Raw genomic sequence first — 57,671 nt, forward strand, 5'->3', positions numbered from 1 at the left:
TATCCTTATTGATCCATTTTTTTCTTCTTTCATCCTTTTTGTGTTTGCCTTTATTCATCCTGAAAAAAAACTTGATCTCCATATCACTTCCTTGGCTTCATCTCTTTCCTAGATCTGAAAACAGTATCCTTACTACTTACATTTCATCTGATGACATCAGTGTCTTTGGATGAAACCTATCTAACATTTTTATGAGCCATAAAAATGTTCAGGCTCAGTCTACTTATTTGCTTTATTTACTCAATAGAGTTACAGCTATTTAAAAAAAAGTGATGATTAAATTTAAAATAATTGTTTGTTTTTTAAAATAAAAAATACTTTTTTAAAAAAAATTAAGATATAACTACACTTTAGAATAGTCAATACCTTACAAAGGTAAGATCATTTTTACTCTATTTGATTGAGCTGAGATTAAAAAAATAAATCTATTTTTAAATGAGATATAATCATCAAAAATGATTGTTCAATGAGAAAAAATTTTGAAAAAAACAAATGACAACTATCATTCAGCCCGTTTTGTGATGAGTGCTCCGAATATTCATCATCTTCCTCCCGATCAAGGAATGGAGGTTGCTTTCGCTGGCCGTTCCAATGCGGGAAAATCCAGCGCACTGAATACACTTACTCAGCAAAAAAATTTAGCGAAAATCAGTAAAACACCAGGCCGAACACAACTCATTAATTTATTCGAAGTGGCCGAAGGAATACGATTAGTTGATTTACCGGGTTATGGCTATGCGGCTGTGCCATTAGCAATAAAAATCAAATGGCAAAAAGCATTAAATGAGTACTTAAACAAACGTGATTGTTTGAGAGGCTTAGTCATACTGATGGATATTCGCCACCCTCTTAAAAATCTTGATCAGCAAATGATTGTTTGGGCAATAAACAAGCGTATCCCTGTTTATTTACTCTTGACTAAAGTGGATAAACTGTCCAGGTCAGCCAGTAAAATACAACTTGATATGGTAAAAGAAGCCATTTTGCCTTTTATGGGCGATATTGAAGTAGATGTATTTTCATCCTTGAAAAAAATAGGGATTGATAAATTACAAAATAAATTGAACGCTTGGTTCAGTGGCTCTGTCAATGAATGAGGTGTCAGCAAAACATTTTATTTTCATCCATCACGGTTTTATTGACTCAAGTGTATGGCCTGCAAAGCTGTCACAATCTTTCTTTTATGCGTTTCACTTAGTTGAGGGTGATGAATCATTTTGATCATGCTGCCCGAAGTCGTTTTGTCAAATTTTTGACCTGCAATCAGGGCCTGATACAACCGTTCTATTAAAGAGGCATTTAACTGAATCAGTTTATAACGCATTTGAGCTAAATTTTGAGGATGCTTTTTAGTGATGGATTTTTTTTGCCAATCTGACTGATAACGACATTGAATCAATTTTGCGGCATGTATTAAAGCAGAAAAAAAAGGGCCAATGGAATTTGGCGTGATTCCTTTTTGTTCTGCGAGTAGCATGGCATTTCTCAAAATTCTTTTTTCTTGCTCAACATCTTCAATCGCCAACTGTTTTTCAGCTTTGTAAGCAGCGATATCTTCCATATAATACAAACGTTGATTAATCAGTAAGAAGATTTCATTGATTCCAATTAAAGACATTTTGATGAATACATTTCACGTTAAACAGCAAAATAAAAACAATGTATACACTTTACGGTATTAAAAACTGCGATACCATCAAAAAAACCCGCTCTTGGCTCAACGAGCACCATGTGATTTATCGATTTCATGATTATCAAGTCGATGGATTAACCCCCGGTGCGCTGCAAAATTTTATAGCGTGTTTGGGTTGGACACCATTATTAAATACACGCGGAACGACTTGGCGTCGTCTCAGTGAAACAGAACGTGCAGAGATCAGAGATGCTGCAAGTGCGCATAGTTTAATGTTACAAAAACCCGCCATCATTAAGAGACCTATTTTGGAATCCTCTAATGGCGTACTTTTATTGGGTTTCAATATTGAACAATATCGACATTTTTTAAAACACTCATGAATCATAAAATCTGTCCTGTCGTGATGTTGGCACAACAATTAATTGAACGCCGTTCAATCAGTCCAGAGGATGCTGGTTGCCAAGACATCATCGCTCAACACTTAAATTATTTCGGTTTTACTGTTGAACCCATGCATTTTGGTGACACAAAAAATCTCTGGGCCTGGAGAGGCTCGGGAGAGAAAACTTTGGTTTTTGTGGCTCATACCGATGTGGTACCTGCGGGTAATGAAACATTATGGACGACGCCTCCTTTTATGCCATCAATACGTGATGGAAGTCTTTATGGGAGAGGTGCCGCAGATATGAAAGGGTCTTTGGCGGCCATGATCATCGCCGCTGAACGTTTTGTCGAAGCGCATCCAAACCATCGCCAGAAATTAGCCTTTATTATTACCTCAGACGAAGAGGCCTCAGGCGCAAATGGAACTTCTAAGGTCGTTCAAGCTTTAATGGCTCGCAATGAAAAAGTGGATTATAGCTTAGTAGGGGAGCCTTCAAGTACCGAACGGATAGGAGATGTCATTAAAAATGGCAGGCGCGGCTCTTTAACGGCGCAATTATGTATTCAGGGTGTACAAGGTCACGTGGCTTATCCTCATTTGGCTCAAAATCCGATACATCAAGCATTAGGAGCTTTAAAAGAATTGTCGATGATTGAGTGGGATCAAGGTAACGCGTTTTTTCCTCCCACAAGCGTGCAGATAACGGGTTTAAAAGCGGGGAATGGGGTGAGTAATCTGATTCCTGATCAATTGCATGTTCAATTTAACTTTCGCTTCAATACTGAATCGACCTATAGCATGATAAGAAATCAGGTTGAAAATTTGTTAGAGCGTTATGCGTTGGATTACCAAATAACCTGGATACTTTCCGGTGAACCTTTCTTGACACCCAAAGGTGAATTGCTTGATGCGGTTCTGAATACAGTTCAACATTACTGTGATAGCCCCCCTGACATTTTAACCACTGGGGGCACTTCTGATGGGCGTTTTATCGCATTAATGGGAGCACAGGTGGTGGAGTTAGGGCCTATTAATCAAAGTATCCACAAAGTCAATGAATCAGTTTCGATAGCTGATCTTCAACTATTGACTAAAATGTATCAACGAATTATGGAACAATTGCTCCTGACCTGATTCATCCTGCTTTATTTTAATAATTTTAAAAAATTCATTTTATTTTTGGGAGATTTTTATGTTTATTGTTATTTTTGGGCGTCCAAAATGTCCTTATTGCACTCGTGCAATAGAGTTGGCACAAAAACTTAAATCAGAATTAAAGGATAAGAATATTAATTTTGATTATATCGACATGCATGCTGAAAAGATCACAAAAGCGGATCTAGAAAAGACGGTGGGTAAACCGGTGGAAACCGTGCCGCAAATTTTTATTGATAAGCAACATATTGGCGGCTATACCGAATTTGCAGCCTATGTTAATAAACATTTTCATGATCTCAAATTTTAATCGCTCTGAGGCAAAAAATAAAATTGAGCAAGAGCCCATTTTTAAATGGGCTTTTTTAATGAGAGAGACTTGTTGAGCTTACAACTGTACGTTAAAGTGCGCTACGCAGTCTTAAGCTTATTATAAAGTCTACACGAGGTATTGAATGAAACGTGCAGTGGTTACTGGCTTGGGTATTATTTCCAGTATAGGTAACGATAAAAATGAGGTCCTGTCGTCTTTATACGCTGGGCGTTCTGGGATAACTTTCTCTGAAGAGTTTAAAAATTCAGGCATGAAAAGCCATGTCTGGGGTAATGTGAAACTCGATACCACGGGTATGATTGATCGAAAAATTTCCCGTTTTATGAGTGATGCTTCAATTTATGCTTATCTCGCTATGCAACAAAGTATTGAAGATGCCGATTTAAATAATTTTGATATTTCCTCAAACGAGCGGATAGGATTGGTCGTCGGTTCAGGGGGAGGTTCGCCTAAAAATCAGGTGGCGGGCTCCGATAAAATGCGCATGAATGGTTTAAGAGGAGTGGGCCCTTATATGGTGACCAAAGCCATGGCATCCGGTGTTTCCGCATGTTTGGCGACGCCTTTTAAAATTAAAGGAGTAAATTATTCGATTAGCTCGGCCTGTGCTACGTCTGCTCATTGTGTGGGTCATGCATTGGAACTTATTCAATTAGGAAAACAAGACATTGTTTTTGCTGGTGGAGCAGAAGAATTATGTTGGGAAATGGCCTGTGAATTTGACGCTATGGGGGCACTTTCCACTCAATATAATGCAACACCAGAAAAAGCGTCTCGAGCGTATGATAAAAACCGGGATGGTTTTGTGATTGCGGGAGGCGGCGGTATGGTGGTGGTCGAAGAGCTTGAACATGCGCTCTCTCGCCATGCGCCTATTTATGGAGAGATAGTGGGTTATGGCGCCACGTCGGATGGCGCTAACATGGTTGCCCCGTCTGGTGAAGGCGCCGCTCGTTGTATGAAAATGGCTCAGAAAGGCCTTGAAGTGACCATCGATTATATCAATGTACATGGTACCTCTACCCCGCTTGGCGATATCAAAGAGCTAGAAGCGATTAAAAGTGTTTTCGGTCATCACTCTCCGTTTTTTTCATCGACAAAATCGATGACAGGTCACTCCTTGGGAGCCGCAGGGGTGCATGAAATTATTTACAGTTTACTGATGGCAAAACATAATTTTATTGCCCCCAGTATTAACATTGAGACTCTTGTTCCAGAAGCAGTGGGTATGAACGTCGTGACTGAAATGAAAGAATTGGCAATCAATACAGTGATGTCGAATAGTTTTGGTTTTGGAGGCACTAATGCGACTTTAATTTTTTCTAAATATCCGCGATAAATAGGGCCTCTCAAAAATAGAGGTTTTTATTTAATTGAAAATCTAAAGTTGGGTTATAGCTTATTTGAATCCTATGACAATGAAAGTATTTACAGCTTAATTGATTAAAAAAATAAAATGTCAAACATGCTTATCCAAAAATTTTTTTAATTCATGTTTAGATACAGCGCCCACTTTCGTGTCAATCGGTTTTCCTTCTTTAAAAAGCAATAACGTCGGAATGCTACGGATACCATATTTTTGTGTGGTATTTGGATTTGTATCAATTTCTAATTTGGTGATCGTGATTTTATCCACATATTCGTTAGCAATTTCATCTAAAATAGGGGCAATCATTTTGCAAGGCCCGCACCACTGTGCCCAAAAATCAACTAAAATCAATCCGTCAGCCTTAAGTACATCTCGATCGAAACTTTTGTCACTTAGCTGTATAATTTCCTTACTCATGTATTCTCCCAAAACCATCATTGGTTATTTTATAAATTTATTCGCTTAATCATCCTAAATTACACAGGATTGACTTCATTAAAGCAATATTCAACTGATACTTTATCACATTATGAATAAGACACATTTGACAGATCAGAAATTTTCAGACTTTGCCCTTCATCCTTTAGTTATAAAAGCGATTGAAAATCAAGGCTTTTATCATTGTACTCCCATTCAAGCCTTGTCATTTCCCATTACTCTTGCTGGGCGTGATGTTGCCGCTCAAGCACAAACAGGGACAGGCAAGACACTGGCTTTTTTAGCCTCTGTTTTTAATTATTTACTGACAAACGCCGCCGATGAAACAAGGCAGTGCGAACAGCCCCGCGCGCTCATCATGGTACCTACCCGTGAGCTGGCAATACAAATTTATACTGATGCAGAGACTTTATCTCAGTTTACATCGCTCAAAATGGGTTTGGCTTATGGGGGAGATGGCTATGATAAACAACTAAAAATATTAGAAAGTGGCGTAGATATTTTGATAGGGACACCAGGTCGTATCATTGATTATGCAAAACAAAATTTTATTCATTTGAACGCCCTCCAGGTAATAGTGCTGGATGAAGCTGATCGTATGTATGATTTAGGTTTCATAAAAGATATACGTTGGTTATTTCGCCGTATGCCTCCTGCAGAAAAACGATTAAATATGTTGTTTTCTGCGACACTTTCTTATCGAGTAAGAGAATTGTCTTTTGAACAGATGAATCATCCGGAATATATTGAAGTAGAACCATTACAAAAAATCGGATCTCAAATTCAGGAAGAGCTTTTTTATCCTTCTAATGAAGATAAAATGCGATTATTACAGACTTTAATTGAAGAAGAATGGCCTGATCGTTGCATTATTTTTGCTAATACGAAACAACGCTGTGAAGATATTTGGGGCCATTTGGTGGCAGATGGTCATAGGGTTGGGCTTTTGACGGGGGATGTGGCACAGAGAAAGCGGATTCAAATTTTAGATGATTTTTCAAAAGGGTATTTAGATATTTTAGTCGCCACCGATGTAGCCGCACGAGGTCTACATATTCCGAAAGTGACTCACGTTTTTAATTATGATCTCCCAGAAAATGTGGAAGATTATATTCACCGTATTGGTCGTACCGGCAGGGCGGGTGAAAAAGGCTATTCAATCAGTCTGGCCTGTGAGGCGTTTGCATCTCATTTATCTGCTATCGAAGCCTGCACTGGTCACCGTATTCCAACAAGTGAGTATAATAAGGAAGCTTTATTAACGGATTTGCCTCAGCCCAAACGTTTGCAACGCCATCATAGACGCTATGCGGGCTCGCGTAATCAGGGAGCTTCTCGGAAGCCTCGCTCACCACAATGAATCTAATCTGTTGTTTTCTTTTTATAAGTCAGCCATTCCTTTTTAAGGCTGAAATTTTCTTGCATTACAGAGATCATTTGAGAAGAGATGAGCCCCTTCAATATATTAAAAATTTCTTCGATGTTTTTCTGAGCAGAATAGTCGTTAGAGACCATTTTTTCTCTTTTTTCAAATAGGAGGGTCAGTAGGCCTGAAAAAATAGAAGAATGAAAAAATTCTGCCGATGGCATGTTTTCTAATATACAGAGGTGTTTTGCCATCGCCCTGCTTTCTTTTTCTAATGATTTTCTGTCAATATCAGGGTAAACAGTGAGCAGAAAAAAAATAATGCTGTAATGTTGTAATATTTCTTTAATTCCAGATGCAAGGATTTTTAATGTCATCATGCCTGACGACAGATTTACAACGAAGTGATGGTTTTTATTTTCAACGCATTTTTGACGAATCAATTCGTCCATCAATAAATTTAATGCCTCCAGCAACTGCTTCTCGCTGTAATAAAGAAACCAACGAATTTTAAAAACAGGATATAGCAGAGTGATTTGTCTGATGATTTCTTGACGGCTGATATTATGATGACAAAGCACCGTCGTTGCGATCAAAGAAGGCAAGATCAAGAGATGTTGAATGTTATTACGATAATATCTCATCAAAGGTACCTGTTCTTTAGGCAAGCAGATCCTCTCATGAGGATGATTTTTTTGAACGACAAATTTATTCATATGAAGTGCATGATCTAGTAACTCTTCCGGCATTTGATCTGTCACAGAGCTGTATTGATTGTGCGGAGCATGGCGCATAAGTTGTAAATAACAATTCAGCTGTTCAAGTAGCTCTGGACGTGTCAATGCCTGGTTCTCTGACGCCAGTAAAGCGGTTGAACAAAGATTAATGGCGTTGATCGCCGCTGCATGATTAATGTTGATCATGATTTGATAGGCCAAATCTTTGACGGTAGAGGCCAACCAATGAGGTCGTGTTGCTTCAATTTTATTGATAGGTCTAATAGATTCGCGCCAATCAGGAACATTTTTATCAAGATAAAGTTTCAATTGGATAGGCTCACCAAAATTAACATACCCTTGACCCAGATGACGCAATTGACGTAGTCCCCCTATCATTTGGAAAAAATTTTCCTTTTTTTTACGCTCTCCCCTTAATTCTTTGGTATAGCTCAATACTTCTATGACATGTTCATAGCCAATATAAACAGGAATCAATGTAATTGAGGGAGAGATATCCCTTAACATGGCTTGAATGGTCATGGATAAGGTGCCTGTTTTAGGTTCAAGGAGCAGGCCAGTACGAGAACGTCCCCCTTCAATAAAATATTCTACAGGGTAGCCACCTGTAAAAAGTTCATCTAAATATGCACGAAATATCGTTGAATACAGTTTGTTTCCTTTAAAATTACGCCGAATAAAAAAAGCGCCTAAACGACGAAAAATGGCCCCCGCGGGCCAAAAATTCAGATTGATGCCCGCCGCAATATGGGGGGTAGCCAAGCCCTCATAATAGAGAACATAAGAAAGCAATAGGTAATCCATATGACTACGATGGCAAGGAACATAAACAATACTGTGTCCTTTGTACGCCAGCTGACGTACGCAAGCCGCGTTGTGCACATGAATGCCTTGATAAAAACGATTCCACATCCACCCCAATACACGATCAGAAAGGCGTATGGTTTCATAAGATACCTGAGACGCAATTTCTTTCATCAACCTCAGCGCATTATCATGCGCTTTTTGAGGCGATATTTTTTTTGAACGTGCTTCGTCTAAAAGTGCTTTTTCGATGGCTTCAGAGGAGAGTAATTTTTTAAAAAGATCAGAATGAACAGGTAAAGCCCGACCCACACTCGATAAATATTGACGAAAAAAATGTATTCGAGCCACTCGGGCCAATTTATAGACGATGCGGAGATCTTTGCTATGAGCGTTGATAATTCGCGATAATGAGATGGGATTGGAAAAATGTACAAAGCTATCCCGGCCTAACCAAAAGGCGGTAAAAAATTTTTGGAGCCGGTTTATTTTTCGGTTTTGACAAATGGAAATGGGACGTCTTCCAATCATGACTGACACTGGCAATATCGTGATATCTAGTGTTGAATTTTTAGAATACAAGCCAAGATAACGGGAAAAAAGTGTTTCGGCAGATGATGGACTATGACCGTGGGATTCTTTGATATCATCAATGAAAAGATATCTGGGAATCTGTATCTCATCTATCTTTAATGGTGTCAATGGATCGGGTAAACCCTGCTTTAGGGATTCTTCTCTTAAAATGATCAAATCCATTTTAGAACGGGAGGGTAAGATATAAAAGATAGGAGATGAAGAATCAAGGCCTGAATCAGTCACAAAATTTTTAGGGATTAATTTACTTTTAATAAAAATTTTTACAAACAAATACAGGGATTGATAATATATTTTACACCGATCTGACATGGGAACCTAAAAACCTTTTTGGTCATTCACTTTTTAATAAAATCAGTAGTAGACTTCTATTAAGGTCCACTACTGACTATGATTTTTACATCGTATTTTTTATGAATCCTTTTATAAACCAGTGTGGGCGCTACTTTGCGCCACACTGATTTAAGGCGAATCAATATTTTGCAAATCATCTGCAATCGCCTTCGCATTCGGATTTATCTCTGGTTTTAATATTCCTCCGTGCGCCAAAAAATCATAACGCTGAAAATACGCTTTCTCTACCACGGAATAAGGATCTGATGAATTCATCAATAAACCTTCAGAATTGAGTAATCTAGCACGGGTTTCTATCCCTTGGAGCACCCATTTTCCAGCAAACATCCAGGTCGTTAGATAACTGAGCAAAGGATAAGTGGTGTCTACCCATTGCCCTGCATCTTCACGAAAGGTAAAACTGCCATAAACCGGAAAAACAAAATAAGGTCCGTAACCGGCATGGTAACGGCCTAATACAGAACCAAAACGATAAGGAAATTCTTTTGCCAGCTGCGGATGCGCCATACTGGCAATATCAATTAAACCGCCCATTCCTAAAAATGTGTTTAAAAAAAATCGACTAAAATACTGCATGGCTTTGTAGGGATTAGCCACTAAAAGCGCATTAACCATACTGGCAGGTTCTTCGAGATTACTTAAAAAATTGCTTAAGCTATTACGTGCAGATTGTGGAACATAATTCTGCCAAAAAACAGCCAAAGGCCGAGTCAAATGAGGGTCCAAAATTCGATAATTCAAATCAAACATCGATCTATTAAACTTTTCTACACCACTTAATGATTGAGGTTGCCCCGAACTTTTTTGATGGCTTTGGTTTGAAGAATAAGAATGGCTACAACCTGCTAATAATAAACTGGTACAAATCCACCCAATCAGTCTCAGCTTCATATTCGTTTATCTCCTAAAACCAGGTTAATAGAAGGGTAAGTCTTCTGAAGAGACTGAAAGATTGTTTTTGCCAAAAAATAAAATGATAACCACTGAATTTTATGATTTTGTCGATGATCTTTTGAGATCAGAAACATGTTCAGACAGATATTTTGCGACGCCATCACTGGAAGCTTGCATTCCTGATTTCCCTTCTTCCCACTGCGCAGGGCAAACCTCTCCATGAGTTTGATGAAATGCAAGGGCATCAACCATGCGCAGCATCTCATCGACATTACGCCCTAGAGGAAGATCATTGACAACCTGATGGCGTATCACTCGATTTTCGTCAATCAAAAACGAAGCACGGAGAGCAACACCGGCTTCTGGATGCTCAATGCCATACCCTTTTTGAATCTCTCTTTTTATGTCGGCTACCAAAGGATAAGATACCTTTCCAATCCCGCCTTTCTCGATGGGGGTGTTTCGCCACTGCTTGTGAACAAAATGAGAATCTAAAGAGACCCCGACCAGTTTAGTATTGCGATTTTTAAATGCTTCATTACGCTCATGAAAAGCAATCAGTTCTGAAGGACACACAAACGTGAAATCCATTGGCCAAAAAAATAAAACGCACGGTTTATCTTTGATATAAGACCAAAAGTTAAAATTTTCGGTCACTTCTCCGTTTTCTAATACGGCGGGTGCTGTAAAATCCGGAGCAATATAAGTCACTAAAGTCATATTAAAATTCCTGATGATAATCTCTCGACTTTTTTCAGAACCAAATGAAGATAAGGGTTCTTTAGTCAAAAAAAGTCTAATGAATGAAAATGAAATAAAAAAGAGTTTTTTTTCGACCGATATTCGCATTTTATGTAAATGATTCTATCTAAGTCATCTTTTCTTGCGGCTTAAGCCGGCTAGCTTTAGACTTGTTAACCCTATTTTAAGCGAAAATGTTTAAAAAGAGCGAATAATTCAAATTTTTTTTAAAATTATTTTGTATCAAAAATCAAAATAAGTCTTTCAAAAAAGTTCATGAATTTATTGTGATCTTTTAAATTAACCCTATTTTCATTTAACACTGAAATTTAAAAATGCGTTTATCTGATTTCTCTTTTGAATTACCTGAATCTTTAGTAGCACAGTATCCCTTAGAAAAACGTAGTGACTGCCGCTTGCTTTGTTTAAATGGGGAAACAGGAACCATGACAGAAGGGGTTTTCACGGACTTGCTCTACCAACTCGAACAAGGCGATTTGCTGGTCCTTAATAACACCCGAGTGATTCCCGCACGGGTGTTTGGCCGTAAGCCCAGCGGCGGAAAATTAGAAATCTTAGTAGAAAGAATATTGGGCCCTAATCGCGTTTTGGTTCATCTTAAATCCTCTAAAACACCAAAATTAGGCGCTCAGTTTTTATTAGGCGATACAGCGAACATTCCGGTGACTTTAATGGCTCGTCATGCTTCTTTGTTTGAATTGCGTTTTGACGTTCGGGAAGACGTCTTAATGCTTTTGCAAAGCATAGGTCATATTCCTTTACCTCCTTATATTCCTCGAGCCGATGAACCAAAAGATCACGAATTATATCAAACCGTTTATGGTCAACATTTAGGCGCCGTGGCTGCGCCTACGGCGGGTCTTCATTTTGACAACCCCCTTTTAAACGCGTTAAAAGCCCGTGGAATTGAAACTGCTTTTGTGACCTTACATGTTGGCGCAGGGACTTTTCAACCCGTGAAAACAGATAATATTACTGAGCATGTCATGCATTCAGAATATGCAGAAGTCAGTCAAGAAGTCGTCGATGCGGTATTAGCCTGCAAAGCACGAGGAAAAAGAGTGGTAGCGGTAGGAACCACTTCCGTTCGTTCGCTCGAAACCGCCGCTCAAAAAACGAAAAATTCCTTTTTAACGCCTTTTTCAGGAGAAACCTCCATTTTTATATACCCTGGCTATCAGTATCAAATTGTGGATGCCTTGATCACAAATTTTCATTTGCCGAAATCGACCCTGATTATGTTGGTCTGTGCCTTTGCGGGCTATCAAAATACCCTACGGGCTTATAAAAAAGCGATTGATGAAAAATATCGCTTTTTCAGCTATGGAGACGCCATGTTTATTACCCATAATCCGAAGGCTACTCAAGAAAACAGAGTGAAAAAATAGATTAGACCTGAAATCTAAAAACTAACACAGGACAAAATGTGAAATATCAACTCCAAAAAACTGATGGACGCGCCCGTCTTGGCAAACTGATCTTTGAACGAGGTCTGGTAGACACCCCCGCTTTTATGCCTGTAGGCACTTATGGTTCTGTTAAATCGATGACTCCAGATGAAATCACAGAAACCGGTGCCCAGATTATCTTGGGCAATACCTTTCATCTTTGGCTACGCCCAGGACAAGACGTGATCAAATTACATGGTGATTTACATGATTTTATGCAGTGGCAAGGACCCATCCTCACCGATTCAGGAGGATTTCAAGTTTTTAGTTTAAATTCCATGCGTAAAATTGAAGAGAAAGGGGTCTCCTTTCGGCATCCTTTAAACGGGAGTGAGATATTCCTGAGCCCAGAAAAATCGATGGAAATTCAATTGGATTTAGGCTCAGATATTGTGATGGTGTTTGATGAATGCCCTCCTTATCCTTCCGACCTAAGCTACATGAAAAGTTCGATGGAGATGTCATTGAGATGGGCAAATCGCAGCCGTGAACACTTTAACAATCTGAACAACAAAAATGCGCTGTTTGGCATTATTCAAGGGGGCTTGTCGCTTGAATTGCGTGAAACCTCGTTACAAGGCCTGTTACAAATCGGGTTTGACGGCTATGCCATAGGTGGCCTTGCCGTAGGAGAGCCTAAAGAAGAAATGTATCGTGTTCTCAATTTTTTGTGTCCACGGATCCCTGACAATAAACCTCGATATCTGATGGGCGTTGGAAAACCAGAAAATCTGGTCGAAGGGGTTCGGCGGGGCATTGATATGTTTGATTGTGTAATGCCTACTCGCAATGCCCGAAATGGACATCTTTTTGTTACACATGGGGTAATAAAAATTCGCAATACTCGATACAAAACAGACATATCGCCTCTTGATCCCGACTGCGATTGTTACACCTGCCGCCACTATAGTCGGGCTTATCTACATCATCTTGATCGCTGTAATGAAATACTCGGTGCCCGTCTTAATAGCATACATAATGTACGCTACTACCAACGTTTAATGGCCGACTTACGTCATGCCATTTATGAAGAAAGACTGGAGTGCTTTGTTGAAGAGTTTTACAAAAAAATCGGCCTTTCTATTTCATAAGTTCATAAGTGAGATAAATGGTGAATATCAGTTTTAATTCTGAGTGACCAAAGTATAATAAGGAATAGCAGTTTGAATACTGTAGAAATCCTTGTTTTTAAACAGTAAGAGAAGCGAGTAATATCTCAATATTAATTTTATCATGAGGACATTTGCATGAATATTTTTTCACAAGCCTTTGCTTCTACATCAGAAGCGCCTCAAGGGAATCCCTATTCTTTGATTATTATGCTCGTTATATTTGGTTTGATTTTTTATTTTATGATTTTGCGTCCACAGCAAAAAAGGACCAAAGATCATAAAAAACTGATGGATTCCATCAGCAAGGGAGATGAAGTTTTAACAACAGGTGGTTTAGTAGGTCATGTCAGTAAAGTCACAGAAACAGGTTACATTGTGATGTCTCTTAATGATACAACTGAAGTGACTATTAAACGTGATTTTGTGGCTGCTGTTTTGCCTAAAGGCACGATGAAAAACTTATCCAGTTCATCGTAAAATTTTGTTTTAGATGCCAGAAATATAAAGCGTGTTTTGTCGAATAACATGCGTTTTTTGTTAAAACGGCAAATAAATTTAGATTTTTTAAAAACCCCTATGCAGAGCTATAAAATCTAATCCTTTATTTTTTTAGGGAGTTGCCGTGCTAAATCGTTATCCGTTGTGGAAGTACGTGATGTTGATTTTTGTCATCTTGCTGTCTTTTCTATATGCATTACCTAATTTCTACGGTGAAGATCCTGCAGTTCAGATTACAGGCGTTAGAGGGAATGCCGCAAGTGAATTAACATTAAATCAAGTACATGATATTTTAAAAAAAAATCATCTTACCAGCCAATCTATAGCATTAAAAAATGGTACTATTCTGGTGCGTTTTAAAGATCCTAATGTTCAGTTAGCCGCACGTGATGTATTGATTTCAATCTTGGGCGATAGCTACGTGGTAGCTCTTAATTTAGCACCAGCAACACCAATTTGGCTCAGAGCTTTAGGCGCAGATCCCATGAAATTGGGGCTGGATCTCCGTGGAGGCGTTCATTTTTTGATGGAAGTCGATATGGATGCAATCCTAAGTAAACTGCAAATACAAAATATGGATAGCTTGCGCAGGGAACTGCAAGAAAAAAATATCACTTATACACAGATAACGAAGCAAAATAGTACCCATGGTTATGGGATCGAAATTGACTTTTCTGACGCTAAATCACGTGATGAAGCGATGTCTTATCTTTCTTCCAGACAGAAGCATATGCTGATCAATGCTGATAGAGGTAACAAATTAAAAGCGTTGATGACAGCGGATCGTTTACGTGAAGTACGTGAATATGCTGTTCAACAAAACATGACTATTTTACGTAATAGAGTCAATCAAATCGGAGTCGCAGAGCCTCTGGTTCAAAGACAAGGAGATCGGATTGTAGTCGAATTACCCGGTATCCAAGATACTGCCCGAGCTAAAGAAATATTAGGCGCAACAGCCAGTCTGGAATTCCACCTGGTCAATACCAAAGTGACTCCTGAAGCTGCAGCAATCGGAAGAGTGCCTGCAGATACTGAAATTAAAAAAGACAGAGATGGGCGTCTTGTTGCTTTATACAAAAAAGTGATTATGACTGGAGATCATATTACAGATGCTTTTTTTGGCATTGATGAATATAACCGCCCTCAGGTCAATATTTCTCTTGACAGTTTAGGCAGTGCCATTATGTCCGACTTTACGAAAGATAACATTGGCAAATTGATGGCAAGTTTATATGTAGAGTACAAAGACAGTGGTAATAAAGATATCAATGGAAGACCTATTTTGGTCAAACAGGAAGAAGTGATTAACGCTGCTAACATCAGCTCACGTTTTGGAGGGCGTTTTCAGATCACAGGAATTGGGACACCGTCAGAAGCGCGTCAATTGGCTTTACTCTTGCGTGCAGGTGCTTTGATTGCCCCTATTCAAATAGTAGAAGAGCGCACTATTGGCCCAACTTTAGGGGCACAAAATATTTCACAAGGCCTAGATGCCTGTTTGGCCGGTTTGGCCGCTTCCATTTTGTTTATGGTGGTTTACTACCGCAAATTTGGCATGATTGCGAGCACTGCCTTGCTTGTTAATTTAGTATTGATTGTGGGGGTGATGTCTTTATTACCTGGCGTCACGCTTACAATGCCTGGTATAGCAGGGATTGTTTTAACATTAGCCGTTGCGGTCGATGCCAACGTGCTCATTAATGAAAGAATCAAGGAAGAGCTGAGAAATGCACGTTCGATTCAACAAGCCATACATGAAGGTTATAAAGGCGCTTTTTCCAGTATTATTGATGCCAATATTACTACTCTGATCACGGCTATTATTCTCTATGCTGTAGGAACGGGATCGATTAAGGGATTTGCGATTACGACAATCATTGGCGTGATCACATCCATGTTTACGGCAATATTAGGGACTCGCGCCATCGTCAACATGCTTTATGGTGGTAAGCGTATGAATAAATTGTCTATCTGACTGATTTACATGAAGGAATATTAAGTGTCACAAAATTACACTGTTGAACAACTTAATTATGGTCGTAAAGTCTACAATTTTATGCGTTGGGCCAACTTGGCTTTTGGAGTTTCTTTTGTATTAATGGCAGCTGCCGTTCTTGTCATCTCCATCAAGGGTTTTAACTGGGGTTTGGATTTTACCGGAGGGACGGTTATCGAGATCACCATGGAACAACCTGCGCCGCTCGATCAAATACGGGATGCATTGAAAATAGCTGGTCTGGTAGGACCTGTTGTGCAAAATTTTGGTACCACTCGAGACCTGATGATACGCATGTCGGCAAAACACAATAATGCAAGCCAAGAGCTGGGACAAAAGATCATTACTATTATTGATCAATCAACGAATCAAAAAACGACCCTAAAACGAGTAGAATTTGTCGGACCCAGTGTGGGTTCAGAATTGGCGCAAACAGGAAGTATGGCATTACTGGTCGCTTTATTATCTATTCTCATTTATGTGGGCCTGCGTTTTGAGTGGCGTCTTGCATTAGGAACCGTACTTGCTTTAGGTCATGATGTAATCATTACGTTAGGTATATTGTCTTTGTTTAAAATCGAAATTGATTTAACCATTCTTGCATCATTGATGTCTGTCATCGGATATTCCTTAAATGATAGCATTGTGGTTTCTGATCGAATTCGAGAAAATTTTCGTCAAATTCGTCGAGGAACATCCTATGAAATTATCAATGTTTCCCTTACACAAACCTTAAGCCGTACCATTATGACCTCAGCTACCACCTTGATAGTGGTATTCATGTTGTATCTGTTTGGGGGTGCCATGTTACACGGATTTTCTCTGACTATGCTGATAGGCATCTCTATTGGAACTCTTTCTTCTATTTATGTCGCCTCCGCCTTAGCTCTAAAACTGGGCATGAAACGAGAACATATGATCCAGCAAAAAGTAAAAAAAGAAGGCGAGGATCAGCCTTCTTTGTTACCTTGATCTATTATTGACTTATTCATAATAGTTTCTAAAACGTCTTTTGATTTATTAAATATTTTTATTTTATTGCCCCGAGCAGAACGACGCAAACGCTGTTCTTCTGGCGATAACTCTAATTCTTCTTGGCAGATTGCACTGCAACAGCCCGAAAATTTTTCACTGCAAATAGCACACTGAATAAATAACAAGTGGCAAGCCGAATTGTGACAATTAACATGTGTGTCACAAAACTGCTCGCATTGATGACAGTGAGCAATAACCTCTTCAGAAACACGTTCTCCCATTCTTTCATCAAAAACAAAATTTTTACCGATAAAATGTAAAGGCAAGTCCTTTTTTTTTGCTGTTCGAACGTATTCGATGATTCCGCCCTCAACGTGATACACATTTTTAAAACCATGATGTAATAAATAAGCGCTGGCTTTTTCGCAACGAATTCCGCCTGTGCAATAAAGTACCATTTTTTTTTCTTTATCCTCTTTTAGCATATCAACAGCCATGGGGAGCTGTTCCCTAAAGGTGTCAGAGGGCACTTTGATGGCATTTTTAAAATGGCCTACTTCATATTCATAATGATTTCTCATATCCACAAAAAGGGCATCTGGATCTTTTATCATTTCATTGACTTCGTGTGCCTTGAGGTATTGACCTGTATGAGCAGGATTAAACGTCTCATCTTCTATGCCGTCGGCAACAATACGTTGGCGGACTTTCATCCGTAATACCCAAAAAGACCTTCCGTTATCTTCTAAAGCTGTGTTGAGGCGTATTTGATCTAATGCAGGATGCGCATTAAAAAGGGATGCCTTAAAATCATTATAATGATCAATAGGTACACTAATTTGAGCGTTGATACCTTCTTTAGCAATATACACTCGCCCAAAAACACTGAGTTGGTTCCATTGAGTATAAAGTTTGTCACGGAACATACTGGGATTATCCAAAGCAAAATATTTATAAAAAGAAAGGGTTTGACGTTCTTGGTTTTCAGCCAGCATCTTTTCTTTGAGTTTTTGATTGGAAATTCGATTGTGTAACACGGGCACGCTGTAATTTCTCCTTTATGGATAAGAGGGTGAAATCTATTGAAAATAGATAAAATGAGCAGGAGTGTCTAATAAGCTGGAAAGAGGATCAAGTGATTTGTTTTCGCTTTCCTCTTTTATTTTAAATAAGTATCAAAAATAGCGCGATTTATCTCTTCTAGATTTTTAAGAATGGTTTCAAATTTTTCTTCAATCATTTGTTTATTCGGTGAACTTTTTTGGCACTCTTTTTCTAATTCTCGACAACTTCCCGCCAATTCATTTGCGCCAATAATATGTAAAGCGCCTGCGATTCTATGTAAGCACTGCGTGAAACCAGGCCATTTAGCCTCTTCTAATAACACCTTCGCTTGTTTCATATCCGAAATATTTTCATCACGAGTGGTCATCAAAAGCTCGCGTAACATGACCGGATCTTCTTGAGTAAACTGATTCAAAGTCTCCATACTCACTAAATTATTTAATGTATTTAATGGCTCCGCTTTTTTTTCTAAACGGCATGCTAACTTATTTAACCAGGCATCTAATTGAGAAAGTCGAAGAGGTTTAAACAGACAGTCATCCATTCCTGCTGCTAAATAAGCCACTTTTTCTTCTTCTCTCGCATGAGCGGTTAAACCTAAAATGATCAGAGGTCCTTTGCTGGCTTCACGGAGGTGACGGGTTAAAGTCGGTCCATCCATCACGGGCATGCTGCAATCTGTGATCACCACATCAAAAACATCATTTTTCCAAAGTTCTAATGCCTGAACCCCATTCTCTGCCACAACTACCTGGTGACCCAGACGAGTCAGCTGACTTTTTAGCAAAAGGCGATTTGCAGGGTGATCATCCACTACTAATATGCGTAAGGAAAAGGATTTCTGAACATTTTCGCTGATCAACTGTTTTTCTTCTTTTGCCTGATGAATATTGGCCCGACATTGTATCGGTACAGATAACTCAACACAGGTTCCTTGATGAAGCTCACTGTTCAACTTAATGCTTCCGTTCATCATCTGCATTAATTGAAGACAAATAGATAGACCAAGACCTGTACCGCTTTGTTTTTTCCCAAAATCAGACTGGCTGTAAGGCTGAAAAACCCATTTTTGGTCTGCTTGACTGATGCCAACACCCGTATCTTTGACTTTAACTTCTAACCTTTGTATCTGATGAGTTTCCAGGGGTTCTTTTTTAGATATACATTTAACCAATACATCCACTGAACCTATTTCAGTAAACTTAATCGCATTGCTGAGAAGATTTGAGAGCACCTGGCGAAATCGCATGGGATCAATATAGACTTCATCAGGATGACCCGTTTTAATCTCACAACTGAGCCTTAAATTTTTCTGTCGAGCTAAGCCATCAAATACCTTTACCACCGGTAAAATGAGTTCATGAAAAGAGACCCATGCTGGATTCAACTCCAATTTTCCAGACTCAATTTTTGCCATATCAAGAATATCGCCAATTAAACCCAATAAACTTTGTGCGGACTGATAGGCAACATAAATCGGCTCATCATCAGAAACGACATGCTCTTTACTCGTCACGACCAATTCCAGCAAACCGATAATGGCACTGATGGGTGTTCGTATTTCATGGCTCATCGTCGCCAAAAAAGTACTTTTAGCACGATTTGCCTGTTCCGCTCGTTCTCGAGTGATGGATAATATTTTTAATAAATTTTCATATAACGTCATGTCTTGCCAGCTACAGATAAGACCTGCTGGTTGGCCTGTTCTATCAATAAAAGGCACAGCCTGATGCAAAATAATACGATTTTCAAGGCCATTATTCACCGTATAACGTTGAGCAGATACCGTTTTTTCTATAGAAGGATTTTTAAAAATGTTTTGCAATGAAGGATAGACCGCTGACAAGGGATGTGAAAAAGAGGATAAAGGAAATTCAGTCAAATCCATTTTTTTTTGTTCAAAAAACACATTCCAGGCTTGATTACGATTGATGATATATCCATCACGATCTACGACATAAACAGGCACAGGAATACTATTCAATAAAGTTTCACGAAGGGTGACTTCTTCTTGTAATTTCAACTGGATGGTGTGTCGGCTCAAAATTTCTCGCCGTAAATAATAAATCCACATCAGTGAGGTAAGCACTAACACACTAAATAGCCCCGCTAACAAATAAAATTCGGTGCTATAAAAGTTCCAGCTATATAGCTTTACATCAGGAGCGTCTTGCCATTTATTCACAATAAGTGAAATCTCTCTCGGGCTGATATCGATCAAAGCTTTATTCAGAATACTATTAAGTTCAGTGTTATCAGGGTTAACACCAAAAGAAATCACAGACGATAATTCGCTTAGGCGCTTCGCTATTTTTAATTTACCGCGAAAATAATGGTCAATCATATAATTTGCGCCTATTAAATTATATACAACACCATCCACTTTATTTCTTTCAAGCATTTCTAAGGCTAAGGTGGTATTTTCTATTGGAATTAACATAATTTTTGGATAATTTACTCTTAACCATTCAATAACATGGCTGCCAGATGTCACCGCCAATTTGATATTGTTTGATAAAAAATTTGCGCTGATTGGAGTATCTCGGGTGACCAACACAGTTGGCGAAGACAAATAAGGTCGGGTAAGCAGAATTTTTTGATTTCGTGAATCACTATAACTAATGGCAGAAATAATATCCCCTTTCCCTTTTTGTAATAAATTCATCATTTCAGTGACAGAATGAACCTTGACTGGTAAAAAATCCAGCCCCGTGCGTAAATGGATTAATTCCAGAATATCGGCGGAAATACCGTGAAATTTCGATGATTCATCAAAAAAAGTAAATGGACTATATAGGGGATTCACTAATACTTTCTGCTGTCTATTTTGCTCAATCCATTCTTTTTCTTTTTCTGTCAATAATGAAGAGAATTGACAATGTCTGGCATCAAATCTTTGGCTCCACTGACGAAAAATACTCTGACGTTGCGTTATAGGAATGGATTTCAAAACCGTATTGACCCCTTTCAAAAAAAGGGGGTCATTTTTTTGCATTAAAAAATAAGATCCAATTCTTTGTTCAAAATAAATATGTACCACATTCAAAATGTTTTTATAGTTGTTTTCAATAAAAAAATTAGCGGAAGCCAAATTACCAAGAAAATAATCGTTATCACCAAAAGCAACAGAAGAAATAGCGTCATAAACGGATGAATAGCGTGAAATGTTGGCGTTGGGAAATTGATTTTTAAGCCAATTTTGATCTACATAATTTTGGGATAACGCTAAACGTATGGAAGTTTTATTTTGCTGCAGGTTAGGATCGGTCATTTTTCGAGATACCAACGCCAGATGCTTAGGCATAAAATGCGCACTCTGACTGAAATGTTCATTTTTTTCATCCAATTCACCTGCATCACTAATCACCATATCTACTGAACTTGCAGACAGTGCCTCTAAGGCTTCCTGACGGCTTGGATAGAGTAGAACTCTAGGCTTTAAACCAAGATAATGTGCGATTAAAAACATATAATCTGCTGAAATACCTTCAAATTTTTTACATTCAAACATAATACTAAAGGGAGGATTTTGCGGGGGATAAATGGCGACTCGTATTTCTTTTTTATTTTTGAGATTTTCTTGAACATCATCGTCTAGTTGTAATTGAAGAAAAGGCATTTTTTGACGGCTAATAATATCTACTTCTCTAGGAATAATGGCGAATGCACTATTAGAAGAAACAAAAAATAATATAAAAAAAATTAATATAAAAAACTTTTTCATAAAAAGATAATATCTATTAAAATGAATAATTCATATTTCTTAAGAATAGACGTAATTTCAAAATTTAGCTCTATTGTTTTATCTCCCTCATCGAGGCTATATTAATGCGTTTTTTTGTTATCGGGTGCGAAGCCTCTTCTTTAAACAAAGCAATAGAGGATGTGAAATATTCATTTAGCCATTTTATGGAGACAATCATGAAATCACTGTTTAAAATTCTTTTATTTACCACTACTACAGCATTGACCTTTAATATGACACAGGCCTTCGCAACTGAGACTTCCAAAGCACCAGTGGTGAATCATAAAAATCAAGATGCTTATGCATTGGGTACTTCTTTTGGCCGATACTTGAAGGAGCAAGAAAAATTAGGCATTAATCTGGATAAAAAGGAGTTAATGCAAGGTCTGGAAGACGTATTCTCTAATACGAATAAATTAACGACTGAAGAGATGGAAAAAACTTTAACCCTCTTTCAAGAAAAAGTAAAAACCGCGATCGGGGCAAAAATGGAAAAAGATTTTGAAAAAAATGTGTCAAAGGGCGGTGAATATAGTGAGAAATTCTCTAAAGAAACAGGCGTGAAAAAAACACAAAGTGGTCTTTTATACAAAATTGAGAAAGCAGGTAATGGTAAAGCGCCTAAAGATACTGACACTGTCGTTGTTCATTACATAGGATCTTTGATAGATGGCACTGAGTTTGATAATTCTATAAAGCGTGGTGAGCCTCTTTCTATTCCTTTAAATAATCTTATCGTGGGTTGGAAAGAAGGTCTTCAGAAAATCGGCAAGGGGGGCAAAATCAAATTAGTGATACCTCAACAGCTCGCTTATGGTAAAAATCCGATTTCTACCATTCCTGCAGGTTCTACTTTGGTCTTTGATGTTGAATTACTTGATATCAAACCGGCTTCTGAAACTAAAGTAGACCCATCTGAAGGCACAAAGCAATAAATCAGCTCAAATAGGCGACTCAGAAACTGACTGTGATAAACAGTCAGTTTAAATCAATGAAAAAATTAAGCTATTGTTTACTGGTAACAGGCCCTCCATATGGTACAGAACAAGCAAGTAGTGCATATCAATTTGCAAAAGCGTTATTAGATACAAAACATAGATTAATCAGTATATTTTTTTATCAAGACGGTGTTTTTAACGCAAATCGGTTTGTAACACCTGCCAGTGACGAGTTTGATTTGGTGCGTGAGTGGCATCAATTGGCACTTGATCATCATATTATGCTTAACGTTTGTATTTCAGCCGCATCACGTCGAGGTGTCGGGTGTCTGCAACAAGAACAAATTCAATCGTATTCATCCTCTTACAATTTACAAAATGGGTTTACTCTGAGCGGTTTAACAGCTTTGGTAGAAGCTCTGTTAACCTGTGATAGAGTGATCCAATTTTAAATTTAAAGAAAACATGAAATCCATTGCTTTTATTTTTACTCAAGCTCCGCATGGGTCAGCAAATGGCAGAGAAGGGCTTGATGCTCTTCTCGCCACTTCTGGATTAATTCAAAATCCAGAAAATACCATAGGAGTATTCTTTATTTCAGATGGTGTTTTACAACTTTTACCCCAGCAGAGACCAGAAATGATTTTAGCAAGAAATTATATTGATACCTTTGGTGTTTTAACACTGTATGATGTCAAAAAATGCTATATCTGTTTGCACTCATTAAAAGAGCGTGGATTAAAAGAATTCGGACATTGGGTTCTCGATGTGGAGGTTTTATCTGCTGGTTGTTTGCGTAAAAAATTAGCGAATTATGATATTTGTTTAACATTTTAATGGCATGAAATCGTGTTATATACTCTAAGCCGTTCGCCTTATAGAGCTGATTGCCTGGCCTTATCTCATTTTCTTTCAAAGGACGATGATCTGCTTTTTATGCAGGATGGTGTAATTGCTTTGTTAAATAAAAGTTATTTTTTTAAATGTCATGAATTAACAAATGTATTCATTTTGGAAGAAGATCTGATGGCTCGTGGATTACAGTTTTTCATGCCAAAAGAGGCCAGGAGAATTAATTATCAAGATTTTGTTCAGCTTACGATCAAACATAAACAACATATCGCTTGGTAAACTCGAGAAAAATCACATCCCATTCATTGAATTTTACTTTCCATGATCCCAATGTGTTATTAAATGATTCAATTTTGACAGTAATTGTGCTTATCTCCCGTGTCGATTATCCCGAAATACATTCAACAACAGCAAACGTGCAGTTAGCTCGAAAACCGTGATTGATATCCTCGGCCTCAAGACCGAGGGTTGACTGCACACAGAATAATAATCATAGAACGCTGAGAATAAAAAATTGTTAGAGAATCATCATCTGTCAATAGATAGACTAAGAAAACAGCCTATTAACAGCCTTATTTCACAGGAAGAGTTAGAAAAAAAACTACCCATTTCAGATGCAATAGCAAGCCAGGTGATCAGCGGGCGACGACGTATAGAAAAAATTCTTGAAGGTAGAGATCCCCGTTTATTGGTCATTATAGGCCCCTGCTCTATTCACGATTCTAATGCGGCTATTGAATACGCGACCCGAATGAAGACATTAAGCGAGCAGTATCAAAATCAATTAGAAATAGTCATGCGGACCTATTTTGAAAAGCCTCGTACTGCAGCAGGTTGGAAAGGAATGATTTCTGATCCATTGCTGGATGGCTCTTCTCAGGTGAATCTGGGCATTGAAATGGCCAGAAAAGTGCTTTTAGATATTAACCGTTTGGGTTTGCCTACCGCCACTGAATTCCTGGATATCATCATGGGGCAGTATATTGCTGACTTGATCAGTTGGGGAGCCATAGGAGCACGTACGACTGAAAGTCAGATCCATCGCCAGATGGCTTCTGCTCTATCTTGCCCTATCGGTTTTAAAAATGGCACTGATGGCAATATTGATATTGCTATTGACGCTGTTCGTGTGGCCAGTGCAAGCCATATTTTTGTCTCTCCTAATAAAAAAGGGGAGATGACCATTTATCAAACTTTAGGTAATCCTTATGGTCATGTCGTGATGAGGGGGGGTAAAAAACCCAATTACAGCGCAAAAGATATTGCTCTAGCATGTCATAAGTTACGTGACTTTCATTTACCAGAGCATGTTGTGGTAGATCTTAGCCATGGGAATTGTCAAAAAAGGTATCGCCATCAGTTAAGCGTTTCTCACAGTATGGCTGAGCAAATTCGTTCTGGTTCTAAAGCAATATTAGGGGTTATGATAGAAAGCTTTTTGATAGAAGGATCTCAACAAATCGTTCCTGCAAAACCGTTGATCTACGGGCAATCCGTCACAGATTCTTGTTTAAGCTGGTCAGATACTGAAGATCTTTTATACGAATTATCGGAAGCAGTAAAGGCGCGTTTTTAATTTATTTTTATCAAGATTCAAGAAAGCTTTTATTTCTGACACTCTCTGAAATTTGATAGAAAAAATATCACCATCGGCGATTTTAAACACATTTTTTTGATGATGAGAGATTTTGTCTGCATGCCAGCTCAATTGAATAAATATCATATATTGCTATTAAATGGTCCAAATCTCAATTTGTTGGGATTACGCGAACCAAAACAATATGGCAGCCTCTGTTTAGATAAAATGATCGACCTGCTAGAAGCAAAAGCCAAGACAATCGGGTGCCAATTATCTCATTTACAATCCAATGCAGAGCATGTGTTAATCGAAAAAATTCATGCATCTCAAGATAACGTTGATTTTATTCTCATCAACCCCGCAGCATTCACACATACCAGTGTGGCCTTGCGCGATGCCTTGCTCGCTGTCAAAATTCCGTTTATTGAGATTCATCTGTCTAATGTGTACGCCCGTGAGCATTTTCGCCATCATTCTTATTTTTCGGATATTGCGGTTGGTGTCATTTGTGGTCTAGGCGTAAACGGTTATGATTGTGCGTTACAGGCAGCGGTGAATCATTTATCTGCATCTTTTGCGTCCATCAACAGAGTATAAAATAACATTTATGGATATTCGAAAAATTAAAAAATTGATTGAATTGGTTGAAGAACACGACATTTCAGAGCTGGCCATTTCTCAGGGTGAAGAGTCAATACGTATTAATCGGTCATTACCGACTTCCGCAGTGGCAATGGTACCCGCGCAGTATTCCACAAATTCTGGTGTCATTTCTGAACCAGAGACGAAAGAAACTTCTGTGTCTCTTGAAGGTCATATGATTCGTTCCCCTATGGTCGGCACTTTTTATCGGACCCCCAGCCCAGATGCGAGCCCCTTCGTTGAAGTCGGCCAAACAGTTTCAATCGGCGATACCCTTTGTATAGTGGAGGCCATGAAAATGATGAATCAAATTCAGGCGGATCAATCGGGAGTCATTAAAGCCATTTTAATAGAAAATGCGCAGCCCGTTCAATTCGACCAACCTCTTTTCATCATGGAATAACAAGGCCCATTATGTTTGATAAAATTGTGATTGCTAATCGTGGCGAGATTGCTTTGCGAATTTTACGCGCCTGTAAAGAATTGGGTATTAAAACGGTGGCTGTGCATTCGACTGTTGATCGTGATCTCAAGCATGTTCTTTTGTCAGATGAAAGTGTCTGTATCGGTGAAGCGCCAGCCCCTAAAAGTTATTTAAATATTCCAGCACTGATCTCTGCCGCGGAAATTACAGGAGCTGATGCCATTCATCCTGGATATGGTTTTTTAGCCGAAAATGCAGATTTTGCAGAGCAGATAGAATGCTCAGGTTTTGTTTTTATAGGACCTAAAGCCGAGACTATTCGTTTAATGGGAGATAAGGTTTCTGCCATCAATGCGATGAAAAAAGCAGGTGTGCCGTGTGTTCCAGGCTCTGATGGCCCCTTGGGCGAAGACAATATTCAAAATAGTCGTTTTGCAGAGCGTATTGGATATCCTGTGATCATTAAGGCCTCTGGAGGCGGCGGCGGGCGGGGTATGAGGGTGGTACACACCGATAAAGATTTGGCGCAGGCCATTAGTATGACTCGTGCAGAGGCGAAAGCCGCCTTTAATAATGACATGGTTTATATGGAAAAATATCTTGAAAACCCGCGCCATATAGAAATTCAGGTTTTAGCCGATAAACATGGCAATGCCATTTATTTGGCTGAGCGTGACTGTTCGATGCAGCGTCGTCATCAAAAAGTCCTTGAAGAGGCCCCTGCTCCTGGGATTACTCACGGTATGAGGCGGAAAATTGGTGAACGCTGCGTACAAGCCTGTCAAGATATTGGTTATCATGGTGCTGGCACTTTCGAATTCCTGTATGAAAACGGAGAGTTCTATTTTATTGAAATGAATACCCGTATTCAGGTTGAGCACCCAGTCACTGAAATGATCACGGGCATTGATTTAGTCAAAGAACAGCTTCGTGTTGCTGTAGGGCATCGGCTTTCTTTTCAACAAAACGATGTCGTGGTGCGAGGCCATTCTCTCGAGTGTCGTATTAATGCCGAAGACCCGAATACGTTTTTACCCAGCCCCGGAAAAATAATGCGTCTTCATGTTCCTGGAGGATTTGGTATTCGTTGGGACTCACATATTTATGCAGGTTATACTGTCCCTCCTGATTATGATTCCATGATAGGAAAACTCATTACTTACGGAGAAACTCGTGAAGTGGCGATTGCACGTATGAAAAATGCCCTTTCAGAAGTGATTATTGAAGGGATCAAGACGAATATCACATTACAAGAGCGAATCGTTAATGATGACCATTTTCAAAGAGGGGGCTGTAATATTCATTACTTGGAAAAAAAATCAGGATCACAATAAAACTGATAAAGGTTTTACTAATATGAGGGATTACCCACAAAATTACGATGTTATGGTAGTAGGTGGAGGGATGGTAGGCGCTGCAGCTGCACTGGGATTAGCTAAAAATGGTTGGTCTGTTGCTGTATTAGAACCTGTTGCTCCAAAGTCTTTTGATCCTGAAAGCCTACCCGATCTGCGTATATCTGCTTTAAGTGGCCGATCCGTTGATTTATTAAAAAAATTAAATGTATGGGGGCGAGTCATAGCCATGCGCTCTGCGCCTTATCGACGTTTGGAAACATGGGAGTGGGAACAAGCCCATGTATCTTTTGAAGCCGATTCTATCTCACGATCAGAATTAGGGTTTATGATCGAAAACCCCTTGTTACAGTTGGTTTTATGGCAAGAAATAGAGAGATGCTCTAATGTGACGATTTTTTGTCCATCTCGGCTTGAAAGCATGCAAAAAACCGGGAAAACCTGGCAGTTAACTTTAAATACAAAAGCAAAGCTAAAAACGCCTTTAGTGATCGGCGCTGATGGGTTGCATTCCAAAGTGCGACTGTGGTCAGGGATAGGAAGCACTGGATGGGAATATCACCAGTCCTGTCTGTTAATGATAGTAAAAACAAACCAACCACAGCAGGATGTCACCTGGCAGCAATTTTTTCCTTCTGGCCCTAGAGCCTTTTTGCCTTTATGGGATGATTGGGCTTCTTTAGTCTACTATCATCATCCAAAGCATATACAACGATTACAGAGAATGTCGTCTTCTGAGCTTCATCAGCATGTGCATCAAAATTTTCCAAAAAAATTGGGCAACGTTTCTATTATGGCGACAGGATCTTTTCCTTTAACACGTCATCATGCGCACAGTTATATCCAAGCTGGGTTGGCATTAATAGGGGACGCTGCTCACACTATTCACCCTTTAGCTGGGCAAGGTGTGAATTTGGGCTACAGGGATGTGAGCGCCTTGTTGGAGGTACTTCATGAAGCACGTAGTAAAGGGGAATGTTGGTATAGCCATCAGGTGTTACTGCGTTATCAGCATCAACGTCAATTAGATAATTTCCTTATGCAAAATACAATAGACCTATTTTATAATACTTTTAGCAGCACTTTATTGCCTATGAAGCTCGCCCGTAATCTCGCTTTATTTGCGGCTGAGCGTGCTGGCAAATTAAAAAGAAAGGTGCTGGAATACGCGCTGGGTTATTAAATAGTAATTGAGTGGTGAAACGAAACATTAATCCAAATCCTGATTTGAATATAAATTCCAATAAATTATTCAAAATTGTGATGAAATGGTTATGATATACACACAGATGGAATGGTGATAAGCCCGTTTGTCATTGAGGTTGTCAAATGATAATAAAGAAATTGATAAAATTTTTGAGGATGTTGTCTATTTTTATTGCGCCCATCATACTGAGCGGCTGTGATGTTACTTTGATGAATCCTCAAGGAGCCATAGGGATTGAACAAAAAAAATTAATACTGACCTCCGTGGGGTTGATGTTAATTGTTGTAATTCCTGTGATTTTGATGGTGTTCATTTTTGCCTGGAAATACCGTGAATCTAACAAAAAAGCAACATATTCCCCAGACTGGACTCATTCCAACAAAATTGAATCTGTGGTTTGGATTATCCCTATTATTATTATTGCCATTCTTGGCGTCATCACCTGGAAAAGTGCTCACGAATTAGATCCCTATAAACCTATTGTAAACAACAAGCCCGCTATGACGATTGAAGTCATTTCTCTTGATTGGAAGTGGTTGTTCATTTATCCCAAAGAAGGGATTGCCACAGTGAATCAATTGGCCTTTCCGATGAATGTGCCTATTCATTTCAAAATCACCTCTGATTCGGTGATGAATTCCTTTTTTATCCCTCAATTAGGCAGCCAAATTTATGCCATGCCTGGTATGCAGGCACAACTGTACTTAATTGCTAACAAACCCGGTCAATACGAAGGAATCTCAAGTAGCTATAGTGGTCGAGGATTTTCGGGGATGAAATTTACGGCCATCGCCACAAAAGATGAATCAGATTTTCAGCACTGGGTGTCAGAAGTCAAGAAATCCCCTCATACTTTAAATACTTTTCATGATTTCAATCGATTGGCTCAGCCCAGTGACCATCATCCTGTGACCTATTTTTCTGTTGTGAAACCTTTTCTTTTCCAGGACACCATTAAAAAATTTATGGGCGATATGAATATGCATCAGAATATCGAAATGCATCAAACACATGAGGCTCTGCACTCTACAGTGGAGGAATAAAAAATGCTCGGAAAACTCACTTTTGACGCGATCCCTATCCACGAACCTATCATTATGGTGACTTTAGCCGTCATTATGCTAGCAGGGTTGTCGCTGCTATCAGCCATCACTTATTTTGGTCGATGGACATGGTTATGGAGGGAATGGCTGACTTCTGTGGATCATAAAAAAATTGGCATCATGTATATTATCGTCGCCATGGTCATGTTGTTACGGGGATTCGCCGATGCCATTCTGATGCGTAGCCAGCAGGCACTCTCTTCTGCAGGCGAAGCAGGTTTTCTGACCGCCCATCATTATGATCAGATTTTTACTGCTCATGGCGTGATCATGATTTTTTTTGTGGCGATGCCTTTAGTGATTGGTTTAATGAATTTGGTGGTGCCCTTACAGATCGGCGCCCGAGACATGGCTTTCCCCTTCCTCAATTCTCTAAGTTTTTGGCTTTTTGTGGCGGGAGTGGTTTTAATTAACCTGTCTTTAGGCATCGGCGAGTTTGCTCAAACAGGCTGGCTGGCTTATCCGCCTTTATCCGGTAAAGAATACAGCCCTGACGTGGGGGTAGACTATTGGATATGGAGCTTGCAGATTTCTGGGATGGGGACTTTGCTTACGGGCATTAATCTTTTTACGACCATCCTGAAAATGCGAGCACCTGGCATGTCAATGATGAAAATGCCTGTCTTTACCTGGACTTCATTCTGCTCAAACATCTTGATCATTATTGCCTTCCCTATTTTAACTGTCACCATCGCCTTACTGACACTAGATCGCTACCTGGGCACCCATTTCTTTACAAATGAACTGGGCGGTAACATGATGATGTACATCAATTTAGTCTGGGCCTGGGGTCACCCTGAAGTGTATATCCTCGTGCTGCCTGTGTTTGGTATTTTTTCTGAAGTCACGGCCACCTTTTCAAGGAAACGGTTATTCGGGTATACCTCCCTGGTGTGGGCAACGATTGTCATTACTTTTTTAGCCTTTATTGTTTGGCTCCACCATTTTTTTACCATGGGCTCTGGGGCGAATGTCAACGCCTTCTTCGGGATTGCGACCATGATTATTTCTATCCCTACCGGGGTGAAAATTTTCAATTGGCTCTTTACTATGTACCAAGGACGTATTCATTTTAACTCAGCGATGTTATGGACCCTGGGTTTTATCGTCACTTTTTCTGTGGGCGGAATGACTGGGGTATTACTGGCGGTGCCGGCAGCGAATTTTGTGTTGCACAATAGCCTCTTTTTGATTGCGCACTTTCATAATGTGATTATTGGAGGCGTGGTATTTGGCTGTTTTGCCGGCCTCACGTATTGGTTTCCCAAGGCGTTTGGATTTACCTTAAATGAAAAATGGGGCATCAGGGCATTTTGGTTTTGGCTGATCGGTTTCTTCGTCGCCTTTATGCCCCTATACGTGTTGGGCTTGATGGGGATGACCCGTCGTCTGAGCCAAAATATTAATCCCCAATTTCATCCTCTGTTGATGGTAGCCGCAGGAGGTGCTGTTCTGATTGCCTTTGGTATTCTCTGCCAGTTGATCCAAATTGTCGTCAGTATCCGTGATCGTGAAAAAAATCGGGATTTAACAGGAGATCCGTGGGGAGGACGTACCCTGGAATGGGCGACCTCCTCTCCTGCGGCTTTTTACAATTTTGCGGTGGTGCCAGAAATCAAAAGTCGTGATGCGTTTTTTGACATGAAAGAGAAGGGAGAAGCTTATCCACGTCCAGAAAAATATGCAGAAATACATATGCCTAAAAATAGTGCAACAGGGATCATTATTGCCGCTTTTAGTGTCATTTTTGGTTTTGCCATGATTTGGCATATCTGGTGGCTGGCGATAGTGGGGGTGATAGGGATGGGCGCCACCTGGATTGCAAAAAGTTTCGACCAAGATGTGGATTATTACGTGCCCATTTCAGACATTGAGCGTATTGAAAATGAACATAATGAATATCTGAGTAAAGCGGGTCTGAATCAGGTCAACTGAATCTTTTATGATTAATAACGTCAGTCAAGAAACCATGAGCACTCAAAAGCACGATGAACATCATGAAAATGGGTCTACCAAAATCTTTGGTTTTTGGATCTATTTAATGAGCGACTGTATTTTATTCGCTGCCCTCTTTGCCACCTATGTCGTATTGGTCAATGGTACCGCTGGTGGCCCGATGGGAAAGGATATTTTTAATTTACCCTTTGTTTTAGTGGAAACTTTCCTTTTGTTATTCAGTAGTATGACTTACGGTTTTGCCATACTGGCTATGAATCAAGGCCAAAAAAAATCAGTCAATATTTGGTTGGGATTGACCTTTTTGTTGGGACTCAGTTTTGTGGGCATGGAAATTTTTGAATTTCATGAGTTAATAGGGGAAGGGGCCGGCCCTGATCGCAGTGCTTTTTTATCCAGTTTCTTTGCATTAGTAGGAACACACGGTCTTCACGTGGCTTTAGGGTTGATCTGGATTGTCGTGATGATGGTTCAGATCTCACAACGAGGTTTAAATCCGATAAATCAGACTCGATTAATGTGTCTGAGCCTTTTCTGGCATTTTTTAGATGTGATCTGGATTTGTGTATTTACGATCGTTTATCTATTAGGAGCTATGTAGATGAATCATTTAAAAACTGATCCTAATCAAAATCACGCTCATGCAATAAAGAAACCTGAAAAAACGATTGATCATCTTTCTGCAGAAAGAGGGGGCGCTCATCAGGGTAGTCTGAAATCATATGTTATCGGTTTTATTTTATCGGTTATGTTGACTGTGATTCCGTTTATGATGGTGATGGATCAGTCTGCTTCTCGTACCGTTATATTAGCCACAGTGATTGCAACGGCAGTAGTACAAATTATTGTACATCTAGTTTATTTTTTGCACATGAATGGCGCTTCAGAAGAACGTTGGAATCTTGTCGCCTTTATATTTACTGTCATTATTATCGCTATTGTCCTCGTTGGGTCACTTTGGATTATGCATCACCTCAATATCAACATGATGATCCAGTAAAGAGCCTGATTTAATGATAAAGCCATATATCAACATCACTAAGCCAGGCATTATTTTTGGGAATCTCATTTCTTTCATAGGGGGATTTTTTGTCGCGGCAAAAGGGGCCATCAATTGGCCTCTTTTTTTAGGTAGTCTTTTTGGGGTTTCCTGTGTGATTGCCTCTGGTTGTGTCTTCAATAATTACATTGATCGTGACATCGATAAAATCATGGAGAGAACCAAAAATCGCGTTTTGGTGAAAGGGCTGATGTCTCCTGAAATAAGCCTGATTTATGCATCAGTGCTCGGTTTATCAGGTCTTTTTTTACTTTACATGACCACTAATAGGTTAACGGTGTTATTGGCCGCGATGGGCTTTGTGATCTATGTGTTTGTTTATAGTCTTTACATGAAGCGGCACAGCGTTTATGGCACTCTGATAGGCAGTTTATCGGGCGCAGCGCCTCCTGTCATTGGTTATTGTACTGTGACGGCTGAATTTGATATGGGGGCTTTTATCCTGCTATTGCTCTTCGCTTTATGGCAAATGCCGCATTCTTACGCGATAGGTATCTTTCGTTTTAAGGATTATCAGGCGGCAAACATTCCTGTTTTACCCGTTGTGAAAGGGATATTCATTACAAAAAATCACATCATTTTCTATATTTTTTCCTTTATGATAGCTACCCTCATGCTGACATTAATGGGTTATACAGGCTATTTATTTATGCTGACCTCCGTCGTCCTAAACGGTATGTGGCTTATCATGGCATTCAAGGGTTATAAAGCCAGCAATGACAGTCAATGGGCAAAAAGCATTTTTATTTTTTCGATCGTTATCATCAGCTCGCTGAGTATGATGATGTCTCTTGATTTTTTGATATCAAAAATGATCGGGGACTAAACTATGATCGTGCTTATCAGAGCTGCTTTTGCTCGAATGGCTTCCACCATGGCGGATAATCCTTCAGAACGTGAAGGGGTTAAATGCTGAGTCAATGCAAGATCAGTAAAAAAAGAATGCGCATCCAATTTGATGATCTCATCTAGAGACAGGTTTTGACATAAAATAAACACCATTGCGATCAAACCTTTCACAATAGCGGCATCGCTGTCCCCAAAAAACAAAATCTTGCCCTCACTGTCTTGTTTCATCACAATCCAAACTTGACTTTGACAACCTGCGATCAAATTTTTGGGTTGGCGCTGCTCTTCGGTTAAAGGTGTCAGCATCGCACCTAACTCCATCATATAAAGATACTTTTCTTCCCAGTTTTGGCAACGAGAAAAATTTTTCATCAATTTTTGTTGATTGGGGAAAATAGCCATCACAATCTTTCCTGACGGATTAAAAAAGCCATTGCTCAGCTGCTGAGTATATTTTCAATATGCTGTAATTTTTCGATAAAAAAATCAATTTCTTCCAGAGTATTGTACATCGCTAACGAAATACGACACATACTGGGCACTTGATAAAACGACATCAAAGGCATCGCGCAATGATGTCCTGTTCGGATAGCAATCCCATATTGATCTAAAAAACACCCAACATCATAGGCGTGATGTTTTCCTAGATTAAAAGCTATCACTCCTGTTCGTGTTTTTTGAGAGCCGTATAGTTTCACTGTTTTACATGTCGATAATGCAGCCAGGCTGTATTTCATCAAGGATTTTTCGTATTTTGCAATGTCTGTTAATCCTAAATGGGTCACATATTCAATCGCGGCTCCCAAGCCCACGATGCCCGCCGTATTTGGGGAACCTGCTTCAAAACGCCAAGGGGCTTTTGTGAAGGTCGTATCTTCTGTCAAACTGACTTTTTCGATCATGGATCCTCCCCCTTCCCAAGGGGGCATCACATCCAATAGCGCTTTTTTTGCATATAAAATACCTATTCCAGAAGGCCCATATAATTTATGCCCTGAAAATGCATAAAAATCACAATCGAGATCCTGTACGTTCACGGATTGATGCATCACCGCCTGGGCACCATCCACCAGAACTAATAGTCCACTTTCTTTCGCCCTCGCCACAATTTTTTTGATGGGGTTGACTGTCCCTAATACATTGGAAACCTGTGTGATAGCCAATAAACGGGTTTTGTTATCTATTAATTCTGATAATTGATCGATATCCAGTTCACCCTCATGGGTTAATTTCCATACTTTTATGTTGAGACCTCGCTCTCGTGCCAGCATCTGCCAAGGGACAATATTGGCATGATGTTCCATCTCAGTGAGGATGATATTCTCACCTGGGTGAAAAAAATGCCGTCCATAACTGTTTGCGACCAGATTGATGGCTTCTGTGGTGCCTTTGACAAACACAATTTCTTTTGGAGATTGGGCTTGGATAAAATCAGCGACTTTCACCCGAACTTGCTCCATATCTTGCGTTGCCTGAGCACTTAAGGTGTGCACCCCTCTGTGCACCGCGGCATACTTTTTAGAATAAAACGTTAATTCGCTATTGATAACCGATTGTGGTTTTTGAGCGCTTGATGCGCTGTCAAGGTAAATGAGAGGTTTTTCATGGATTTTTTCAGCTAATATGGGAAAATCTTCGCGCACTTTTTGAATAGAAAAACAAGAAGAAATAGCCAGAGAGGATTCGAAAAAATTCATGACAACTCCTCTGATAAACGCTCTGAAAACCGTGATAAAACCGATTCACGCACCAGGTCAAGTTTGATGCCTTCCGTCAGTTCAGATGCAAAAGCAAATAAGATCATTTTTCGTGCCTGAGAATGAGTGATCCCCCTCGATTGTAGATAAAACATTTGCTGATTATCGATACAGCCCACGGTAGCCCCATGGCTACATTTGACATCATCTGCATCAATTTCAAGTTGAGGCTTTGTATTGACTTGAGCAGATGCATTCAGTAACAGATTGTTATTGATCATATGCGCATCGGTTTGTATCGCTTTAGGCGCCACCTTAATCATGCCATTAAAAACCGCTGTACCCTGCTTCGATACCATGGTTTTGTGTAACTGCCTGCTTTGGCAACCTATCTGATTATGCTCAACATGAGTTCGGCTATCGAACAATTCCATCTCCTTCGGGAGAAGCAAGCTGTTGATGGAGGCACTGGCACCCTCTCCATTGAGCTGAACGCTGGTATGATGACGAGTTAGGGCAGCGCCTAACAAAAAGTGGTCACTATGGACACTCGCTCGAGAAGCCAATACAAAGTCATTATGAGCAAAATGATCACTTTGATTGTTCTCAAACGCGAGTTTATAATGATGCAGTCTCGCCTCTTCTCCTATTGAGGCCGTCAAACGAGCCCCTGTAAAGTGCCTCTGAGTATTTAAACTCACAAAATGTTCGACCACTTCTGCCTCTGATCCGGGCTCCAGTAAAAGATGATGACGATAATGTGCCATCTTTAACTGGCTCGTCTCTTGACCAGAACTGATATGCAATAAATAAAGCGGTTTTTTGCTTTTTTGACCCGCTGCTAAACGAATCACGAGGTTTTCTACTGACAAACTTTCTGTGAGATGTAAAAAAAATTCAGGCTTAACAGGAGCAGGGACGGCCTGTTTTCTTTTTAAAAGTTCGTATGGGATCTCATCTATCTCACTTAGAGAAGCGATAAAATGACCATCAATAAAAACCAGTTTATGAGATTGCCCAACCATAAAAAGTGCCAAATCGCCACATTTTTCAGGAGTGACAGTCGATTTTTTTTCTAAGGTAAAGGTGTGATCCAGTAGGCGATTCAGAGAGGTATATCTCCAATCTTCGTGTTTAGCATGAGGAAAACCGAGTTTTAATAATGCCTGCCAATGAGCTTCTTTATGATGCGAAGGCGCCGTTGTTTTTTGCTCAAACAATTGGGAAAACGGATTTTTGGACACATCCGGTTTTTCTGGCAGTTCCCTCTTCACCCTAGTCGGTAAGCCAGCCATAACCTCGTTCCTCCAATTCTTTTACCAAGGTGAAATCACCAGACTTAATCATACGCCCTTCATGTAGTACGTGAACGAAATCAGGCTTGATATATTCCAGAATGCGCTGATAGTGCGTCACAATAATAAACGCACGTTTTTCATTACGCAGTGAATTGACTCCTTGAGCCACAATTTTTAAGGCATCAATATCCAATCCAGAGTCCGTTTCATCCAAAATACAAAGCGCTGGCTCTAATGCCGCCATTTGTAAAATATCATTGCGTTTTTTTTCACCGCCAGAAAACCCCACATTCACAGAACGAGTCAATAAATCTGCTGGCATTTTTAGTAAAGCCATTTTTTCTTCAATAAAATCTGTAAAATCAAAGCGATCTAAAGGCGCCTGTTGCCGATATTTTCTCACTGCGTTCACTGCGGTTTGTAAAAAAAATCGATTACTCACACCAGGAATTTCGACTGGATATTGAAAAGCAAGAAACACCCCTTCGCCCGCGCGTTCAGAGGGATCTAATTCCAATAAATTCTTGCCTTTAAACAATACCTCACCTTGAGTCACTTGATATTCTTCTCTTCCTGCTAAAGTGGAAGACAAGGTGCTTTTGCCTGATCCATTCGGACCCATGATAGCGTGGACTTCCCCTGATTTGATCGTTAAATCAAGACCTTTGAGAATAGGTGTTTCTTCCACACTGACGTTGAGATTATTGATACTTAACATATCTTTTCCTTTGTAACAGGAACCATATTAGACTTCCTGCAAAATCTACGGTGGGATGAACACTCTGCGTTAGGGTGATTAAAAAAATCTCTCGATAGAAATTTAACCTACGCTATGTTCTAAGTTGATGGCCAACAATTTTTGCGCTTCTACGGCAAATTCCAACGGTAATTCTGAAAACACATCTTTGCAGAACCCATTGACCATCATAGAAATGGCATCGTCTTGCGAGATCCCTCTTTGCAGGCAATAAAACAATTGATCGTCACCAATCCTGGAGGTGGTCGCTTCATGTTCTAATTGAGCTGAGTTGTTTTTAACTTCTACGTAGGGGAAAGTATTGGCTGCTGAATCAGATCCTATCAGCATAGAATCACATTGAGTAAAATTACGCGCATTATGTGCGCCTGGTAATATTTTGACCAATCCACGATACGTGTTTTGACTGTGTCCTGCAGAAATACCCTTGGAAATAATAGTTGATTTCGTGTTTTTCCCAATGTGGATCATTTTAGTGCCTGTATCAGCCTGTTGTTTTCCATTAGTTAACGCCACAGAAAAAAACTCTCCAATAGAATGATCTCCTTGCAAAATCACACTGGGATATTTCCAGGTAATGGCCGAACCTGTTTCTGATTGGGTCCAGGACATTTTTGAACCCGCTCCTTTACAAAGAGCTCTTTTTGTCACGAAATTTAAAATACCTCCTGTCGTTTCTGAGCCCGCAAACCAATTTTGCACGGTAGAATATTTGACCTCGGCATTTTTATGCAAAATAACTTCTACCACTGCAGCATGTAATTGGTAGGCCTCTCTCACAGGTGCGGAACAACCTTCAATATAGCTCACATAGCTGCCTTCATCGGCAATAATGATGGTCCGTTCAAACTGACCTGTTTTGGCCGCATTAATCCGAAAATAAGTCGATAATTCCATGGGACAACGTACGCCTTTCGGCACATATACAAAAGTGCCATCTGATGCAACAGCGGCGTTTAATGCGGCAAAAAAATTGTCTTTTGCCGGCACCACCGACCCCAGATATTGACGAACCAATTGAGGATATTCTTGAATCGCTTCGCCTAAAGAGCAAAAAATAATGCCTTGTTTCGCGAGCTTTTCACGATAGGTCGTCGCGACAGAGACAGAATCAAAAATGGCATCGACCGCCACTTCTGCTCCTTCTCTTACTGGCACGCCTAATTGAGCAAAAGCAGATTCTACTTCTGAATTAAGATAGGCATTTTTGCCAGCATGGCTGGGGTGATCAGTTGAAGAAGATGAATAAGTATGAGATTGATCATCATCACAGCTCGGACACGATGGGGCAGAATAATAACTGTAATTCTGATAATCAAGAGGATCATAATCTCCTCTAAGCCAATGAGGTTCAGACATTTTCAGCCATCCATCATAAGCATCTAATCTAAAATCCAACATCCACTGTGGTTCGCGACGTTTGGCCGAAATCGCCCGGACCACATCCTCATTCAACCCCTTTTCCAGCTCGTCTGTTTTTAGCTGAGTAAAAAAACCTTCTTTATATCGACTCTCATTGTCCCAGATAGGCGACGCTTCTTTAGTATCTATTTTCTTTTTATCCATCATCTTTTTTTATATCGCATCAATTACGTACGTCATCGCATCTACAGAATCTAAACACCAAAACTCTCACCACACCCGCAAGCATGCTGTGCTCTTGGATTATTAAATTTAAACATTTGATTTAATCCTTCACTGACGTAATCCATTTCAGTGCCATCAACAAAAGGCATGGCCTTTAAAGGCACATAAAGTTTGGCTTCTTTTTGTTCAAATAACAGATCGTCGTTTGCAGTAGACTCAACCATATTCATCACATAAGCAAAACCTGCGCAACCAGAGGGTTTGACGCTTAATTTCAAGCCTTTAATTTTTTCATTTTTTTTCATCAATTTGATAATTTGTGCCGCAGCTCTGGCCGTCATGGTCACACCACTCCATTGATGATGAGCTGTTTCAAATATGTCTAATTTATTTTGTTGCATACAATTTACCTTTTCTATTTTGAACAGACCTTTTGAGTCTTTTCCCTCTTGCTTTGTTTTCCCTCTTTAAAGGACTGTATTTTAAATCTTATATAAAGATTGTACAGGCTATTTGAGGCAGAGTTCGTTATTATCGCGCTTTTTATTTGCTCTGCCATTAATACACTCGTTGCCTCAAGGAAATCATATGATTTGGTTTAAAAATTTAATGATGTATCAGCTGCAATGTCCGTTAGAAAAAGATTCATCTGAGTTAGAAAAAAAATTAGCAAACTTTGCATTTATTCCTTGTGGGCCTCAAGAAAAGGTCAAACTAGGCTGGATCCCCCCTATGGGTTCTCACAAAGATACGCTCAGCTATCAAGTAAATAGACAAATTCTGCTCTGTGCCCATAAAGAAGAAAAAATGTTACCGGCGTCTGTCATAAAACAGGAACTTGAAAGGCAAATTGAAAAACTCGAGGCTCAGCAGAAACGTAAACTTAAAAAAACAGAAAAAGCGTCACTAAAAGACCACGTATTTTATGATTTGTTACCCAGAGCGTTTAGTCGCTTTCAAAAAACCTGGATATGGATTGATACCATACATCAGATGATGATACTTGATGCCAGTAGCACTAAAAGAGCAGAAGAGGCTTTGGCATTATTACGTCAAAGCCTGGGGTCTTTAGCCGTTGTGCCATTCACATTTAAACATCCTGTTGAATTCATATTGACTGAATGGATCCGTTCAGACAACCTCCCATCTGGATTCGTTCTTATGGAAGAAGCGGAATTAAAATCAACTTTAACCGAAGGCGGCACCATTCGTTGCAAGAACCAAAATTTGTATAGTGATGAAATTGCCCTCCATATTAAGTCTGGCAAAAAAGTGACCCGATTAGCGCTTGAATGGCAAGAAAGTATTCAGCTGATATTAAATCAAGATCTTTCTTTAAAACGTGTCAAATTTTTAGAAGTATTACGTGAAAAAAACTCACACATTAATAAAAAAGAGGTTGCTCAGTGTTTTGATGCTGATTTTGTTTTAATGACTTACGAATTAACCGAATTAATTAAAAATATGATGAGCGCTTTCAGTAGGTATCCAGAATGATTCAAGATCACATTAAACAAAAACTTGATGAGGCATTTAAGCCAGTTTATCTTGATGTTATTAATGAAAGTCATCGCCATCGTGCTCCGACGGGTTCTGAGAGTCATTTCAAAATTGTGATGGTCAGCCATCAATTTTCTGGGCTCAAAGCATTAGAGCGCCATCGTATGGTTTACAATACATTAGAGGAAGAATTCAATCATGGTGGTGTCCATGCTCTTGCGTTACATCTTTATACACTAAAAGAATGGGAAGAGGCCTTACAGGTTGAGCCGATTTCTCCTCCTTGTGTGAGTAGAAAGGATAAGTGAACACTGAACGAGCTGCTTATGTTTTCATTAACTGCTCCAGGTCAGAAAATCAGAAAGATGATAATTAAGTTCAATCATAGTAAGCTCTTTTTTGATCTGATTCGCGTCAAAATCCTGCCTAAGGACGAGACAGATAAGACGCGGTTTTCTTTCTCGATTGTGTTAAAATGATTCAGGTAATAGCGTGTGACGGGGGCATAATCGCTGTCTTTCAGTAGCGTAAAAAACGCCTCACATTTTCTGTCTGAACGCGCAAAAATCCTCGTTGATTAAGGCGTGGAGGATATCAAATCCACCATCAGATTTTATCAATCTCTATCTTTTGGTACAGATTTAAATCTTATATAAAGGTAATCTATTTTTCATGTCTTCAAATAAAAAGAACCTACGCAATATAGCGATTATTGCCCACGTTGACCATGGTAAAACAACCTTGGTTGACAAGTTATTAGAGCAATCTGGCACCTTCGGAGAACGTGCTGAAACAACAGAACGTGTCATGGATTCTAATGATTTAGAAAAAGAACGCGGCATTACTATACTCGCAAAAAATACCGCCATTAAATGGAATGAATATCGTATTAATATCGTGGATACGCCGGGTCATGCGGATTTTGGGGGGGAGGTAGAACGTGTTCTTTCCATGGTGGATTCTGTTCTGTTAGTCGTCGATGCCCAAGATGGGCCAATGCCTCAAACCCGATTTGTTACTAAAAAAGCTTTTGCTCATGGCTTACAGCCAATTGTCGTGATTAATAAAATTGATCGTCCTGGTGCGCGTCCTGATTGGGTGGTCGATCAGGTTTTTGACCTTTTTGTTAATCTCGATGCGACAGATGAACAGCTTGATTTTCCCGTTATTTATACCTCTGCATTATTGGGCACAGCAGGAACCGATTACAATGATATGGCCAAAGATATGACCCCGTTATATCAAGCGATTATCGATCATGTGCCGGCACCAGAAGTTGAGCTTGATGGCCCATTTCAAATGCAAATTTCTCAATTAGACTACAACAATTATGTGGGCGTCATCGGGATTGGTCGTATTAAACGGGGTACAGTAAAACCCAATCAATCGATTGTGATCATCGACAGTCAAGGGAAAACTCGAAATGCGAAAGTCAGTAAAGTATTTGGCCACATGGGGTTAGAGCGGATTGAAATCCCGCTGGCAGAAGCAGGCGATATCATCGCGATCACCGGTTTAGGTGATCTGAATATTTCTGACACACTATGTGACATCAATCACATTGAATCTCTGCCCGCTCTTTCCGTTGATGAACCTACAGTGAGCATGTATTTCTGTGTCAACACCTCCCCTTTCTGCGGTAAAGAAGGCAAATATGTCACTTCTCGTCAAATTCTTGAGCGTCTTAAAAAAGAATTAATCCATAACGTGGCTTTACGTGTTGAAGAAACGGAAGATTCCGATGCCTTCCGTGTTTCAGGGCGAGGCGAACTTCATTTATCTGTGTTAATTGAAAACATGCGCCGAGAAGGATTTGAACTGGCGGTTTCTCGTCCTAAAGTCATTAATAGAAAAGTGGATGGCCAGGATCAAGAACCTTTCGAAAACGTCACCCTCGATATTGAAGAACAACATCAAGGTTCTGTGATGCAGGCGATGGGGGAACGCAAAGGGGATGTTAAAAACATGATCCCTGATGGAAAAGGCCGAATTCGTCTGGATTACGTCATTCCGAGCCGTGGCTTAATTGGTTTTCGAACAGAGTTTATGACCATGACCTCAGGGACGGGTTTACTTTATTCTACGTTTAGCCATTACGACCTCGTGCGTTCTGGTGACATTGGTCAGCGTCAAAACGGTGTACTGATTTCGAATGGACAAGGTAAAGCGGTCGCTTTCGCGTTATTCAGTTTGCAAGATCGTGGAAAATTATTTTTGGGCCACGGAGCTGAAGTGTATGAAGGGCAAATCATTGGCATTCACACCCGTTCAAACGATCTCACTGTCAATTGTTTGACGGGTAAAAAATTAACCAATATGCGGGCTTCAGGTACAGATGAAGCGACCACTTTGGTTCCCCCTGTCAAAATGTCTCTAGAACAAGCCCTAGAGTTTATTGATGATGATGAGTTAGTTGAAATTACTCCCCAATCGATTCGCATCCGTAAACGTTATCTCACTGAAAATGATCGCAAACGCGCGAATCGAACAAAATAAAACATCTTCAATAATGAGGCGGTGGGTCTTCCTCGGATAAGGGCGCCAGATGAGATAAACGAGCTGATGTCAGTTTTTCGTTGAGTACCCTAAGGTGTTCTTGTAACTGAATGATTTTAATTTGATATTCCACCATCGCTTTATTGAGATCTTCAATAGCAGCATCTTGAAAAGCCAAACGACTTTCTAATATTTCAAGGCGTTGTGTGAGCGCATCAGTCATAGTCATTCCTTTTTTCATACAAACAATCATTAATAGTAGTGGGAAAAATAATGTCTCAATGGGTTAATGGCAAAATTACAGATATCAAACCTTGGACGGACAGTTTATTTAGCATTCAAATTGAGGCGCCTATCGATCCCTTTATTGCAGGTCAGTATACGAAATTAGCATTAGAGATCGATGGAACGCGAGTTCAAAGAGCCTACTCTTACGTGAATGCGCCCAGTGATCATCGGCTGGAAATTTATTTGGTCACTGTACCTGGAGGAAAACTCAGCATCCCTTTACACCGGCTCTGTATTGGCGAGGATATTATAGTGGCTTCAAAAGCCCAGGGGTTTTTTATTTTATCGGAAGTGCCAGTCTGCAAAACGTTATGGATGCTTGCGACAGGGACTGGCATAGGGCCTTATCTGTCTATACTGCAAGAGGGGAAAGATGTAGAACGTTTTGAGCGCATGATATTGGTCCATGCGGTCAGATTTGCGTCTGATCTGAGTTACCTGCCTTTAATGAAAAAATTAGAAAAGCGTTATCAAGGCCGATTATCTATCCAAACCGTGGTGAGCAGAGAAAAAACATCGCATTCATTGATGGGTCGAATTCCTGAGTTGATTGAAAAAGGCACGCTTGAAGCCTCAGTAAACCAAAAAATTGAAGCTCAAAGCAGTCATGTGATGTTGTGCGGTAATCCACAAATGGTCAAAGATACCTTTAAAACCTTAGAAGAACATCGCCAAATGCGGAAGCATTTCAGAAAAAAACCAGGGCATATGAGTAGTGAACAATATTGGTAATTTTTATTCTATTTATTTTCGATCAGTCAATGAAAGAGATTCATCTTAATTCATTGATTTTTATTTAATGGAGAAAAATATGCGTCGTTCTTTAATTATGGGAAATTGGAAATTAAACGGCAGCCTTTCTATGTTGGCTGAATTCATCACAAGCTTAAGCGATCAAATAGACGCGTTAAAAATGTGTGACATTGCGATTGCGCCACCTGCGGTTTACTTACATGAAGCCAAAAAACAGCTTAAGAATGATCGTATTTCTTTGGCCGCTCAAAATGTCGATTTTAATACCGGGGGCGCTTTCACTGGTGAACTCTCTCCTCAGATGCTCAAAGAGGTCGGGGCAAAATACGTCATCATTGGGCATTCCGAACGCCGGAGTTACCACCAGGAAACGAATGAAGGGATCGCAAAAAAATTCGCCTTATTGAAAGAAACGGGTTTGATACCGGTGCTCTGTATTGGCGAATCTGAAACTGAAAATGCACAGGGATTGACCCAAACAATCTGCGCAAAACAGCTTGATGCCATATTAGCAAAATGTGGGCCAGACGCCTTTAAAAACTCAGTAATTGCTTATGAGCCCATTTGGGCAATAGGCACAGGAAAAGCGGCCACGGCATCTGAGGCCCAAAAAGTTCATGCGTTTATTCGCCAGCATGTCTCCAAAGGAAAAGATGAGATCGCCGAAACAGTGATTATTCAATATGGGGGTTCCGTAAACGCCTCTAACGCCGATGAATTTTTTGCTGAAAAAGACATTGATGGAGCATTGGTTGGTGGTGCGTCATTAAAAGTGAATGATTTTTTAAAAATTGCTCAGTCCGCCGTGGCTGCAAAAACGTTTTGATTTCGGTTTAAAGCCTATAAAATTTTTATATTTATGCCTTGGAAACCTTCATAAAGCGTTTTTCTGCTTCATCCCAATTGACCACCTGCCAAAACGCCTTGATATAATCCGGGCGACGGTTTTGGTATTTTAAATAATAGGCGTGTTCCCAGACATCCAAACCCATGATCGGAACGCCTGAGGCGCCGCAAACCGCATCTCCCATTAAGGGATTGTCTTGATTCGCAGTGGACACCACCGCCAGCTTGCCTGTATTTTTTAAAACCAACCAAGCCCAGCCTGAACCAAAACGGGTGGCAGCGGCCTGTTCAAACTGCGTTTTGAACGCATCGACACTCCCAAAATCTTTTTCTATGGCTATCTTGAGTTTGCCTTGTAATACCGTCCCTATCTTTAAACCTGTCCAAAAAAAACCATGATTCGCATGTCCCCCTGCATTATTACGCATAAAAACCCGTTTTTCAGAAGGCACGCAATTTAAATCCTGAATCAATGATTCCACACTCAATTTTGTCAGCTCAGGATAGCTTGATAAGACGCTATTGGCATTGGTCACATACGCTTGATGATGTTTAGTATGGTGAATCTCCATCGTTTTTGCATCAAAATGCGGTTCGAGCGCATCATATGCGTAAGGTAAAGAGGGTAATGAATAACTCATGATGATTTCTCCGAAGAAATAGGCATATTTTTTTCAGTAGGCATACGACGAATAAAAAACCATACTGATATCAACCAACAAAATCCACATATTAAATTAAAAAAGTTTAAAAGACCTACGCCTTTCCAAAAATAAAGAATTTTAGACAATTCTACCCCAAGAAAAAATATCAGCATATCGATCATGGTAATCACCGCAGAAACCGTTCCTTTACTCACATCGCTTGAAAATAAGGTTAAACGCATTAAAGCGGCGTTGCACAAATCAACACCAAAAGCATACAGACTTAAACCGGCAACCATCCATAGATAGGCGTAAAAAAAATAAACTGTCGAGATAAAAGCGATGAATAACCCAGCCATAATGGGTGCGGCTGCCATTCGAATTAATGTGGGTAACTTTTTTTTACCGCTTAAACTTGCCAGGGTGATATTACCTGCAATCAAGGCGCCAAAAATAGGAATTTGCAATAAACCATACTCAAAAGTAGAGAGTTTTTCTGTACTCATCAGGATCACAGGGGATTGAGCGATCCAACTCAGTAGAGGCAAATTAGCAAAAGCTAATGCTAAAGCGCCACATAGAAAGCGAACGTTAGAAAACACGGTTTTATAATCGAATGCCACCACAGCAAAGGACAATTTTTCTCCCTTTAAAACCGCGGTTTCTGGCATGGTTCGCCATAATCCAATAAAAGAAAAAGCCCCTAATATAGCAACAAACACAAACATCATTTTCCAAGACGCGACTTGAATCAAAGCCACGCCTATCAAAGGCCCAAGCAAGGGCGCAATTAAGGCCACATTCGCCATCAGTGCGATCATTTTGACGCACGTGGGTTCTTCAAAGGCTTCCTGGATCGTGGCATAACCCACAGCGCCAATAAAACACATTCCTATACCTTGCAGAAAACGCATTAACATAAATTGTTCAATGTTAGTGGCCCATAAAATCGCCAAACAGGTGATCACAAAAAACACAACCCCTGTCAGCATAACAGGCCTTCGCCCTAGGCGATCTGATACAGGGCCTATCAATAATTCAAATAATATTCCCCCAGCAAGATAAAAGGTCATTGCAGTAGGCACCCACTCTAAACCAGCTTTAAAATCCGAGACAACCATTAACATCCCAGCCTGGATCATATCGTTCGCAATATAAACAGCGAACTCAAACAAGACCAAAGAAATTACAAATAACAGTGTTCTTCGGTCTAAAGTGATTTTGAGTGTTAATGAATTTTTCATAAATTAAGCGCTTTTACGCATGACGTTCAGGGATATGATATCGATGTTAAATGCTGGAAATGTCTTTTTGAGTCTCAACAGGTTTGGTACGCAAAAAAATCCATACCAGCAGGAACCAGGACAATCCGCATAGCAAATTAAATACATTAAAAAAACCGCTACCTCCCCGTACATAAAGAATTTGAGCAAATTCAATTCCTATAGAAAACATCAGCATATTGATCATACCAACCACCGCAGACACCGCCCCTTTGCTGACCTTGCTGGAAAACAAGGTTAAACGCATTAACGCAGCATTACCTAAACCGAGACCAAAAGCATAAATACTTAAGCCAGCGACCATCCAAAAGTAGGCGTGAGAGGAATATAAGGTAGACACCGCCGCCAAAAGTAAACCTATGATCATTGGCCCTGCGCCTAATTGAATTAATTGTGGTAGTTTTTTTTTAGAGGTTAAACTTGCGAGGGTGATGTTACCGGAAATCAAGGCAGCAAAAATAGGGATTTGCAATAAACCATAATCAAAAATAGACAGTTTTTCTGACGTAATCAAAATCACAGGAGACTGAGCTATCCAAGTGAGCAAAGGCAAACTGGCGAAGCCTAATCCGAAGGCACCACAAAGAAAACGAGTATTAGAGAACACGTTTTTGTAATCGGCTTTAAGCACCGAAAAGGACAATTTTTCTCCCTTTAAAGTCGCGGTTTCTGGCATAGCTCGCCATAAACCAACAAAAGAGATCGTACCTAATACAGCAAAAAAGACAAACATCACTTCCCAAGGCGCCACGTGAATCAAAGCCGCTCCTGCCAAAGGGCCCAGTAAAGGCGCAACTAAAGCAACATTCGCCATCAGTGCAATGATTTTGACGCACATGCTTTCTTCAAAAGCTTCTTGAATAGTGGCGTAGCCTACCGCACCGATAAAACACAATCCAATGCCTTGTAAAAAACGCATGGCAATAAATTGCTCGATATTGCTTGCCCATAAAATGGCTAAACAGGTGACCACAAAAAATCCGATTCCAAATAACATGACAGGGCGCCTTCCCCGGCGGTCTGATAAAGGGCCTATTAACAATTGAAATAATACAGCGCCTGCCAAATAAGCTGTCATAGAAGTGGGCACCCACTCGACCCCGACTTTAAAATCAGAGACGACCATTAACATTCCAGGTTGGATCATATCGTTGGCGATATAAGTAGCAAATTCGAATAAGACCAACGAGAGCGGAAATAACAAGGATCTTGAACCTAAGGTTGTTTTGACAGAAAATGAATTTTTCATATAGGTAATGGCTCACTTAAATTAAATACGTTACTGAAATAGACCTTTTTCAAAACCGTAATAAGGGTTGTCATTTAAGATGCCAGCTAACGCATGATTAAGTCACAGTCCGCGCAGTGGGTTTTGCAAAAGGTGTCACATTTAATGCCATTTTTTAAAACAATTGATTAAAGAATTCGTTGAACTATCATGGCAAGACACTTTTTCAGGTCCTTCTAGCTCAGATAAAATCCCAGAAGCTAATTTTTTACCCAGCTCTACACCCCATTGATCAAAAGAAAAAATATTTAAAATCACGCCCTGCGTAAAAATTTTGTGTTCATATAACGCAATTAAAGCACCTAAACTCAAAGGCGTGATTTGTTTTAATAAAATAGAGTTCGTCGGGCGATTACCAGAAAACGCTTTAAAAGGTGCCAAATATGTCGCTTTTTCTGAACAAACCCCTTCAGCCATTAATTCCTTCTGAACTTCTTGCTCTGTTTTACCGAATGCCAGCGCTTGGGTTTGAGCAAAAAAATTCGCCAATAATTTATGATGATGATCGCCTATTGCATTATGGCTGATGACAGGCGCAATAAAATCACAGGGAATGATCTTTGTGCCCTGATGAATAAGTTGATAAAACGCGTGTTGACCATTGGTACCCGGCTCTCCCCAAAGAATCGACCCTGTTTGATAGCCCACTGGTTTTCCATCACGATCCACCCATTTTCCATTCGATTCCATACTGGCTTGCTGAAGATAAGCAGGAAACCGATGCAAATACTGATCATAGGGTAGAACCGCTTCAGTTTCAGCGCCAAAAAAATGGCTATACCAAATGCCAATTAGCGCTAATATCACAGGAATATTGTGAGTAAAATCCGTTTTCAAAAAATGCTGATCCATCTCATAAGCACCTTCTAGCAGTTTTTCAAAATTATCAAAACCAATAGACAGAGCAATAGGTAAGCCAATCGCCGACCAAAGAGAATAACGCCCTCCTACCCAGTCCCAAAATTCAAAACTATTTTCAGGATCGATACCAAAATTAGTCACTTCTTTAATATTGGTGGATAAAGCCACAAAATGTCGGGCCACATGGGCCGAATCACCCGCTGTTTTTAAAAACCACTCACGAGCAGTCTGGGCGTTCGTCATGGTTTCTTGAGTGGTGAAGGTTTTTGAAGCCACGATAAAGAGCGTCCTGGCAGGGTTAAGCGCTTTTAGTGTTTCAACGATATCTGTGCCATCCACATTAGAAACAAAATGCATCTTCAAATGATTTTTATAGGGTTTTAATGCTTCTGTAGCCATATAAGGACCCAAATCTGAACCGCCGATCCCAATATTCACGACATCTGTAATGGTTTGACCGCTATAACCCTTCCAATCGCCTTTGATCACTTGATGACAAAATCGCCTCATTTTCTCCAGCACGGCATTGACCAAAGGCATCACATCTTGACCGTCAACCAAAATCGGCTGATTCCCGCGGTTACGCAGGGCGATATGTAGCACCGGGCGTTCTTCCGTTTCATTAATTTTTCCACCAGAAAACATGGAGCAAATCGCGAGGGCCAAGTCTGTTTCCTGTGCTAAAGCTTGAAGCTTTTCGATTGTCTGGGCAGTCAGCCGATTTTTAGAAAAATCTACCCGTATGAGATCGTTAAAAGTGAGAGAAAATTTTTCAGAGCGTTTAGGATCCGCATGAAACAGATGTTTGATATGAATGGGTTCTATTTCTTTAAAGTGCTGCTGCAAAGCTTTCCAGGCAGATGTCTGAGTAGGATTTATTTTTTTCATATGTGATGCTGATACCTCCTTAAAAAGCAGTTTATTGATGATTTAACCAATCAAGATAATGGGTGACCCCTTCATCAAGGGGTTTAAAAGGTTTGTCGTAACCTATGGTGCGTAATTTTGTGACGTCCGCCTGTGTAAAAGTTTGATAGCAACCTTTTAGATTTTCTGGAAAATCTACATATTGCACAGGTTTGCTATTATGATAGGCCACCACGGTATCCGCTAATGTTTGAAATGATGCGGCATGCCCTGTCCCGCAATTAAAAATACCCGAAATCTGATTTTGCCAACACCATAGGTTTATCTGTGCGACGTCATCGACAAAAATAAAATCGCGTTTAAATTGTTCACTGCCCAAAAACAATTGAGGAGGTTTACCTGCTTTTATTTGTTTATCAAGATGAAAAACGACACTGGCCATACTGCCTTTATGGGTCTCACGAGGGCCATACACATTAAAATAACGAAACCCACAGATCGGTGCTCTGGCTTTAGGCCAGATTTTTCGCACATATTGATCAAACAAAAATTTAGAATAGCCATAGATATTTAAAGGTTTTTCATATTGAGGCTCTTCTATAAAACAATCTGTTCTTCCACCGTAAACCGCCGCGGAAGAGGCATATAAGAAAGGAATGCAGGCTTTTAAACAAAAATGCAACAATGTTTTTGAATATTCATAGTTATTTTTCATCATAAACTGGCCATCCCATTCCATCGTAGATGAGCAGGCCCCTAAATGAAAAATAGCCTCAATATTTCCTAAAACCTCTTTTGCCCTTACAGAAGTAATAAAATCATCTTTATCTCTGTAATCTGCGATTTTTAAATCAACCAAATTAACAAATTTAGCACCCTTTTCGAGATTATCCACAACAAGGATATCCTGATACCCTATTTTATTGAGTGCGCGAACGATATTGCTCCCGATAAACCCTGCACCACCTGTGACAATAATCATGCTATTTTTTCCCCTTCGTTTATTTTTCAATGTTAACCAAGATCATAACATTTTACTTTTTTATTTTATGAAAGATTACAAATGTCTTTATTTTATTGCCTTCCATTGCAACTCATTCATTAATATAATGAATCGAACATATTGTTATGAGGGGCGACACCTTCTTAAATTTTAAACTTAAGCCTGAGTTATAGTATCTAATTCTTTTATCCTCTCCTTGAGAAACCTGTGAACCAGATTATTCTTGATTTACAAATTGCTTGCGTTGACAACCAAGGATTGCCTAATGAAAATGATTTTCAGCTTTGGTTATCCTCTGCCATTTCTCCTTTTAAAAAAAATGCCGAAGTCACTATTCGGCTGGTGGATGAAATAGAAAGTAGACAATTAAATTTTCAATATCGCCAGATAGACAAACCGACCAATGTCTTGTCTTTTCCCTTTATCTCTCCCGTGCAGGTACCACTACCCCTCCTTGGAGATCTCATTATTTGCCGTCAAATCGTTGAACAAGAAGCGGTATTGCAAAAAAAAACATTATGGGCTCATTGGGCTCATATGGTTGTCCATGGCGCACTTCATCTGCTAGGGTATGATCACATTTTGAACGATGATGCAAAAAAAATGGAATCGATAGAAACTGAAATCATGATGTATTTGGGATATCCAAACCCTTATGATTAAAATATGTTTACAATATCAGCATAAGCTTCAATCTCATTTCTTTCATTCAGGAGTCAAATTAATTAAAACGCTATGAGCGATGATAATTTAGAAAACGATGCTAACAGCCCTTCGAAAAAAGGATTTTTTACTTCTTTTTTTAGTCAACTATTTCATGATGAACCTAAAAATAAGGATGATTTAGTCGAATTAATCAGAGATTCTGAACAAAACGATCTGATTGATCCTGACACACGCAACATGTTGGAAGGCGTGATGGATATTTCCGAACAACGTGTCCGTGACATTATGATCCCCCGTTCTCAAATGGTGACATTAAAGCGTAACCAGACGCTTGATCAATGTCTTGATGTCATCATTGAATCAGCCCATTCGCGTTTTCCTGTCATCAGCGAAGATAAAGATCACATTGAAGGCATCTTAATGGCAAAAGATCTCCTGCCATTTATGTTAGAAGACTCTCAGCCTTTTTCTATTGATCTTGTATTACGCAATGCAGTGGTTGTGCCTGAAAGCAAGCCTGTTGATAAAATGCTCAAAGAGTTTCAACTACGCCGCTATCATATCGCCATTGTCATTGATGAATTTGGCTCTATTTCTGGCCTGGTCACCATAGAGGATATTTTAGAGCTGATTGTTGGGGAAATTGAAGATGAATATGATGATACTGAAGATTCTGATATACGCCAGTTAAGTCAGCATACTTACACGCTAAGAGCGTTAACTGAAATAAAAGATTTTAATGCTGTATTCGGTACTCATTTTAATGACGATGAAGTGGACACTATGGGTGGATTGATCATGCAGGCATTTGGTCATCTACCCTCTCGAGGTGAAACAATAATGATAGAAGGCTATTTATTTAAAGTTGTTAAAGCAGATAACAGACGTATTATTCAATTGAATGTTAAAATTTCGGATAATGTTCAAAAACCAAATTTGGCCGCACTTTAACGTGATCTTTTTTTAATTTAAAAATCAAGGCGTCATAAAAAATCATTCACCTAACCAGGGTTAAGCAATTGTCAGAGAAACCCCATTTTATGTCTCAAGTTCGATCTTTTTTTTCTACGACATTATTAACATCTCGCTGGGCATGCGTGTTTTTTGCTTTACTATTTGGGATCGCTGGCACCTTCTCGTTTTCTCCCTTTCATTTTTGGCCAGCGGCAATTCTCTCTTTGTTTGGCTTACTAAGCCTGACACTCAATCGCTCAATCAAACAGTCGGCACTCATTGGTTTTTGTTGGGGGCTTGGTCTTTTTGGGAGTGGGATCAGTTGGGTTTATGTCAGTATTTTTGAATTTGGCGGTATGTCTGCCCCCATCAGCTTGTTTATTGTTCTGTTACTGGTGGCTTATTTGTCTCTTTATGTTCTTTTATTTTCATGCCTACTCGGGGCTTTATGTCCTCAAACCACTTGGTGGCGTTTCACTCTGGCGGCTCCAGTCCTCTGGCAAATCACAGAATATCTACGCGGATCGATCTTCACCGGTTTTCCCTGGCTACAATTTGGTTACACTCAAATTCAAGGCCCACTTCAAGGTATTGCCCCGATCTTAGGTGTAGAAGGCATCACTTTCATCCTTATGATCGTCACTGGCCTGTTGACCTATGCTTGGCATCAAAGATTGAAAATCGCCTTGCTACTTGCGTTGGCTTTCTTATTTCTGCCCTGGCCTTTGCGTTATCTCGACTGGTTTACACCCGAGCCTAAAAAAGCAGTCCAGGTTGCTTTAGTACAAGGAAATATTGATCAAGCCATTAAAATGGACATCAATTCAGTCAACGATATTTTGCAAATATATAAAAATGAAACCTTACCTGACATCGATAAAGCGACCATCATTATTTGGCCTGAATCTGCCATTCCCGACATCGAAAAAAATCAAAAAACATTCTTAAAAGAAATGGATGAGTTGCTTAGAAATCACCATGCCAGTTTGATTACGGGTATATTGGGGGAACAAAAATCTTCAGCTGCTCCTATTCATGATCTCCTTTTTAATAAAGTGATTGTTATTGGAGAGAAAAAACCCTATGAATATCCAGCAATGAACAGCTATGAAAAACATCATCTCGTTCCGTTTGGGGAATTTATTCCGCTCGAAAATATATTGCATCGCTTCATACCTTTTTTTAATCGACCCATGTCTTCTTTTAGTTCAGGTCGCTATGAGCAAGCGCCTTTAAACGTCAAAGGACTCAATGTTATTACTGCGATTTGTTATGAAATTATCTTAGGGCAACAAATAAGAGATAATTTTCAACCCAATGCTGATTTTTTATTAACCATTTCGAATGATGCCTGGTTTGGTCACTCGATTGGGCCTTGGCAACATTTTCAAATGGCTCGAATGAGAGCGTTGGAATTGGGTCGTCCTCTGCTGCGCGTCACCAACACGGGGGTTACCGCCCTCATTGGTCCCAGGGGTAATGTATTGGCACAGTTGCCTCAATTTACTCGTCAAGTATTGAAGGCAACACTGATACCCACGTCTGGAATCACCCCTTATGCCCGTTTGGGGATGTGGCCGTTATGGAGCATGGCCCTGATTATGGGGGGTATCGCACTTTATTGCAGTTTACATACGAGTTTTGGGCTCAATAAAAAAGGAAAACGCGAACAATGAGACTTTGTGATCATGATATAGAACGTTGGCTGGATGAAAAAAAATTAACGATTACACCTCGTCCTCCTGCAAAACATATCAACGGGGCAACTGTTGACATACGTCTAGGGCACGAATTTCGGGTTTTTGTGGGCCACAAGGCGCCTTTCATCGATCTCAGCGCCCCAAAAGAGGAGATTAATCATGCACTGGATCAAATCATGAGCGACAAAATTGTTCTCAAAGAAAAGGAATGTTTTTTCCTGCATCCAGGGGAGCTGGCTCTTGCTGTTACTTTAGAATCCGTTACCATACCGGACGATTTAGTAGGCTGGCTGGATGGTCGTTCTTCTTTAGCCCGTCTCGGTTTAATGGTTCATGTCACCGCTCACCGGATTGATCCAGGATGGCGCGGGCAAATTGTGCTGGAATTTTATAATTCAGGAAAATTACCACTGGGGCTTCGCCCGGGGATGCTCATTGGGGCCCTGAGTTTTGAACTGCTTTCTGGTCAAGCAAAACGCCCTTATCATCAGCGTCAAGATGCAAAATATCACAACCAGAAAGGAGCAGTAGCCAGTCGGATTGACAAAGACTGACGAAAGCGTAAGGCAATAAAAATAGAGTACAAAACATTTATATTTTCGATGACGCTTTTTTATCGACATTAAGAGAACTTTATGAAAAAACTAATGACAGTATTTATTATTGTGTTGGTGCTCCTGGCAGGCGGAATGACAGCATTAGTCGTTTTATTAAATCCAAATGATTTTCGTGGTTATCTGGCTCAGCAAATTGAAAAAAGAAGTGGATATCAACTGGCACTCGAAGGGGATCTTCGATGGCATGTCTGGCCTCAACTGAGCGTGATAGCAGGTCAAATGTCACTGACGGCACCAGGCGCAAAAAAATCGATTATCAGCGCACAAAATATGCGTTTAGATGTGGAACTTTGGCCACTTTTGTCTCATCAATTAAAAGTAAAACAGGTCAGCTTGAAAGGGGCCAGAATCAACTTAATCCCTGAGAGTCAACCTAAAACACCTAAAAATTTGCCTACGGTCTCAAAGGAAGAGGTTGATCCTGATCACGCTTCTACTTCTAACTGGAAGCTGGGCATTGATAAAGTTCAATTAATGGACAGTCTACTGATTTGGCAAAAAGAAGATGAAGCTCAAATTAATGTACGAAACGTGAACCTTGACTTAGTACAAAATGAAAATAAACAAGTCAAAATATCGCTTTTAAGCCAGATCAATAGAGATCAACGAGACTTAACCGTTTCTTTAAAAGCCGCTGTTGATCTGCATCAATATCCTCAAAAATGGGATGCTGATATCCAGCAATTAAGTTATCAGTTACAAGGGGCAGATCTTCCTGTCAATGGCATCAAAGGAACAATGACTTTACAGGCACAGTATGATAAGCCGTCTGAAAAATTAACATTCAACCAGCTGAATTTCAGCGCAAATAACAACCACTTTATCGGAAATGCAGAAGCAATTTTATCTTCAATTCCCACTTATCTTATTCGTCTTAGAGCCCAAAATATTAATTTAGATGAAATCTTGGGCTGGACGCCTTTAAAAAAAGACAATACAAAAAATCAAAGCACGACTGCTGTTACAGTACCCACCCCCGTCATTGCTACAACTACAGATAATAATGAGGATTCATCACAAAATTTACAGGTATTACGTGATTTTAATACCGATTTTTTATTGAACATAGATCAAATCTCCTATCAAGGGATAAAAGTAAAAAACATCAAATTAGCCTTAAAAAATCATCAAGGTCGATTATCATTAAACCCATTATCCGGTGAGCTATTTGAAGGAAATTTTTTGCTGAACGCAACAGCAGACCTGACCAAGAAAAAAATGCAGATGACTCTCAATCCCACTTTAAAAAATATTGATTTAAAATCCTTATTACAGGGATTGTCTTTATCACCTCTGATATCGGGCAAAGCTTCTTTAAAAGGGATATTTTCTGGTCATGGCCTCAATCTACAAGCCTTTATGACCCAATGGAAAGGGGATGCAAAAATCGTCATGCAGCCTGTTCAATTCAATGGGGTGAACATACAGCAATTAATTGAACAAACGGTCGCTAAAAACATGCATGTTGCCAATGTCGAAAAAATTTATAAGCCTTACACCGACATTCAAAAACTGGAAAGTGATCTCAAATTAAACGCGGGCAAATTAGAAATAAACCATTTAAAAGCGGATTCTCATTTCGTTTCTATTAAGGGTAAAGGGATATTTAATTTGCCTGAACAACAATCTAACATGAATTTAAATGTACGGTTATTACAAGATTTCAAAGGACAGGCAGACTGGATAAAAACGTTACAGGACATTGATGTGCCCTTACACATTTATGGCCCGTGGGCTCACTTACAATACCGAATAGATGTCCAATCTTTATTGAATAAAAATCTGAAAGGACAATTTCAGAAAAAATTAAACCATTGGTTTAAAGAACGGTTGAATGAAAGCAGATAAAAATAGTACCTGTTGTAACAATCACTGAGAGCAGCAACTTCTACGTTGTCAGCTCTCTGATAAACCAGGGCGCTCATCATCCTCATGTCATTCTACTGGCCATTCCGTGGCTGAATTTTGTACGTCTTGAATCCGCTGCCATCGCTATCGTTTTGCAAGAGATGTCATCACAATAAGCCCTAAATAAAAAATACTTTAAGATCATTTCACTTTCTTTGAATCACAAGGTTGCAATATGCCTCAAAAATTAAAAGCGATTATCCCTGTTGCAGGATTGGGGACCCGCATGCTGCCTGCGACCAAGGCGATTCCCAAAGAAATGTTACCTGTGGTGGATAAGCCTCTCATTCAATACATTGTGAATGAATCTGTATTAGCGGGGGTCAAAGAAATTGTGCTGGTCACCCATTCATCAAAAAATGCGATAGAAAATCATTTTGATACTTCTTTTGAACTCGAAGCAGTTTTAGAGGCTCGAGTAAAACGGCAATTATTACAAGAAGTGCAAAATATCTGCCCATCCGATGTCACCATCATGCACATACGACAGGGACAGGCTAAAGGACTAGGACATGCCATACTCTGTGCTCGCCCCATCATAGGGGACGCCCCTTTTGTCATCCTGCTACCAGATGTACTCCTGGAGACACCTTCTGTGGATTACTTAAAAGAAAATCTCACCTGCATGATGGAACGCTTTGCAGAGACAGCGCGAAGTCAAATTATGGTCGCACCTATTCCTCTAGAAGATGTTTGTAAATACGGTATAGCTGATTGTGGGAACGTCATTGTTTTTCCAGGTCAGGCGGCTTTGATAAAAGCCATGATAGAAAAACCTTCACCAAAAGACACCCCCTCTCATTTGGCCGTGGTAGGCCGTTATGTTTTATCCTCAGACATTTGGCCCCTACTGGAAAAAACCTCGCCCGGGGCGGGGGGAGAAATTCAACTTACCGATGCCATTGATATGTTAATAGAAACACAACCTGTGGAAGCCTTTCATATGACTGGGAAATGGCATGACTGCGGCGACAAACTAGGTTATATGAAAGCTTTTGTAGAGTACGCTCTGCGTCATGAAAC

Annotated in this window: 55 protein-coding genes (1 of these 55 only partly in view); 36 read left to right on the top strand and 19 right to left on the bottom strand. The window is 39.8% G+C overall.

Annotation, left to right across the window (positions count from 1 at the left end):
• Positions 1–521: 521 nt before the first annotated feature.
• Complete coding sequence (gene yihA, locus AACL23_RS03810; RefSeq protein WP_216657372.1) at positions 522–1,097, top strand: ribosome biogenesis GTP-binding protein YihA/YsxC; 576 nt, start codon at positions 522–524, stop codon at positions 1,095–1,097.
• 38 nt (positions 1,098–1,135) lie between these two features.
• On the opposite strand, the gene aroQ (AACL23_RS03815) is transcribed toward yihA, so the two are convergent.
• On the bottom strand, positions 1,136–1,618 hold the full coding sequence (aroQ, locus tag AACL23_RS03815; RefSeq protein ID WP_012737836.1) for a gamma subclass chorismate mutase AroQ: 483 nt from the start codon (positions 1,616–1,618) through the stop codon (positions 1,136–1,138).
• Positions 1,619–1,659: 41 nt separating this feature from the next.
• Here aroQ (AACL23_RS03815) and AACL23_RS03820 point away from each other — a divergent pair, with 41 nt between their 5' ends.
• From AACL23_RS03820 to fabB, 4 genes are all read left to right on the top strand, one after another.
• The gene (locus AACL23_RS03820; RefSeq protein WP_012737835.1) at positions 1,660–2,016 is read left to right on the top strand and encodes an ArsC family reductase; all 357 of its coding nucleotides are present in this window, start codon (positions 1,660–1,662) and stop codon (positions 2,014–2,016) included.
• Positions 2,013–3,155: a succinyl-diaminopimelate desuccinylase gene (gene dapE, locus AACL23_RS03825; protein WP_012737834.1), complete on the top strand. Its 1,143-nt coding sequence runs from the start codon at positions 2,013–2,015 to the stop codon at positions 3,153–3,155. Before AACL23_RS03820 ends, dapE begins: the two co-directional genes overlap by 4 nt.
• A 58-nt stretch (positions 3,156–3,213) precedes the next feature.
• A complete protein-coding gene (locus AACL23_RS03830) occupies positions 3,214–3,486 on the top strand; it encodes a GrxA family glutaredoxin (RefSeq protein ID WP_012737833.1) in 273 nt (90 codons plus the stop codon).
• Between the two features lie 145 nt (positions 3,487–3,631).
• Positions 3,632–4,849, top strand: coding sequence for a beta-ketoacyl-ACP synthase I (fabB, locus tag AACL23_RS03835; protein ID WP_012737832.1), 1,218 nt, complete (start codon positions 3,632–3,634; stop codon positions 4,847–4,849).
• 120 nt (positions 4,850–4,969) lie between these two features.
• Here the strand turns inward: fabB and trxA are convergent, their stop codons facing one another.
• Positions 4,970–5,296 carry a thioredoxin TrxA gene (gene trxA / locus AACL23_RS03840; RefSeq protein WP_012737831.1) on the bottom strand — a complete coding sequence of 109 codons (327 nt, stop codon included), beginning with the start codon at positions 5,294–5,296 and terminating at the stop codon, positions 4,970–4,972.
• A gap of 112 nt (positions 5,297–5,408) precedes the next feature.
• Here trxA and rhlB point away from each other — a divergent pair, with 112 nt between their 5' ends.
• Complete coding sequence (gene rhlB, locus AACL23_RS03845) at positions 5,409–6,677, top strand: ATP-dependent RNA helicase RhlB (protein WP_100095956.1); 1,269 nt, start codon at positions 5,409–5,411, stop codon at positions 6,675–6,677.
• 2 nt (positions 6,678–6,679) lie between these two features.
• Here the strand turns inward: rhlB and plsB are convergent, their stop codons facing one another.
• The 3 genes from plsB to AACL23_RS03860 all read right to left on the bottom strand — a co-directional run bounded on the left by plsB (position 6,680) and on the right by AACL23_RS03860 (position 10,786).
• Entirely contained in the window at positions 6,680–9,130 is a 2,451-nt protein-coding gene (gene plsB, locus AACL23_RS03850) for a glycerol-3-phosphate 1-O-acyltransferase PlsB (RefSeq protein ID WP_339050242.1), read from the bottom strand.
• A 150-nt stretch (positions 9,131–9,280) separates the two neighbouring features.
• Entirely contained in the window at positions 9,281–10,063 is a 783-nt protein-coding gene (gene mlaA / locus AACL23_RS03855; RefSeq protein ID WP_339050245.1) for a phospholipid-binding lipoprotein MlaA, read from the bottom strand.
• Between the two features lie 99 nt (positions 10,064–10,162).
• Entirely contained in the window at positions 10,163–10,786 is a 624-nt protein-coding gene (locus tag AACL23_RS03860; protein ID WP_012737827.1) for a peroxiredoxin C, read from the bottom strand.
• A gap of 356 nt (positions 10,787–11,142) precedes the next feature.
• Here AACL23_RS03860 and queA point away from each other — a divergent pair, with 356 nt between their 5' ends.
• The 5 genes from queA (at position 11,143) to secF (ending at position 16,857) form a co-directional block, all read left to right on the top strand.
• Positions 11,143–12,216: a tRNA preQ1(34) S-adenosylmethionine ribosyltransferase-isomerase QueA gene (queA, locus tag AACL23_RS03865; protein WP_339050248.1), complete on the top strand. Its 1,074-nt coding sequence runs from the start codon at positions 11,143–11,145 to the stop codon at positions 12,214–12,216.
• Between the two features lie 38 nt (positions 12,217–12,254).
• Positions 12,255–13,367: a tRNA guanosine(34) transglycosylase Tgt gene (gene tgt, locus AACL23_RS03870; RefSeq protein WP_100095952.1), complete on the top strand. Its 1,113-nt coding sequence runs from the start codon at positions 12,255–12,257 to the stop codon at positions 13,365–13,367.
• Positions 13,368–13,523: 156 nt separating this feature from the next.
• Positions 13,524–13,865, top strand: coding sequence for a preprotein translocase subunit YajC (gene yajC, locus AACL23_RS03875; protein ID WP_012737824.1), 342 nt, complete (start codon positions 13,524–13,526; stop codon positions 13,863–13,865).
• Positions 13,866–14,010: 145 nt separating this feature from the next.
• The gene (secD, locus tag AACL23_RS03880; RefSeq protein ID WP_100095951.1) at positions 14,011–15,864 is read left to right on the top strand and encodes a protein translocase subunit SecD; all 1,854 of its coding nucleotides are present in this window, start codon (positions 14,011–14,013) and stop codon (positions 15,862–15,864) included.
• A 24-nt stretch (positions 15,865–15,888) separates the two neighbouring features.
• Positions 15,889–16,857, top strand: coding sequence for a protein translocase subunit SecF (gene secF, locus AACL23_RS03885; RefSeq protein WP_100095950.1), 969 nt, complete (start codon positions 15,889–15,891; stop codon positions 16,855–16,857).
• Here the strand turns inward: secF and AACL23_RS03890 are convergent.
• Both AACL23_RS03890 and AACL23_RS03895 read right to left on the bottom strand, forming a co-directional pair.
• The gene (locus AACL23_RS03890) at positions 16,836–17,903 is read right to left on the bottom strand and encodes a rhodanese-related sulfurtransferase (protein ID WP_339050252.1); all 1,068 of its coding nucleotides are present in this window, start codon (positions 17,901–17,903) and stop codon (positions 16,836–16,838) included. The two genes, secF and AACL23_RS03890, sit on opposite strands and share 22 nt — an antisense overlap.
• 116 nt (positions 17,904–18,019) lie before the next feature.
• Positions 18,020–21,649: a transporter substrate-binding domain-containing protein gene (locus AACL23_RS03895; protein ID WP_339050254.1), complete on the bottom strand. Its 3,630-nt coding sequence runs from the start codon at positions 21,647–21,649 to the stop codon at positions 18,020–18,022.
• A 197-nt stretch (positions 21,650–21,846) separates the two neighbouring features.
• On the opposite strand from AACL23_RS03895, the gene fkpA reads away from it, so the two are divergent.
• The 14 genes from fkpA to cyoE all read left to right on the top strand — a co-directional run bounded on the left by fkpA (position 21,847) and on the right by cyoE (position 33,612).
• Positions 21,847–22,605: an FKBP-type peptidyl-prolyl cis-trans isomerase gene (gene fkpA, locus AACL23_RS03900; protein WP_012737819.1), complete on the top strand. Its 759-nt coding sequence runs from the start codon at positions 21,847–21,849 to the stop codon at positions 22,603–22,605.
• 56 nt (positions 22,606–22,661) lie between these two features.
• On the top strand, positions 22,662–23,060 hold the full coding sequence (gene tusD / locus AACL23_RS03905; RefSeq protein ID WP_339050257.1) for a sulfurtransferase complex subunit TusD: 399 nt from the start codon (positions 22,662–22,664) through the stop codon (positions 23,058–23,060).
• 13 nt (positions 23,061–23,073) lie between these two features.
• A complete protein-coding gene (gene tusC, locus AACL23_RS03910; RefSeq protein ID WP_012737817.1) occupies positions 23,074–23,445 on the top strand; it encodes a sulfurtransferase complex subunit TusC in 372 nt (123 codons plus the stop codon).
• Positions 23,446–23,457: 12 nt separating this feature from the next.
• A complete protein-coding gene (gene tusB / locus AACL23_RS03915; protein WP_095033757.1) occupies positions 23,458–23,739 on the top strand; it encodes a sulfurtransferase complex subunit TusB in 282 nt (93 codons plus the stop codon).
• Between the two features lie 235 nt (positions 23,740–23,974).
• Entirely contained in the window at positions 23,975–25,036 is a 1,062-nt protein-coding gene (locus AACL23_RS03920) for a 3-deoxy-7-phosphoheptulonate synthase (protein WP_339050260.1), read from the top strand.
• A 120-nt stretch (positions 25,037–25,156) separates the two neighbouring features.
• Complete coding sequence (aroQ, locus tag AACL23_RS03925; RefSeq protein ID WP_234810998.1) at positions 25,157–25,636, top strand: type II 3-dehydroquinate dehydratase; 480 nt, start codon at positions 25,157–25,159, stop codon at positions 25,634–25,636.
• Between the two features lie 10 nt (positions 25,637–25,646).
• A complete protein-coding gene (gene accB, locus AACL23_RS03930) occupies positions 25,647–26,084 on the top strand; it encodes an acetyl-CoA carboxylase biotin carboxyl carrier protein (RefSeq protein ID WP_095033756.1) in 438 nt (145 codons plus the stop codon).
• Positions 26,085–26,095: 11 nt separating this feature from the next.
• Complete coding sequence (gene accC, locus AACL23_RS03935; protein ID WP_100095947.1) at positions 26,096–27,439, top strand: acetyl-CoA carboxylase biotin carboxylase subunit; 1,344 nt, start codon at positions 26,096–26,098, stop codon at positions 27,437–27,439.
• Positions 27,440–27,461: 22 nt separating this feature from the next.
• Positions 27,462–28,643, top strand: a complete 1,182-nt coding sequence (gene ubiF / locus AACL23_RS03940; protein WP_339050266.1) for a 3-demethoxyubiquinol 3-hydroxylase — start codon at positions 27,462–27,464, stop codon at positions 28,641–28,643.
• Between the two features lie 146 nt (positions 28,644–28,789).
• Positions 28,790–29,710: a ubiquinol oxidase subunit II gene (cyoA, locus tag AACL23_RS03945; RefSeq protein ID WP_339050268.1), complete on the top strand. Its 921-nt coding sequence runs from the start codon at positions 28,790–28,792 to the stop codon at positions 29,708–29,710.
• Positions 29,711–29,713: 3 nt separating this feature from the next.
• A complete protein-coding gene (gene cyoB, locus AACL23_RS03950) occupies positions 29,714–31,705 on the top strand; it encodes a cytochrome o ubiquinol oxidase subunit I (protein WP_339050270.1) in 1,992 nt (663 codons plus the stop codon).
• Positions 31,706–31,712: 7 nt separating this feature from the next.
• Positions 31,713–32,327, top strand: coding sequence for a cytochrome o ubiquinol oxidase subunit III (locus AACL23_RS03955; RefSeq protein ID WP_012737808.1), 615 nt, complete (start codon positions 31,713–31,715; stop codon positions 32,325–32,327).
• A 66-nt stretch (positions 32,328–32,393) separates the two neighbouring features.
• Positions 32,394–32,726 carry a cytochrome o ubiquinol oxidase subunit IV gene (locus AACL23_RS03960; RefSeq protein WP_407079240.1) on the top strand — a complete coding sequence of 111 codons (333 nt, stop codon included), beginning with the start codon at positions 32,394–32,396 and terminating at the stop codon, positions 32,724–32,726.
• Positions 32,727–32,739: 13 nt separating this feature from the next.
• The gene (cyoE, locus tag AACL23_RS03965) at positions 32,740–33,612 is read left to right on the top strand and encodes a heme o synthase (protein WP_100095944.1); all 873 of its coding nucleotides are present in this window, start codon (positions 32,740–32,742) and stop codon (positions 33,610–33,612) included.
• Here the strand turns inward: cyoE and sufE are convergent.
• From sufE to sufA, 6 genes are all read right to left on the bottom strand, one after another.
• Positions 33,609–34,037, bottom strand: coding sequence for a cysteine desulfuration protein SufE (gene sufE / locus AACL23_RS03970; protein WP_012737804.1), 429 nt, complete (start codon positions 34,035–34,037; stop codon positions 33,609–33,611). The two genes, cyoE and sufE, sit on opposite strands and share 4 nt — an antisense overlap.
• A 35-nt stretch (positions 34,038–34,072) precedes the next feature.
• Complete coding sequence (sufS, locus tag AACL23_RS03975; RefSeq protein ID WP_012737803.1) at positions 34,073–35,332, bottom strand: cysteine desulfurase SufS; 1,260 nt, start codon at positions 35,330–35,332, stop codon at positions 34,073–34,075.
• The gene (gene sufD, locus AACL23_RS03980) at positions 35,329–36,627 is read right to left on the bottom strand and encodes a Fe-S cluster assembly protein SufD (protein ID WP_339050273.1); all 1,299 of its coding nucleotides are present in this window, start codon (positions 36,625–36,627) and stop codon (positions 35,329–35,331) included. The genes sufS and sufD overlap by 4 nt, the downstream gene beginning before the upstream one ends.
• A complete protein-coding gene (sufC, locus tag AACL23_RS03985) occupies positions 36,608–37,348 on the bottom strand; it encodes a Fe-S cluster assembly ATPase SufC (RefSeq protein WP_012737801.1) in 741 nt (246 codons plus the stop codon). Before sufC ends, sufD begins: the two co-directional genes overlap by 20 nt.
• 102 nt (positions 37,349–37,450) lie before the next feature.
• On the bottom strand, positions 37,451–38,953 hold the full coding sequence (sufB, locus tag AACL23_RS03990) for a Fe-S cluster assembly protein SufB (RefSeq protein ID WP_339051577.1): 1,503 nt from the start codon (positions 38,951–38,953) through the stop codon (positions 37,451–37,453).
• Positions 38,954–39,003: 50 nt separating this feature from the next.
• Positions 39,004–39,375 carry a Fe-S cluster assembly scaffold SufA gene (gene sufA, locus AACL23_RS03995; protein ID WP_012737799.1) on the bottom strand — a complete coding sequence of 124 codons (372 nt, stop codon included), beginning with the start codon at positions 39,373–39,375 and terminating at the stop codon, positions 39,004–39,006.
• A 187-nt stretch (positions 39,376–39,562) separates the two neighbouring features.
• Between sufA and rdgC the strand changes: the two genes are divergently transcribed.
• From rdgC to typA, 3 genes are all read left to right on the top strand, one after another.
• On the top strand, positions 39,563–40,471 hold the full coding sequence (gene rdgC / locus AACL23_RS04000; protein WP_100095940.1) for a recombination-associated protein RdgC: 909 nt from the start codon (positions 39,563–39,565) through the stop codon (positions 40,469–40,471).
• Positions 40,468–40,782 carry a BolA/IbaG family iron-sulfur metabolism protein gene (locus AACL23_RS04005; protein WP_339050278.1) on the top strand — a complete coding sequence of 105 codons (315 nt, stop codon included), beginning with the start codon at positions 40,468–40,470 and terminating at the stop codon, positions 40,780–40,782. The genes rdgC and AACL23_RS04005 overlap by 4 nt, the downstream gene beginning before the upstream one ends.
• Positions 40,783–41,146: 364 nt before the next feature.
• Positions 41,147–42,970, top strand: a complete 1,824-nt coding sequence (gene typA / locus AACL23_RS04010) for a ribosome-dependent GTPase TypA (protein ID WP_012737796.1) — start codon at positions 41,147–41,149, stop codon at positions 42,968–42,970.
• 7 nt (positions 42,971–42,977) lie between these two features.
• On the opposite strand, the gene AACL23_RS04015 is transcribed toward typA, so the two are convergent.
• Positions 42,978–43,193: a SlyX family protein gene (locus AACL23_RS04015; RefSeq protein WP_407079031.1), complete on the bottom strand. Its 216-nt coding sequence runs from the start codon at positions 43,191–43,193 to the stop codon at positions 42,978–42,980.
• A gap of 50 nt (positions 43,194–43,243) precedes the next feature.
• Between AACL23_RS04015 and fpr the strand changes: the two genes are divergently transcribed.
• Both fpr and tpiA read left to right on the top strand, forming a co-directional pair.
• Positions 43,244–43,990, top strand: coding sequence for a ferredoxin--NADP(+) reductase (gene fpr, locus AACL23_RS04020; protein ID WP_012737794.1), 747 nt, complete (start codon positions 43,244–43,246; stop codon positions 43,988–43,990).
• A gap of 79 nt (positions 43,991–44,069) precedes the next feature.
• Positions 44,070–44,837 (top strand): triose-phosphate isomerase, encoded by a 768-nt coding sequence (tpiA, locus tag AACL23_RS04025; protein WP_100095938.1) that lies wholly within the window; start codon positions 44,070–44,072, stop codon positions 44,835–44,837.
• A 31-nt stretch (positions 44,838–44,868) separates the two neighbouring features.
• On the opposite strand, the gene sodA is transcribed toward tpiA, so the two are convergent.
• The 5 genes from sodA to rfaD form a co-directional block, all read right to left on the bottom strand.
• Positions 44,869–45,498: a superoxide dismutase [Mn] gene (sodA, locus tag AACL23_RS04030; RefSeq protein ID WP_012737792.1), complete on the bottom strand. Its 630-nt coding sequence runs from the start codon at positions 45,496–45,498 to the stop codon at positions 44,869–44,871.
• Positions 45,495–46,745, bottom strand: a complete 1,251-nt coding sequence (locus AACL23_RS04035; RefSeq protein WP_339050282.1) for an MFS transporter — start codon at positions 46,743–46,745, stop codon at positions 45,495–45,497. Before AACL23_RS04035 ends, sodA begins: the two co-directional genes overlap by 4 nt.
• Positions 46,746–46,791: 46 nt before the next feature.
• A complete protein-coding gene (locus tag AACL23_RS04040; protein ID WP_171967561.1) occupies positions 46,792–48,033 on the bottom strand; it encodes an MFS transporter in 1,242 nt (413 codons plus the stop codon).
• 141 nt (positions 48,034–48,174) lie between these two features.
• Positions 48,175–49,821, bottom strand: a complete 1,647-nt coding sequence (gene pgi, locus AACL23_RS04045; protein ID WP_339050285.1) for a glucose-6-phosphate isomerase — start codon at positions 49,819–49,821, stop codon at positions 48,175–48,177.
• 31 nt (positions 49,822–49,852) lie between these two features.
• On the bottom strand, positions 49,853–50,782 hold the full coding sequence (gene rfaD / locus AACL23_RS04050) for an ADP-glyceromanno-heptose 6-epimerase (RefSeq protein WP_339050287.1): 930 nt from the start codon (positions 50,780–50,782) through the stop codon (positions 49,853–49,855).
• Between the two features lie 228 nt (positions 50,783–51,010).
• Here rfaD and ybeY point away from each other — a divergent pair, with 228 nt between their 5' ends.
• The 6 genes from ybeY to galU form a co-directional block, all read left to right on the top strand.
• On the top strand, positions 51,011–51,466 hold the full coding sequence (ybeY, locus tag AACL23_RS04055; RefSeq protein ID WP_100095934.1) for an rRNA maturation RNase YbeY: 456 nt from the start codon (positions 51,011–51,013) through the stop codon (positions 51,464–51,466).
• Between the two features lie 72 nt (positions 51,467–51,538).
• Positions 51,539–52,420 (top strand): CNNM family magnesium/cobalt transport protein CorC, encoded by an 882-nt coding sequence (gene corC / locus AACL23_RS04060; RefSeq protein ID WP_012737786.1) that lies wholly within the window; start codon positions 51,539–51,541, stop codon positions 52,418–52,420.
• An 89-nt stretch (positions 52,421–52,509) separates the two neighbouring features.
• Positions 52,510–54,099 (top strand): apolipoprotein N-acyltransferase, encoded by a 1,590-nt coding sequence (gene lnt, locus AACL23_RS04065; protein WP_339050290.1) that lies wholly within the window; start codon positions 52,510–52,512, stop codon positions 54,097–54,099.
• The gene (dcd, locus tag AACL23_RS04070) at positions 54,096–54,677 is read left to right on the top strand and encodes a dCTP deaminase (RefSeq protein WP_012737783.1); all 582 of its coding nucleotides are present in this window, start codon (positions 54,096–54,098) and stop codon (positions 54,675–54,677) included. The genes lnt and dcd overlap by 4 nt, the downstream gene beginning before the upstream one ends.
• An 81-nt stretch (positions 54,678–54,758) precedes the next feature.
• Positions 54,759–56,588, top strand: a complete 1,830-nt coding sequence (gene asmA, locus AACL23_RS04075; RefSeq protein WP_095033740.1) for an outer membrane assembly protein AsmA — start codon at positions 54,759–54,761, stop codon at positions 56,586–56,588.
• Positions 56,589–56,823: 235 nt separating this feature from the next.
• Positions 56,824–57,671, top strand: partial view of a UTP--glucose-1-phosphate uridylyltransferase GalU gene (galU, locus tag AACL23_RS04080; RefSeq protein ID WP_339050294.1) — the 5' portion only. It continues 46 nt past the right edge of the window; 848 of the gene's 894 nt are visible here — the first part of the coding sequence; its start codon is at positions 56,824–56,826; the stop codon falls past the right edge of the window.

It is taken from the genome of Candidatus Williamhamiltonella endosymbiont of Tuberolachnus salignus (assembly GCF_964019775.1).
In the GTDB taxonomy this organism is placed as follows: domain Bacteria; phylum Pseudomonadota; class Gammaproteobacteria; order Enterobacterales; family Enterobacteriaceae; genus Hamiltonella; species Hamiltonella defendens.

Excerpts from the sequence above, each read along its gene's own strand:
- AACL23_RS03895 (WP_339050254.1), bottom strand. The coding sequence starts at position 21,649 with ATGAAAAAGTTTTTTATATTAATTTTTTTTATATTATTTTTTGTTTCT.
- cyoE (WP_100095944.1), top strand. The coding sequence starts at position 32,740 with ATGATAAAGCCATATATCAACATCACTAAGCCAGGCATTATTTTTGGG.
- sufC (WP_012737801.1), bottom strand. The coding sequence starts at position 37,348 with ATGTTAAGTATCAATAATCTCAACGTCAGTGTGGAAGAAACACCTATT.
- rdgC (WP_100095940.1), top strand. The coding sequence starts at position 39,563 with ATGATTTGGTTTAAAAATTTAATGATGTATCAGCTGCAATGTCCGTTA.
- yihA (WP_216657372.1), top strand. The coding sequence starts at position 522 with ATGAGTGCTCCGAATATTCATCATCTTCCTCCCGATCAAGGAATGGAG.
- plsB (WP_339050242.1), bottom strand. The coding sequence starts at position 9,130 with ATGTCAGATCGGTGTAAAATATATTATCAATCCCTGTATTTGTTTGTA.
- accC (WP_100095947.1), top strand. The coding sequence starts at position 26,096 with ATGTTTGATAAAATTGTGATTGCTAATCGTGGCGAGATTGCTTTGCGA.
- AACL23_RS03955 (WP_012737808.1), top strand. The coding sequence starts at position 31,713 with ATGATTAATAACGTCAGTCAAGAAACCATGAGCACTCAAAAGCACGAT.
- AACL23_RS04035 (WP_339050282.1), bottom strand. The coding sequence starts at position 46,745 with ATGAAAAATTCATTAACACTCAAAATCACTTTAGACCGAAGAACACTG.
- aroQ (WP_234810998.1), top strand. The coding sequence starts at position 25,157 with ATGCCAGCTCAATTGAATAAATATCATATATTGCTATTAAATGGTCCA.
- trxA (WP_012737831.1), bottom strand. The coding sequence starts at position 5,296 with ATGAGTAAGGAAATTATACAGCTAAGTGACAAAAGTTTCGATCGAGAT.
- yajC (WP_012737824.1), top strand. The coding sequence starts at position 13,524 with ATGAATATTTTTTCACAAGCCTTTGCTTCTACATCAGAAGCGCCTCAA.
- AACL23_RS03860 (WP_012737827.1), bottom strand. The coding sequence starts at position 10,786 with ATGACTTTAGTGACTTATATTGCTCCGGATTTTACAGCACCCGCCGTA.
- sufD (WP_339050273.1), bottom strand. The coding sequence starts at position 36,627 with ATGGCTGGCTTACCGACTAGGGTGAAGAGGGAACTGCCAGAAAAACCG.
- AACL23_RS03830 (WP_012737833.1), top strand. The coding sequence starts at position 3,214 with ATGTTTATTGTTATTTTTGGGCGTCCAAAATGTCCTTATTGCACTCGT.
- AACL23_RS04005 (WP_339050278.1), top strand. The coding sequence starts at position 40,468 with ATGATTCAAGATCACATTAAACAAAAACTTGATGAGGCATTTAAGCCA.
- accB (WP_095033756.1), top strand. The coding sequence starts at position 25,647 with ATGGATATTCGAAAAATTAAAAAATTGATTGAATTGGTTGAAGAACAC.
- dapE (WP_012737834.1), top strand. The coding sequence starts at position 2,013 with ATGAATCATAAAATCTGTCCTGTCGTGATGTTGGCACAACAATTAATT.
- rfaD (WP_339050287.1), bottom strand. The coding sequence starts at position 50,782 with ATGATTATTGTCACAGGTGGTGCAGGGTTTATCGGGAGCAATATCGTT.
- mlaA (WP_339050245.1), bottom strand. The coding sequence starts at position 10,063 with ATGAAGCTGAGACTGATTGGGTGGATTTGTACCAGTTTATTATTAGCA.
- sufA (WP_012737799.1), bottom strand. The coding sequence starts at position 39,375 with ATGCAACAAAATAAATTAGACATATTTGAAACAGCTCATCATCAATGG.
- fkpA (WP_012737819.1), top strand. The coding sequence starts at position 21,847 with ATGAAATCACTGTTTAAAATTCTTTTATTTACCACTACTACAGCATTG.
- tpiA (WP_100095938.1), top strand. The coding sequence starts at position 44,070 with ATGCGTCGTTCTTTAATTATGGGAAATTGGAAATTAAACGGCAGCCTT.
- dcd (WP_012737783.1), top strand. The coding sequence starts at position 54,096 with ATGAGACTTTGTGATCATGATATAGAACGTTGGCTGGATGAAAAAAAA.
- asmA (WP_095033740.1), top strand. The coding sequence starts at position 54,759 with ATGAAAAAACTAATGACAGTATTTATTATTGTGTTGGTGCTCCTGGCA.
- AACL23_RS04040 (WP_171967561.1), bottom strand. The coding sequence starts at position 48,033 with ATGAAAAATTCATTTTCTGTCAAAACAACCTTAGGTTCAAGATCCTTG.
- fabB (WP_012737832.1), top strand. The coding sequence starts at position 3,632 with ATGAAACGTGCAGTGGTTACTGGCTTGGGTATTATTTCCAGTATAGGT.
- sufB (WP_339051577.1), bottom strand. The coding sequence starts at position 38,953 with ATGGATAAAAAGAAAATAGATACTAAAGAAGCGTCGCCTATCTGGGAC.
- tusC (WP_012737817.1), top strand. The coding sequence starts at position 23,074 with ATGAAATCCATTGCTTTTATTTTTACTCAAGCTCCGCATGGGTCAGCA.
- cyoA (WP_339050268.1), top strand. The coding sequence starts at position 28,790 with ATGATAATAAAGAAATTGATAAAATTTTTGAGGATGTTGTCTATTTTT.
- sodA (WP_012737792.1), bottom strand. The coding sequence starts at position 45,498 with ATGAGTTATTCATTACCCTCTTTACCTTACGCATATGATGCGCTCGAA.
- rhlB (WP_100095956.1), top strand. The coding sequence starts at position 5,409 with ATGAATAAGACACATTTGACAGATCAGAAATTTTCAGACTTTGCCCTT.
- queA (WP_339050248.1), top strand. The coding sequence starts at position 11,143 with ATGCGTTTATCTGATTTCTCTTTTGAATTACCTGAATCTTTAGTAGCA.
- aroQ (WP_012737836.1), bottom strand. The coding sequence starts at position 1,618 with ATGTCTTTAATTGGAATCAATGAAATCTTCTTACTGATTAATCAACGT.
- fpr (WP_012737794.1), top strand. The coding sequence starts at position 43,244 with ATGTCTCAATGGGTTAATGGCAAAATTACAGATATCAAACCTTGGACG.
- cyoB (WP_339050270.1), top strand. The coding sequence starts at position 29,714 with ATGCTCGGAAAACTCACTTTTGACGCGATCCCTATCCACGAACCTATC.
- corC (WP_012737786.1), top strand. The coding sequence starts at position 51,539 with ATGAGCGATGATAATTTAGAAAACGATGCTAACAGCCCTTCGAAAAAA.
- sufS (WP_012737803.1), bottom strand. The coding sequence starts at position 35,332 with ATGAATTTTTTCGAATCCTCTCTGGCTATTTCTTCTTGTTTTTCTATT.
- sufE (WP_012737804.1), bottom strand. The coding sequence starts at position 34,037 with ATGGCTATTTTCCCCAATCAACAAAAATTGATGAAAAATTTTTCTCGT.
- pgi (WP_339050285.1), bottom strand. The coding sequence starts at position 49,821 with ATGAAAAAAATAAATCCTACTCAGACATCTGCCTGGAAAGCTTTGCAG.
- typA (WP_012737796.1), top strand. The coding sequence starts at position 41,147 with ATGTCTTCAAATAAAAAGAACCTACGCAATATAGCGATTATTGCCCAC.
- AACL23_RS04015 (WP_407079031.1), bottom strand. The coding sequence starts at position 43,193 with ATGACTGATGCGCTCACACAACGCCTTGAAATATTAGAAAGTCGTTTG.
- ubiF (WP_339050266.1), top strand. The coding sequence starts at position 27,462 with ATGAGGGATTACCCACAAAATTACGATGTTATGGTAGTAGGTGGAGGG.
- lnt (WP_339050290.1), top strand. The coding sequence starts at position 52,510 with ATGTCTCAAGTTCGATCTTTTTTTTCTACGACATTATTAACATCTCGC.
- AACL23_RS03820 (WP_012737835.1), top strand. The coding sequence starts at position 1,660 with ATGTATACACTTTACGGTATTAAAAACTGCGATACCATCAAAAAAACC.
- tusD (WP_339050257.1), top strand. The coding sequence starts at position 22,662 with ATGAAAAAATTAAGCTATTGTTTACTGGTAACAGGCCCTCCATATGGT.